This is a genomic window from Micromonospora sp. D93, assembly GCF_018070365.1.
Classification (GTDB): Bacteria; Actinomycetota; Actinomycetes; order Mycobacteriales; family Micromonosporaceae; genus Micromonospora; species Micromonospora ureilytica.
Map to the genome: position 1 here is coordinate 55,178 of NZ_JAGPXW010000008.1, position 57,671 is coordinate 112,848.

Below are 57,671 nucleotides of genomic sequence, written 5' to 3' on the forward strand. Positions count from 1 at the left end.
GCGCTCTCAGGCTGGTGGCGACATCCGTGTAAGGATGTTATGCGAGCTGTGAATCAACAATTTCGCCAGCGGTCGATTTAATCTCCTCCCCTCTCGTGCTGCAAGGGGAGGAGATTGTGCTGCGAGACTGGCTCGACGCCGATCTGCCGGACATGCCATTCAACGCGGACGCCTTTCTGGTCAGAATCCGGCGGCGTCGCGCCCAGGGCATTGTCGACCTGGCCGTGATGCGGGACGGCGGGGAGCCGCTTGGCCTCGTCGCACTTCACATGACGATCGGGGTGCTGGGGCACACCATCGGCCCTGCGCACCGCGGCCGAGGTATGGCGTCGCGTTCGCTGCGGTTGATGACGAGGTTCTGCCACGAAGAACTCGGCTTCAGCCGACTGCGGCTGAGCATCGTGCCGGGCAACGTGCCCTCGTAGTGGGTCGCTGAGTCAGCCGGATACGTCCGAAGCGACGATGACGTCATCGAGAGGATGAGGGGGTTGGGACAGCCAAAGCTGATCGAGTTTGGAACGATGCGCCGGTCGACCTACCGACATCACCCGACTCGAAGGGACCCCCGCGATGGCAACTGTCATCTCCACGCTGTTCATCTCGGCCGACGGTGTGGCCGAGATCGACCCGGACTGGCACTTCCCGTACTTCGACGAGAACATGGGCCGCGCCGTCTCCGAGGACTACGACACCGCCGATGTGCTGCTCATCGGTCGGGAGACGTACGACAGCTTCGCCGGGGCCTGGCCCGGCCGGGAGGCCGCCGGTGGTGAGGACGCGCCGTTCACCAAGCAACTCGGCGACATGCGTAAGGTCGTCGTCTCGCGTCAGCCGCTGGAGTTCTCCTGGCGCAACTCGGAGCTGATCGACGGGGACCTCCTCGACGCCGTCACCGCGCTCAAGGCCGATGCCGGTGTCCGGGGGATCCTCATCCCCGGGTCGATCTCCGTGGTGCAGCAACTGCTCGCCGCGGGTCTGGTCGACGAACTGCGCCTGCTGGTGCACCCGGTGGCCGCGCGTAAGGGCCGCAGGCTGTTCGACGAGGGCGACGCTGCGTACCACCTGCGACTTGTGGCTTCGGAGGCGTTCCCGACGGGTGTCCTTCGCGTGATCTACGCGCCGGGCACTGCGCCGGCACCGGTCGGCTACGACGAGATCACCGACCAGGTGCCGGCCGGAAACTAGGGTGCAACGAGCCGGGGGTGTTGGCCCGGGAGAAGGTCAGCTGCTCTGGCACCATCCAGCAGGCCACCGAGTCGCTGCTCGCGAGCGAGGACGGCGGGATTGGCCACCACCGATTCATCCCACACTTCGGGCCGGCATTTAGTGAGGGTCATCAATATTGACGGTTGAGGTCGACGGGGACAGGATCTCGGGCACCACCACCCCGATCCCTCCTGGGAGGCGCCATGACCCGTCCCCGCCTGCCCCTCCTGCGGGCAGCCACCCGGTTGGCCGCACTCGCCCTCGCCACCGCCGGCGTGCTGCTCACCGTCGCCACCCCCGCCAGCGCCGCTGTGCCCACCGGCCGCTACGTCGCGCTGGGCGACTCGTACACCGCAGGCCCGCTGATCCCCACCCAGGTCGACCTCAACTGCCTACGGTCCAACCGCAACTACCCGTCGCTGGTGGCGGCGTCCGCCGGCTCGTCGTCGTTCGCCGACGTGAGCTGCTCCGGCGCCACCACTGACGACATCCTCTACGGCGGTAGCGGCCAACTGGGCATCACGCTGCCACCGCAGCTCAACGCGGTCACGTCGAACACGGCGATGGTGACCGTGCAGATCGGCGGCAACGACATCGGCTTCTCCGGCATCATCGGCGACTGTGCTGAGGCGAGCGTCAGCAGCCCGCTCGGATCCCCGTGCAAGAACCGGTACACCGCCGGAGGTGTCGACCAGTTGCAGGCGCGGATCGTCGCCGCCACGCCGAAGATCACCGCCGTGCTCCAGGCGGTCCGACGGGCCGCGCCGGGCGCACGGGTCGTGGTGCTCGGCTATCCGGCGATCCTGCCGGACAGCGGTTACGGCTGCTGGCCGGTCGTTCCGATCGCCTACCAGGACGTGCCGTACCTGCGTGGCATCGAGAAGTCGCTCAACACGATGCTGGCCAGCGCCGCGAGCGCCAACGGCGCCACGTACGCCGATGTCTACACCCCGTCGATCGGCCGCGACGCGTGCAAGGGCAGCGGCACCCGCTGGGTCGAGGGTCTGGTGCCGCAGAACTCGGCCGCGCCCTTCCATCCCAACGCCCGCGGCGAGCAGGGCATGGCCACCGCCCTGATTGCCAGACTGAACAGCTGATCAGGCCCGCGAACTGTCGAACCGGCCCCGCCGCTACGCGACGGGGCCGGTTCGGTGACTCGCCTCTTCAGGAGTTGACCAGGGTCAACTGGTACGGCAGCTGATCGTCGGCCAGGTCCAGTTGCCGTTGGCCATGATCGTGATACCGAAGTTGTTGCCGTTGCCGTTCGGCGTCGCGGTGACCGTGCCGCTGTTGCCGTTGACGGAGGCGTTCCAGCTGTTCTGAACGCTCTGGCCGCCACCGAGGCCGAGGCTGACGACCCAGTTGTTGGTGCCGCTGACCGCGACGTTGAGGTTGAACCGGTCACCCCACTGCTGACCGGCGGAGATCGTCGCGTTGCAGTTGCCGGTCCCCGGGTTACCGGTGGTGGGCGGGGTGGTCGGGTTGCCGCCGCCGCTGCCCTCCCGGACGGTGATGTCGGAGCTTCCGCTGCTCTGGTAGCCCTCGGTGGCCATGACCTGGTAGCTGTGGTTGCTGCCGAGGTTCAGGCCGGCGCGCGCCCAGGCGTCGAAGTGGTTGGCGGTGGTGATGGTGCCACTCGAGCGCTTCTGCTGACGGACGCTCCAGAACTGGTAGAACGTCTGGTTGCCGTCGATCGACGGGGCGTTGACCCGCTGGCTGCGGAGGATGTCGTAGGTGCCGCCGTCAGTGGTGACCGTGCCCATCCGCTGGGCGCCGCTGCTCGGGTTGTAGGTGCCGAAGTTCTCCACCACGTAGTACTCGATGAGCGGGTTGCGCGTCCATCCGTACAGGGCGAGGTAGGTGTTGTTGTTGCCCGGGTTGTAGCTGCCCGAGTAGGTGACAGTCCGTCGGTTGCCGGTGGCCCAACCCTTGCCGCCGACCCAGTTGTTGGTGCTCCTGTCCCAACTGCTGGTGTATCGGCCGTCGGCGCGCAACGTCATGCTGGCGTTGCCGCTGTCCTTCCAGAACGAGAAGTAGTACCCGTTGTGCGTGCCGGTGAGGTTCGAGGTGAGGGTCCGGTCGGCCTCGGCGTACGCGTTGGTGGCGGTCATCGTGCCCGCGACGGCCACGACGGCGGCGCACGCGGCACCGAGGAGCAACCGCATGCGGCCGCGGCCTCTCGGTTTGGTGTGGCTGGTGTCGGTCATGTAACTGTTGCCTCCTCGTGACGGCTGGCGGGGGCCAGCGGCGCGGTACGCCTCGGCAGGCTGCCGGTGGTCGGGGGACGGCCACGGCGTCGTACCGCTCGGTGGTGGTGGGCCGGTCGTCCTGCACGGCGACCGGAGGAGTGGGTCGTGGTGGCTGGTGCTGACGACAATCGAATGCCGTCGATGGCGACCGTATTAACCCAGCCGTCGACTTGTCAACAATTTTCGGAAACAGGCTGGCAACACCGCTGTCGTCGCCGAGCAGCATCCCTCCAGGTCAGTAGTCGATCAGAGGTCAGGGCGGTCACCGCTCAGCCTCGATGACGGATCACGGGCCGGGGTGGAGGTCGCCGAAAGTTCCGGAGACTTTCCGGACCACGTGCACCCGCGGTGGCGCGCGGTCCGGGGCGGGCGCTCCCGACCCCGATCGGTCAGCGACGCCCGAGGACGTTGAGCCGGGCGGCCTGGCGGGTCAGGTGGTCGCGTTCGGCGAGGTTGGGGGCCTGCTGGGCCGCCTCGGTGTACAGCCGCGCCGCCTTTGCCAGGTTGCCGTCGCGCTCGTGCAGGTACGCCACCACGGCCGTGTACCGGGGCAGTGTGTCGTCCACCGTCGCGAGCGCCGTCAGGCCGGCCCGGGGGCCGTCGGCCTCACCGACCGCCACGGCGCGGTTGAGTCGGACGACCGGGTTCCCGGTCAGACGCGCGAGTTCGTCGTACCACTCCACGATCTGCACCCAGTCCGTCTCGGCGGCTGTCGGCGCATCCGCGTGCAGCGCGGCGATGGCGGCCTGCGCCTGGAACTCGCCCAGCTGGTCGCGGGCGAGGGCCGCCTGCAGGATCTCGACGCCCTCGGCGATCGACCGGGTGTCCCAGCGACTGCGGTCCTGCTCGGCGAGCGGTACCAGACTGCCGTCGGGCGCGGTCCGAGCGGCACGCCGGGCGTGGTGCAGCAGCATGAGGGCGAGCAGCCCCGCCACCTCCGGGTGGTCGACCGCGGCCGCGAGCTGCCGGGTGAGCCGGATGGCCTCGGCGGCGAGGTCCACGTCGCCGGAGTAGCCCTCGTTGAAGACCAGGTAGAGGACGCGCAGCACGGTGGCGACGTCACCTGGCCGATCGAACCGCAGCCCGGAGACGGTGCGCTTAGCCCGGCTGATGCGCTGCGCCATGGTCGCCTCGGGCACCAGGTAGGCGTGGGCGATCTGACGGGTGGTCAGCCCGCCGACGGCGCGCAGCGTGAGCGCGACCGCGGACGAGGGTGTCAGTGACGGGTGGGCGCACAGGAAGTAGAGCTGGAGAGTGTTGTCCACGGTGGAGGCGGGCCCGGGCGCTGGCTCCTCGTCGACGAGATCCTCACGCCGACGGCGAGCGGCGTCGGCGCGGGCCGCGTCGAGGAACCGTCGCCACGCCACGGTGGTCAGCCAGCCCTTCGGGTCGCGCGGCGGGTCGGCCGGCCAGACGCGGACCGCCTCGACCAGGGCGTCCTGCACGGCGTCCTCGGCCGCCGCGAAGTCGATTCCGCGGCGGACGAGGATCCCGAGGACGCTCGGCGTGAGGCTCCGCAGCAGCGTCTCGTCCATCGGAGTCGTCACTCCTCGATGGTGGGCGGCTCGCTCAGGAACGGGCGCAGCTCGAGCCACTCGTGGATCGGCTTCCCGCCCGCCCCGGGAGCGGCCGACAGCTCCCCGGCCAGCTCGACGGCCCGCTCGTGGCTGTCGACGTCGATCACCATCCAGCCGGCGATGAGGTCCTTGGTCTCGGCGAACGGGCCGTCGGTGATCGGCGGGCGGCCCTCACCGTCGTACCTGACGAACGTCCCCTCCGGGGCGAGTGCCTGAGCGTCGACGAACTCACCGGTGTCCTCGAGTCGGGACGCGAAGTCACGCATGTACTGCACGTGGGCCGAGATCTCCGCCGGCGTCCACTCGGCCATGGGCACGTCGTTCACCGCGGCCGGGGCCCCCCGGTAGTGCTTGAGCAGCAGGTACTTGGCCATCGTGATGCTCCTTGGTGCTGGCTGCGACCCATCGTGGTCACGTTCACTCCGGGGACGAAGCCGGTCGGCACTTCTCGACATCGCTGTCCGATTTTTCTTCCTCCCGCAGGTTAACCTCGGGTGAATCGTCCGCCGTTGGGGCACCTCGGGGGGCACAAAACTTGATTCGTTCCAAAATAGTGAGCTAATGTTCGTACCCGTGATGTCCGACTTCGAGACGCAGCTGCGGGCTGTCTCGTTGCGCGTGACCCGGCCCCGGTTGGCGGTGCTCGCGGCGCTGCGCGACCACCCGCACATCGGCACCGACGCGGTGATCTCGCTGGTCCGTGCGGATCATCCCACGGTGTCCCACCAGGCGGTGTACGACGTGCTGCGTGTGCTCACCGACGCCGGCCTGGTGCGGCGCATCCAGCCGGCCGGGGCGACCGCCCGCTACGAGTCCCGGGTCGCGGACAACCACCACCATGTCGTGTGCCGCTCCTGCGGCGCCATCGCCGACGTCGACTGCGCCGTCGGTCACGCCCCCTGTCTCACCGCCTCGGGCGACCACGGTTTCGTGGTCGACGAGGCGGAGGTCGTCTACTGGGGCACCTGCCCCGACTGCGCGGCCGAACGCACGTCCCAGAGATCCGCAAGCTCGGAAGGAAGTACATGAGCGACACCCAGGACAACGGCCCCGTCAGTGCGCAGGGCGTGGACCAGAAGGCGGCGGCCGGCTGCCCGGTCGCGCACGACTCGGTGACCGCGCACGGCAGCGAGAGTGAGAACCCGGCGATCGACTCGCCGACCCCGAAGACCGGCGGTCGTCCGCGCACCAACCGGGACTGGTGGCCCAACCAGCTCGACCTCTCGGTGCTGCACGCCCACTCGTCCAAGGGCAACCCGCTGGGCGAGGACTTCAGCTACGCCAAGGAGTTCGCGAAGCTCGACGTCGAGGCCCTCAAGCGCGACATCGTCGAGGTGCTCACCACCTCGCAGGACTGGTGGCCGGCCGACTTCGGCCACTACGGCGGCCTCATGATCCGGATGAGCTGGCACGCCGCCGGCACGTACCGCATCGAGGACGGTCGCGGCGGCGCCGGCGACGGTGGTCAGCGGTTCGCGCCGCTCAACAGCTGGCCGGACAACGCCAACCTGGACAAGGCCCGCCGCCTGCTCTGGCCGGTCAAGCAGAAGTACGGCCAGCAGATCTCCTGGGCCGACCTGCTCGTGCTCGCCGGCAACGTCGCCCTGGAGTCGATGGGCTTCAAGACCTTCGGCTTCGGCTTCGGTCGCGAGGACGTCTGGGAGCCCGAGGAGATCTTCTGGGGTCCGGAGGACACCTGGCTGGGCGACGAGCGCTACGCCTCCGAGAAGGAGATGGCGGCAGGCGTCGGCTCGACCGAGATGGGGCTGATCTACGTCAACCCGGAGGGCCCGCGCGGTAACGCGGACCCGGCCGCGGCGGCGCACTTCATCCGCGAGACCTTTGGCCGGATGGCGATGAACGACGAGGAGACCGTCGCCCTCATCGCCGGTGGTCACACCTTCGGTAAGACCCACGGCGCCGGCGTCGCCGACAACCACGTGGGCGCGGAGCCGGAGGGCGCTCCGCTGGAGGCGCAGGGCCTGGGCTGGCTGAGCACCCACGGCAGCGGCAAGGGCGGCGACACGATCACCAGCGGTCTCGAGGTGACGTGGACCGACGTGCCGACGCAGTGGAGCAACCGCTTCTTCGAGATCCTCTTCGGCTACGAGTGGGAGCTCACCACCAGCCCCGGCGGCGCGAAGCAGTGGGTCGCCAAGGACGCCGAGGCCATCATCCCGGACGCCTTCGACCCGGCGAAGAAGCACCGGCCGACGATGCTCACGACCGACCTGTCGCTGCGCGTCGACCCGGCGTACGAGAAGATCTCCCGCCGCTTCCTGGAGAACCCCGACCAGTTCGCGCTGGCCTTCGCCAAGGCGTGGTACAAGCTGCTGCACCGTGACATGGGCCCGATCGAGCGCTTCCTCGGGCCGTGGGTGGCCGAGCCGCAGCTGTGGCAGGACCCGGTGCCGGCCGTCGACCACGAGCTGGTGGGTGACGCCGACATCGCCGCCCTCAAGGCGAAGGTCCTGGAGTCCGGTATCCCGATCGACCAGTTGGTCTCCACCGCCTGGGCCTCCGCCGCGACCTTCCGGCACACCGACAAGCGCGGCGGCGCCAACGGGGCGCGTATCCGCCTCGAGCCGCAGCGCGGCTGGGAGGTCAACCAGCCCGAGCAGCTGGCCACCGTCCTGACCGCCCTTGAGGGCATCCAGCAGGAGTTCAACTCCGCTGGCGGGGCGACCATCTCGCTGGCCGACCTGATCGTGCTGGCCGGTTCGGCCGCCGTCGAGAAGGCGGCGCGGGACGCCGGCGTCGAGGTGACCGTGCCGTTCCGGGCGGGCCGCACCGACGCGACCCAGGAGCAGACCGACACCGACTCCTTCCGGGTCCTGGAGCCGCGCGCCGACGGTTTCCGGAACTACCTGCGCGCCGGCGAGAAGACCCAGCCGGAGGTACTGCTCATCGACCGTGCCTACATGCTCAACCTGACCGCGCCCGAGATGACCGTCCTCATCGGCGGCCTGCGCTCCCTCGGCGCCAACGTCGGCGGCAGCCAGCACGGTGTCCTCACCGACCGGCCGGGCGTGCTCACCAACGACTTCTTCGCCAACCTGCTCTCCCCGGGCACCCGGTGGAGCACGTCGAAGTCCGACGAGCACGTGTACGAGATCCGCGACCTGGCCACCGACGAGGTGAAGTGGACCGCCACCGCGGTCGACCTCATCTTCGGGTCGAACTCGCAGCTGCGCGCCCTCGCGGAGGTCTACGCCAGCCAGGACGCCCGCGACAAGTTCGTGACCGACTTCGTGGCCGCGTGGGCCAAGGTCATGGAGCTCGACCGGTTCGATCTCGCCTGACAGGTACCCACCGACGAGCCCCGGCCGATCCGCCAGTGATCGACCGGGGCTCGTCGCCCTTCGCGTGCCGTTCGACGCGGTACCCGTACCGTCCACCTCGATGTCACCCCGGTGCCATTCCCTTTGCAGCGAATCCCATGGATGATTTTTCTGTCTGATTGATCAGCTGGCGGACGGCCCCATCCGTGGCAAGGTGTTGACCTGCCCGGACGGCGGGCGCGGACCTAGTCACGCAGGGAGTCAACGTGGGCCATCCCGACCTGCAGGCCGAGGAAGTGGACCAGCACGCCGGAAGCCCTGCGATTCCCCGGCAGCGGGTGGCTCCCAGCCGGCGGTCCGCAGCGAGCGTCGCCGACACCGCCTGGCGTCCGCTGCGGATCGCGATGATCGGCCAGAAGGGGATGCCGGCGACCTACGGCGGTATCGAACGGCACGTGGAGGAGATGGCCAGCCGGCTCGCCGGCTACGGGCACGAGGTCACCGTCTACTGCCGCCGGAGCTACGGCGAGACACCCCCCGACGGCTACCGGGGCGTACGGCTGCGCCAGACCCACACGATCGCCAGCAAGCACCTCGACGCCATCGTGCACGCGGCCACCTCGACCATGGTGGCGATGGCCACGCGGCCCGACATCGTGCACTACCACGGGCTCGGGCCGGCCCTGGTGGCCCCGCTTCCCCGCGCCCTGTCCCGGGCGCGAGTGGTGCTGACCGTGCACGGGCTGGACAACCAGCGGGGCAAGTGGGGGCTCGCCGCGCGGGCGGTGCTGGGCAGCGCCCACTGGTTCAGCGGATACGTCCCGCACCAGCGGGTGGCGGTCTCCCAGGGGCTCGCCGCCCACTACGGCGCCCGGTTCGGCCGCCCGACGACCTACATCCCGAACGGCGTGAACCAGGCCCGACCGGCGCGGACCCGTCAGATCCAGGACCGGTTCGGGCTGACCCCCGGCGGCTACCTGCTGCTGGTCGGTCGGCTTGTTCCGGAGAAGGCTGCCGACCTGCTGATCCGGGCCTTCCGCCGCACCGAGACCCCGATGCGCCTGGCGATCGTCGGCGGGTCGTCGTTCACCGACGACTTCGTGAACCGGCTGCGCCGTGAAGCCGGGGCGGACGAACGGATCGTCTTCACCGGGTTCGCCTACGGCGACCTGCTCGCCGAGCTGTACTCCGGCGCCGCCGGCTTCGTTCAACCGTCCCGCCTGGAGGGGTTGCCGTTGACGTTGCTGGAGGCGGCCGCGTACGGGCTGCCGGTGGTCGCGAGCGACATCGCGCCGCACGTCGAGGTGCTGAAGTCCGACGCCGCCGGAGGGCGGTTGTTCCGCGACGGCGACGAGGACGACCTGGTCCGGGCGCTGACGTCGCTGCTCGCCGACCTGCCGGCGGAACGGGCCGGTGCCGTGGCGCTGGGCGAGCGGGTCACCGGGAGATACAGCTGGGACACCGCCGCCCGGGAGTTGGAGCGGCTCTATCTCCGCCTCGCTCCGGAGCCGGCTCGACGGGCCAGGGCGCGACTCGCGAGGGCTGCCGACTGACCGTGCGGCGTCCGCCGGGGGAGCGGCGGATCGGCCCCGCGGACGACGGAACAGTCGGCGCAACGGCCCCTTCTGCCGTCGTCGTGACAGGGCTAGATTGAACCGATCTTGTGCCGGGAGGACATCGGCTGGCCGCGCCCGGCAGCGGCCGGACAACGCCGATTCAGTTCAGTGGGACCAGTGGAACAACACACGCAGCAGGTCACTCCGCCCATGACCAGGCGGCTCGACCCGACCCGCCTCCTCACCGGCGGCGCGGCGTTGGCCGCCGCCGTCGTGGCGGTGGTCGCGGGTGTCTCCATGGCGGCCGGTGACCGTAGGGGCATGGTGCTGCCGCTCGCGGCGGTCGTGGGGATCGCGGTGGCGGCCCTCGCGCTGACCCGGTTCGCCGGGTACGTGCTGCTGATGCTCGCGGTGCGTTCCTGCGTCGACCTGTTCAAGCTGACCGGCCCGAGCGCCGGCCGGGCCGAGTCCGCCGGGACGGCCCGGGCGATGGACCCCTCCACAGTGCTCGCGGTGCTGTTCCTGCTCGCCGCCGGGCTCTGGCTGGCCGCACAGCTCAGCCGGCGCGGGGGGTTGCGTGGCTCCCCGCTCAGCTGGGCCATGCTGCTCGTCGGCGCCAGCAGCGTGGTCAGCGCCCTCGGTGCCAGCCGGCCGGCGAACAGCCTGTTGGAGGCGTTGCGGATCCTCACCGTGGTGGTGATGTTCGTGGTGCTGGAACAGCTCATGCCGGACACCGCGGCGATCCGTCGGGTCCTGCTCGCCTGCTACGCCTCCCTGGTGCTGGCGCTGGGCTACACAGTCGTCCTGTCGCTGCTCGGCAACCCGCCGGCCGAGGTGAAGGGGGACTTCACCCGGATCAGCGGCACGTTCAGCCAGTCGACCACGTTCGGCCGCTACCTGATGTTCATGGTGATCTTCGGGTTCGCGGTGTACCGCTTCCTGGATCGTCGACTGCGGGTGACGCTCGGGGTGCTGCTCGCGCTCTCGCTGCTGTTCCTGCTGCTCACCAACACCCGCAGTGCCCTGCTCGGTGCGGCGATCGGCCTGATGGTGGTCGCGGCGCTGCATCGCAGCAAACGGATGCTGGTCACCCTCTGCGTGGTGGCGATCGCCGGGGTGGCCCTGGTGCCCGCCGTCGGCGAGCGGTTCGCCCAACTCGGCACGTCGCGCTCTGTCGGCGGAGACCCGACCGGAAACACCCTGGCGTGGCGACTGGGCTACTGGACCGAGATCGTCACGCTCGCCGACCGGAACCCGGTGACCGGCATCGGGCCGAACATGACCCAGCGCGAGACCGATGAGGCGAAGAAGCCGCACAACGACTTCCTGCGGGCGTACGTGGAGACCGGACTGCTCGGTCTCGGGGCGTACCTGCTGATGCTGTTCGCCTTTCTGCGCACCGCGCGGAGCGCGCTGCGGCGGGCGCCTCCGGGCAGCTTCGAGCGCGGCGTCGCGGTCGGGTTCGCCGGCTGCGCCGCCGCGTTCGTGGCGGTCAGCGCCGCCTCCAACGTCATTTCCAACGTGGTCACCCTCTGGTACTTCGTGGCGTTCGCCGCGGCGGCCAGTGTGATCGCCCGCCCACCGGCTCCGAACCTGACCGGCGAGCAGCCACGACGCACGTCCGTCCCGGTTTGACTGAACGACAGCATTGGGGAAAAAGTGGAGATCGTCGACTACCTGCGGGTCGCCCGGCGGCGCCTCTGGGTACTCGTGGGGGTGCCGGTGCTCGCCACCGGCGCCGCGGCCGCCATCGTCCTGTTCGCGCCACAGCAGTTCGGTGGGACCGCGTACGTGGCGGCGCCGGCCCTGGTGGGCGGCGGTGCGGCTGGGACGCAGTACAGCGGTACGCAGGCGGCGAACCAGTTCGTCGCGGCGTTCGGCGCGGCGGTCACCTCGCCCCGGGTCCTCGCCGACGTGGCCGGTGACACCGGGGTGGCGCCGGAGCGGCTGCGCGACGGGCTCGCCATCACCCAGGTCGGCGCGAGCAGTCAGCTGGAGGTGACGTACACCGCCGGTGACCGGGCGACTGTCGCACCGGTGCTGACCGCGACCACCACCCGGGCGCTGGCCTTCCTCTTCTCCTCCCAGGTCGGCATCGCCACCGGCGAGGTCGAGGCGGCCAACGCCGACGTCACCGCGGCGACCAGGGCGATCACCGAGTGGGAGAAGACGAACAAGGTCTCCCAGCCGGACCGGATCTACCAGGCGACGCTGGGCGAGCTGACCAGTCTGCGTCAGCAGCAGCTCTCCATGCAGGCGGTCGGCAACGGCCGAGGTGTCGACGCGGCGACCGACGCGATCACCGCCGCCCAGAAGAAGCTCGACGAGCTGGGGCCGAAGCTCCCCGACTACCAGGCCCTGCTCGCCCAGCGGGACGCGGCGACCAACGCCCTGTCCCAGGCGCGGGAGGGGTTGCAGGCGGCGCGGGCGCAGGCCCAGGCCGCCGATCCGAAGCAGGTGACAAGCATCGGCGAGGCGCACGAGGTGAGCCGGATGACGGAGCTGGTGCGCACCGCCCTGCCGGTGGGCGGCGCCGGTCTGCTGCTCGGGGTGCTGCTGGTGGGCGTACTCGAACTGCTCTCGCGGGGTCGTGTCGCCGCCCGCCCGGCGGCCCCGGCGGCGACCGCTGCGGCTCCCTCGGTGCCGGCGGAGACCGTGACCGCGGCACGGCCGTGACCCTCGGAGAACGGGCCGCCGGGTGCGCGAGGTGACCGGCCGGCCGCCGGCCGCGCCGGAGGCCGGCGACCAGCAGGTACGCGGCATGGCCCGCGGCGGTGTGCTGAACCTGGGCAGCGCCGTGCTCAGCCAGGTGGCGCTCTTCCTGGTCATGCTGTTGCTGGCCCGGGCCCTGGGTGTACGCGAACTCGGCAGGTACGCCCAGGTCTACGCCGTACTGTCGCTGCTCGGACTGCTCTCGCTCTCCGGTTTCCGGGCCGGGCTGACCCGGTTCGTGGCGGTGCATCTCGCCGACGACGAGCCGGCCGCCCTCCGGGGCGCGATCCGGCTCGGGATCGGCATCTCGGCCCTGGCGTCCACGGTGATCGCCCTCGGTCTGGCGGTCGGCGCGCCGTGGCTCGCCGACGCCCTGCACGACCCACAGCTCACCACCGGGCTGCGGTTGGTGGCGCTGTGCCTGCCCGCCGCCACCGTCTGCGAGGCCGCACTCGCGGCCACCCGGGGCTGGCGCACGCAACGGGCCTACGCCCTCATCGGCCAGGTCTACGAGCCGGCCGCCCGGCTGGTGCTCACCGCGCTGGCGCTCGCCCTCGGGGCGGGCCTGACCGGCGCGTTCTGGGCGCTGGTGGCGGCGAGCTGGAGCGCCGCCGCGCTCGCCCTCGTGGCGCTCGCCCGGATGGTGCGCCGGGTGCCCGCCGCCCGGCCCGCGTACCGGCCGGGCGAGCTGTTCCGGTTCTCCACGGTCAGCTGGGTCTCCTCGCTGTCGTCCACCGGGCTGATCTGGGTGGACGCGTTGCTGCTCGGCTTCTTCGACTACGGTCCCGACGCGATCGGCGTCTACCACGTGGCGACCCGGCTGGTCACGATCGCGGTGTTCGTGCTGGCGCCTGTCAACGCCTCGTTCGGTCCGCACCTGGCGCACCTCTACCACCAGGGCCGACTGGACGAGGTACGCCGGATCTACCGGGTCGCCACGGGTTGGGTGCTACGGCTGTCGCTGCCGGCCTTCGTGGCGTTGCTGGTCTTCCCGGAGCAGTTGCTGCGCCTGGTCGGCGGGCCGGGTCTGGCCGGCGGCGCGGCGGTGACTGTCGTGCTGGCGCTCGGCCAACTCGTCAACGCCGCGACCGGGCCCTGCGGGACGCTGCTGAACATGTCCGGCCGGGTGTCGGTCAACATGGCGGACAACCTCGCCGCCCTGCTGCTCAACGTCCTGCTCAACCTCTGGCTCATCCCGGCGTACGGCATTCTCGGCGCGGCGGTGGCCTGGGCGGTCTCGCTGGCGGCGGTGAACATCGCCCGGGTCTGGCAGGTACGCGCGCAGGTGCACACCGTGCCGGTGACGGCGGGCATGGTCAAGGGCCTGGTCGCCGCGCTTGTCGCGATGGGCGTCGGGTTCGGTGTGCGCTGGCTGGTCGAGGGCTGGACCGCGCAGCTCGCTGTCGGTCTGGTCGGGATCGTGGCGGCGTACCTCGCCGTGGTGCTCGCCCTCGGGCTCAGCCGGGAGGACGTCATGGTGCTGCGCTCGGTGACCCGCCGAGGTGGTCGACGCGCTCTGGCCGGCCCCGCCGACGGCGCCGGTGTGGACACCGACCGCACCAGGGTCCGCTCGTGACCGGCGTCGTGCGGCGTCAGGTCACCGACCGGCTGCGCCGGGGGGTACGCGCGGCGCGGGCCTGGGGACGCGCGGTGCGACCGGGAGAGCCCGGTCCGCTGCCCGACTTCCTGGTGATCGGTGGGCAGCGTTGTGGCACCACGTCGCTGTACCACCACCTCGCCGCGCATCCCCGGGTCCGGGTGGCCAGCGGCAAGGAGTTGCAGTACTTCAGCGTCCACCACGGTCGGGGGGAGCGGTGGTACCGGGGGCACTTCCCACGCCTCGCCCCGGGCGAGCGCACGTTCGAGGCGAGCCCCTACTACCTGTTCCACCCGAGCGTGCCGTCCCGCGTCGCGGCGACCCTGCCGGAGGCCCGCTTCGTCGCACTGCTGCGTGACCCGGTGCAGCGGGCCTACTCGCACTACCTGCACACCCGCTCGTACGGGGCCGAGCCGCTCTCCTTCGCCGACGCGCTGGACGCGGAGGACGAGCGGCTGGCGCTGGCGACGCGGGGAGGCCCGGACAGCCCCGCCGCGCACCGGGCGTTGCGCAATCATTCGTACGCGGCCCGGGGTCGTTACGCCGAGCAGTTGGACCTGTGGTTCGCGGCGGTCCCGCGCGAGCGGATCCACGTCGCACGGACCGAGGACCTGCACGCCGACCCGGCCGGCACGTACGGCGAGATCCTGCGCTTCCTCGGCCTGCCGGCCTTCACCCCCGAGGCGTTCACCCGGCACACCCGTCGCGTCGACCACGGCCCCTCGCAGCTCACGCCGGCCCTGCGGGACCGTCTGGGCGAGCACTTCGCGCCGCACAACGCCCGCCTGGCCACCCTGCTCGACTGGCCCGAACCCTGGCCGGCCCGTTAGCGGACGGTGGCGAGGATCCGCTCCACCGGCTGGTCGGCGCGGAGCAGGACGGGAACGTCGGTCACTGTGGTGCCGCCGCCGGCCGCGCCCAACGGGGAACCCACAGCCCCGGTGCGCCCGCCCGGCGCCGCCGGCACGGTCACCGGCGTGTTCGACGCCGACCAGAGCACCAGCGTGCTCGATCCACCCCGGACGAAGGCGACCCCGTTCAGCCTGCCGGCCACCGAGGCGGGCAACGGGGTGACGGTGGCGCCCCGGGCCGCGTCGGCCAGGGCCGCCAGCATCCGGCCGGACTCGCGTTCGGTGCCGTCCGGGTCGAGCAGGCCGTAGCGGACCTCGCTGCCGGCCGCGTTGTTCGGGTTGTACGCCAACGGCAACCAACTGATCTCGCCGATCCCGCCGGCGGCCAGCAGGGTGACCGTCTTGACCATCTCCGCCGCCCGGCTGGCCGGGTCACCGTCGCCGTCGCGCCAGAACTGTCCGACCTCCCACGCCTGGAGCGGAGTACCCGCCGGTGTGGTGGCGCGCAGGTAGTCCAGCAGCGGGGCCACCCCGCTGAAGTGCTCGTAGAAGTGCACCTGCCGGACGTCGACGGTGCGGTCGGTCAGCAGGGACTCGGTCACCGCCAGGAAACGCAGACTGCGGCTGTTGGTCTCGGTGCCGAGCGCCCGACGTAGCTGCGCCTCCCCGGTCACCGCCGGGATCTGCTGCCCCCGGGTGCCGACCCGGCGTTGGAAGTACGCCTGGTAGGCGGTGATGGCCTCGGGCACCCGACCGGCGCGTACCAGCCGGTCGGCGACACCCATGCCGTACGCGACACTGCTGATGCCGGAGTCGACCACCCGCGCCTTCGGGTCGGTCGCGCGGATCGTCTCGGCGGCGGCCCGGACCAGTCGTGCGTAGTCCTCGGGGCTGCCGGCCCAGTAGCTCGGCGCGTTCACCTCGTTCTCGATGGCGTACTCCCGCACGCCGTACGGGCCGTAGCGCTGGACCACCGAGCGGACGAACCGCTGGTACGCGCCGAGGTCGGTGGGCATCGCCGACTCGGTCTTGTTCGCCGTGCCCCGGGTGTGGCGGGCGGTGCCGCCGGTCGCCCAGCACACGCCGGTACGGATCTTCAGGTGCAGGGTGATGCCCAGCTCCCGACTGCGCGTGGCGATCTCGTCCAACCCGGCCCAGTCCGCCTGCCCCGAGGTCCGTTCGATCTCGCACCAGGAGATCTCCTCGTACGTCGCCGAACCGGCGAGCCGGCGCAGGTACGGCCCGAACTGCTGGTACCGCGACCAGTCCCAGTGCGCGCCGAACGGGTTGGGCACCCCGTCCACTGTGTTTGTGGCTCCGGGTGCCGCCGTCACCGAGGGGGCGGCGGCCGGCGGCGGCGCGTCGTCGCGGGCGGTGCAGCCGGCGGTGAGCAGGAGCGTGGCGGCGACGGCGGCGGCGACCGTCCGCAGCCGGAACGGGCGGGTCACCGGTAGCCCAGGGCGCGCAGGGTCGGACCGGAGAAGACCCAGACCAGCAGGCGCAGGAACGGGTCGAGCTCGCGGCGGTGGCTGCCCACCCGGGAGCCGTAGATCGGCGCGGTGACGCTGGCCGCAGCCCGCCGCTTCTCCGCCTCGGTGGTGTACTTCTGGGCCACGTCGTGCTGCTTGCTGTCGTAGTCGAGGATGCCGTCCTCCCACGGCTCGCCGAGGAACTCGAAGAGGCCCCGCATCGCCTTCTCCGGCTCGCTGACCGCCTGCTCGTACCGCAGCTCGTAGTAGCGGTCCGCCGGCAGGGTGGCGCCGACCGCACGCGCGGCGCGGATGTAGCGCGGCCACTTCACCACGCACTTCACCGCGGACCAGTAGCCGAACCGTTTGCGGTGCGAGACCACCACGTCGCGTCCGTCCCGGATCAGGTGCACGATCTGGGCGTCCGGGAAGACCTCGGTGACGAAGTCGAGCGACATCGCGTACAGCGGGGTCTTGTCGGCCCACCGGGTCTTGCCCCGCGCGGCGGCGTAGTCGGCGTGCACGCCGCCGAAGAAGTCCCGGATGCGTCGCAGCCAGTCCTCGCGCGGAAAGCCGAAGCGGGCCAGCCGGTCCCAGTCCCGGCCGACGATCCGCCGCAGGTCCGGGAGGAACCGGGTCTCCGGGCCGCAGCTGATCCGCGAGTGCGAGTCCAGGACGAGGCGCACCATCGTGGTGCCCGACCGTTGGCACCCGACCAGGAAGATCGGCGCGGTGCGGGTTCCGGTCTCAGACACTGTCGACCGCCTTCGTCGTCTCGGATCGGGCGTCGGCCGCGGCGCGGTCGAGCCGGTCGGTCAACTCGTCGCAGCGAGCCCGGACGCGCCTGTCGATCGGTAGCCGCCGCTGACCCGCCGCGCCGTACGACTCGCGTGGGGCGATGTGCGCGTGCAGCCGGGAATGGTAGGGGAAGTCGAGGAAGGCGCAGAGCCGCCGGATCTGCGCGGCGGGCTCCGCGACCAGGCTGTCGTAGCGACAGAGCAGCACGTCGGCCCGCTGGTCCAGGCCGAGCTGGAAGACGAGCGAGTTGCGGACGTACCAGAACAGCGCCGCGCCGCTGTGCGGATCCAACAGCTGCGGGTCGTGGGCCCGGACCAGCTCGACGGTGTCGGCGTCGAGGCGCTGCCCCTGCCACCGTTGGCCGATGCTGCCGTCGGCGATCGCCCGCAGGGCACGCAGGTTGGCGTCACCGAACTTGGCGACCTCGGAGCGGGCCCGGTCGTCGACGTCGCGGTAGACCCAGAGCGCGCGCCCGGGCGTCAGCCCCGGCAGGGCCAGCAACTCGTCCACCCGGTGGCTCTCGCAGAGCGGCTTGACCAGGACGTACGCGTGCCGGCTGCGCTGGATGGCGGCGGTCAGCACCGCGTCCGGGCGTAGTTGGAAGCGGTGGAAGAGGGTGCTGTCGTTCTCGTTGCGGACCTCGACCTCTGCGGCGGCGTCCAGGCCCCGGACCAGCATGTTCGTGCCGGAGCGTTGCAGACCGACAAGGTAGACCGGCATCGCCGAGCCGGGCGTCCGGCCGGCCTGCCGTCGCCAGCGCCACTTGGCCAGGGCCGTGCCGATCCGGTCGACCGGGTTGAGGCGGTCCTCCTCGATCAGCCGTCCGATCCCCTCGGTACGCGCCCAGCGCAGATGCCGCCGGACCCTCCGGGCGGTGTACGCGAGCGCGGAGACCTCGTCGTCGACTGCCACGGGTCCTCCTCGTCGGGCACCGGCCCGGCCCATCGGGAAGCGGGTGCGACCGGCGGCAGCCAGGCTATCGGGAGATCATGGCGGGAGGCCAGGCTGCGGACCGCACGGGCAGACGAAGATCACCCGTTCAGCCACCATGCCAAACGTGAGCTGGACTCGCCGACCCGCCCTGCATACCGTGGGCGCTGGCCGGGGCGGGCAGACCCCGGTCACCACCCCCGGGCCCGGACCGCCCGATCGACGTGAGCAGGCCGAGTCGATGCGCGTGCTGCATGTGAACAAGTTCCTCTACCGCCGTGGCGGCGCCGAGGGGTACCTGCTCGATCTCGCCGACCTGCAACGGGCCGCGGGTGACACGGTCGCCTACTTCGGCATGAGCCACCCGGAGAACGAGCCCTCGCTGCCGTACGCCGCGTGGTTCCCGTCCGAAGTGGAGCTGGAACCGGCGCCGAGCGGGGTACGGCCTCGCGCGGTGGCCGTCGGCCGGATGCTGTGGTCACCGACGAGCCGTCGCGGGCTGGCCCGGGTGATCGACGACTTCCGGCCGGACGTGCTGCACCTGCACAACATCTACCACCAACTCTCCCCGTCGGTGCTCGCCGCGGCCCGCTCGGCCGGTGTGCCGTGCGTGCTGACCATGCACGACTACAAGCTCGCCTGCCCGAGCTACCAACTGCTGGACCGGGGCCGCCCCTGCCAGGCGTGCGTCACCGGTGGCCCGTTGCAGGCGGCCCGTCGCCGCTGCAAGGACGGGTCGCTGTCGCGCAGTGGACTGCTCGCGGTCGAGTCCTGGTTGCACAGGCAGTTCGACGCGTACGACCCGGTGCAGCTCTTCGTCAGCCCGAGTGGGTTCCTGGCCGACGTGATGCGTCGCGCGGGCGTCTACCCGGACCGGCTGCGGGTGGTCAACCACTTCGTCGACCTGACCGGCGTCGCGGCGAAGCAGACACCCGGCGGCGGTGTCGTCTTCGCCGGGCGACTGTCGCCGGAGAAGGGCGTCGACGTGCTGATCGAGGCGGCCGCCGCGCTGCCGGACGGGATCGGCGTGGACGTCGCCGGAGACGGCCCGGCCCGCCCGGAGCTGGAGGCGCTCGCCGCCCGGCGGGCGCCCGGCCGGGTCCGGTTCCACGGCCGTCTCGACAAGCCACGCCTGCACGAGCTGATCCGGTCGGCGGCGGTGGTCGCCGTCCCGTCCCGGTGGCACGAGAACCAACCGATGGCGGTGCTGGAGGCGTTCGCCTGCGCTGTGCCGGTGGTCGCCACCGACCTGGGTGGGCTGCCCGAGCTGGTGGAGTCCGAGGTGGACGGTCGCGTCGTCGCCGCCGACGATCCCACCGCCCTCGGTGACGCGCTGACCGACATCCTGGCCGACCCCCAGCGGGCGTACCGGATGGGCCGGGCCGGCCGGGCGAAGATCGCCGCGCGGTTCACTCCGGACCGGCACCTGGACCGGATCCGTGGGCTGTACGCGGAGGCCGCCGAGACGCTGTCGTCGCGGCGGCGGGCCGGCCGTGCCGCAGCCGGTGGGGGAGTGGCCCGGTGAGCCCGGTGCGGGTGCTCTACCTCGCCGGCAGCGGTCGCAGTGGCAGCACGCTGGTGACCACGGTCCTGGGACAGGTGCCGGGGTTCTTCGCGGCGGGCGAGCTGCGGTACCTGTGGCGGCGCGGCATCCTGGAGAACCGGCCCTGCGGCTGTGGTTCCCCGGTGACCGACTGCCCGCTCTGGGCCCGCGTGCGCGCCGATCTGACCGACGCCGACCCGGCCGGGATCGCCGCCCGGTTGGCCCAACGGTTGCGGCTGCGCGGGCTGCCCGCACTGCTGCGCCGTGAGCGTCGGGGGCAGCCGCCGGTCGCGGGCCACCCCGACGACACGCACCTGGCCCGGCTCTACGCCTCGATCGCCGAGCACGCCCTGGCCGGCCGGTCGGACGGCGTCATCGTCGACTCCTCCAAACTGCCGCCGTACGGCGCCCTGCTCGGCAGCCTGCCCGGCATCGACCTGTACGTCCTGCACGTGGTGCGCGACCCGCGCGCGACCGCGTACTCCTGGCGTCGCCGACGGCCGTTGGACGGGCCCGCCGACGACCAGTTGATGAGCCGACCACCCGTCGGCAAGGCCGCGCTGCTCTGGCTGGTCTGGAACACCGCGACCGTACGACTGTGGGGTGGCCGCCGCCGCGCGCCGGGCCGCTACCTGCGGGTGCGGTACGAGGACTTCGTGGCCGACCCGGCCGGCGTCACCGCCCGGATCGCCGGCTTCGTCGGCGCGAACCCCGCAGAGCTTCCGTTCCCGACACCGGCCACGGTGCGGCTCACCCCCACCCACTCGGTGGCCGGCAACCCCTCGCGGCACCGCACCGGGCTGGTCGACGTGGTCGCCGACACGGAGTGGGTGGGCGGGCTCCCCACCCGCGCGTACGCCGTGGTGACCGGGCTGACCGCCGTGGCCCTGACCCGGTTCGGCTACCCGTTACGCCGCCCGACGGCTATCTCACCCGCCACCCGGCAGGAAGGCTGAACGATGCTCTCACTGGTGGTGGGCACCGGTCGCTGCGGTTCGACACTGGTCCAGGAGTTGCTCTCCCGGCATCCCGCGGTCGGCTTCGTCTCCGGCCTGGACGACAAGCTCGCCCGGCTCAACCCCAAGGGCAGGTTCAACGGCACGCTCTACCGGCGCTCGGCGCCACGCCCGGCGGGGATGACCTCGCTGCGACACAGTCGACGGTTGCTGGAGCGGGGCCGGCTCCGGGTGGCCCCGTCGGAGGCGTACCACCTGCTCGACAGGCAGGTGCTGGCCGGCTTCTCCCGACCGTGCCGGGACCTGGTGGCCGAGGACCTGACGCCGTTCGTGGCCCGGCGGCTGCGGGCCTTCTTCGACGAGCGGATCGCGCGGCAGGGCTGTCAGCAGCTGGTGCAGCACGTCACCGGGTGGCCGCGCACCGGCCTGCTGCACGCCGCGTACCCGGAACTGCGGGTGGTCAACGTGGTGCGCGACGGCCGGGCGGTGGCCAACTCGTGGCTCCAGATGGGCTGGTGGGACGGCTGGCGCGGGCCGGACAACTGGATCTACGGCCCGCTCCCGTCCGACCTGCGGGAGGAGTGGGCCGAGTCCGCCCGCTCCTTCCAGGTGCTCGCCGCGCTCGGCTGGAAGATGCTGATGGACGCCTTCGCGCAGGCTCGGTTGCGTCACCCGGCCGACCAGTGGCTGGACGTGCGCTACGAGGACCTGGTCGAGCAGCCGCGCCAGCAGGTGGGCCGGATGCTCGACTTTCTCGGCCTGAGCTGGTCGCCCGCCTTCGAGAAGGGCTTCTCCCGGTACGACTTCACTGTGGGCCGGGCGGAGGCGTACCGGGAGGAACTCAGCCTGGCGCAGCTCGCCGCTATCGAACGGGTGCTGGAGAAACCGCTGGCCGAGTGGGGCTACCCCGTCTAGCGCCGTCCGCGCTATCGACGGACGTCACGGGGGCGGTTAATCTTTGGCCCCACACCATCGATGTGAGGAGATGCGATGGCGCGCCGTACCGGCCGACCCTCCTACCAGTTGGACAAGGCCAGTGTCGGTCGTCGCCGCACAGCGCGCTACGCCGCAGTCGCGGGCGTGATCGCGCTGGTCACCGCGTTGCTGGGTGGGTTGGTCGGCTACCAGGTGGGCCGTCCGGACGCCACCGAGGCGGCCATCGCGAGCATCAAGCAGGACGAGGCGAAGCGGGACGCCCAGCAGATCGCGGAGCTGATCGAGACGGCCCGACGTGTTCGCGACCAGGTTGCCCCGGTCCTGGCCGCCATCAAGACGGAGACGACCGGCGCAGGGGCGCCGGACGCGGCGAAGGCGCGCCAGTGGCAGGAGGTCATGCGCCAGGCGGCCGCGCCGTTCGCCGACCCGCCGTCGGGGACCACCGCCACCAACGTGGCGCGCGGGGGATTGCGCGGAGCTGTCCAGCAGGCGTCGCTGGCCGTCGACGCCTACGCTCTGGCCGCCGGCGTTCCGGCCGCGCAGCGTGCGGCCCTGCTGGACGTCAGCGCGCGGCAGGCGGCCGAGGCCGCGACGATCTGGTCGGTCGCGGCGACCCAGCTCGACCAGGTCAGCGTCGATGCCGGTCAGGGCCACCAGCACGTGTTCCTGGACACAGACCCGCACGGAGGGGCGCTCACCCCGGACGGGGCGGAGGAGGGAACCGGCGGCTGAGGCGCTTTGCTGCCCCGGTGTCCGGTTTGCCGGCGTGGGTCGGCGTGCCGCCCCGGCCGGGCGGTCGCGCGGGATCTGGGGGCGACGGGACGGATCGGGTACGGTCGCTTTCGCAAAGTCTATGAACCAGACAGGCTTTCCGTGCGATGGAAGCCGAATCGGAGGGACACAGCCGTGAGGTTCCCAAGCGCCGTCCGTCAGGCCGGCCTCGTCGTGGCCGTCGCCGCCCTCGCGCTGAGCGCGGGCTGCGCGAAGAAGGACGACAGTGAGGTCCAGGCGAGCGGTGTCAAGCTGGTCGCTGCCGGCAAGCTGACCGTCTGCACCCACCTGCCGTACCCGCCGTTCCAGTCCAAGGACGCCAGCGGCAAGGTGACCGGCTTCGACGTCGAGATCATGGACCTGGTCGCCAAGGACCTCGGCGTCGAGCAGACGATCATCGACACCCCGTTCGAGGGGATCAAGTCCGGCCAGGACCTCAACACCGGCAAGTGCGACGCGGCCGCCGCCGGCATGACGATCACCGAGGAGCGGCGGAAGGTGATCGACTTCTCCGATCCCTACTTCGACGCCACCCAGGCGATGCTGGTGAAGACCGGCAAGACGTACAAGTCGCTCGACGACCTCAAGGGCAAGAAGCTCGGCGTCCAGGCGGCCACCACCGGTCGTGACTACGCCAAGAAGCTCGAGTCGGAGAAGGGCCTGAAGCTCGTCGAGTTCGAGGACCTCGCCGCCCTGCAGCAGGCCGTCGCCAACGGCCAGGTCGAGGCCGCCATCAACGACCTGCCGGTCTGGACCGAGTACCTGAAGAAGAACCCGGGTGGGTTCGAGGTGGCCGCCGAGTTCGACACCGGCGAGCAGTACGGCTTCCCCGTGAAGAAGGACGCCAACCCGGAACTGCTCAAGAAGATCAACGAGGCGCTGGCCAAGGCCAAGCAGGACGGCACGTACGACACGATCTACGAAAAGTGGATCGGCAAGAAGCCCAGCGCCTGAGCCGCGTAGCGGCCTAGCGCCTGAGCCGCCCTGCGGCCGAGCGCCTGAGCACCGCGCAGTACCGGAGGGCGCGCGTCCCGCGCGCCCTCCGACGTCGGTAACCTCCGGGAAGGCAACGAGCGAACGTGAAGCTGCGACGCCGCCAGCGGGAGCGGCTGTCCCTCGGGCTCCAGTACCTGGTCTTCATCGCCATCATCGCCACGGTGCTCGTCGCCGCGGACTGGGACAGGCTGGCCGACGCGTTCTTCCGCGTCGACATCATCAAATCGATGTTCCCGACCATCATCACTGTCGCGCTGCGCAACACGGTCCTCTACACGCTTGGCGCGTTCGCCTTCGGCCTCGTGTTCGGCACCGTCCTGGCGCTGATGCGGCTGTCCCGGGTGGCGCCGTACCGCTGGGTGGCGACGGCGTACATCGAGCTGTTCCGGGGTCTGCCCGCGCTGCTGGTGCTCTTCCTCGTCGGGTACGGCATCCCGATCGCCTTCCCGGAGCGTGAGATTCCGGGCGGGGTGTTCGGTTCGATCGCGATCGGCCTCGGGTTGACCGCCGCGGCGTACATGGCGGAGACGATCCGGGCCGGCATCCAGGCCGTGCCGAAGGGGCAGATGGAGGCGGCGCGGACCCTCGGCATGTCGCACTTCACCGCCATGCGCACGATCGTCATCCCGCAGGCGTTCCGGATCGTGATCCCACCGCTGACGAACGAGCTCATCCTGCTCACCAAGGACTCGTCGCTGGCCTACGTGCTGGGGGTGACGGCGCAGACCATCGAGATCACCAAGTTCGGTCGGGACATGCTCAACGACCGGGTGAACGCGACTCCGCTGCTGGTGGCCGGCCTCGCCTACCTGGTGATCACCCTGCCGCTGTCGCAGGTGGTACGACGCCTCGAACTCCGCTACGCCAAGGCCCGGTGACCCCATGACGACCAACCCATCCCGCCCCGCCGTGGAGATCCGCGACCTGCACAAGTCCTTCGGGCCGCTCAAGGTGCTCAAGGGAATCGACTTCGAGGTCGGCCAGGGCGAGGTGGTCTGCGTCATCGGGCCGTCCGGTTCCGGCAAGTCGACGCTGCTGCGCTGCGTCGACCTGCTGGAGGAGCCGACCGCCGGCAAGATCTGGGTGAACGGGGTCGAGATGACCGACCCGGACGTCGAGATCGACGAGGTCCGCCGCGGCATCGGCATGGTCTTCCAGTCGTTCAACCTGTTTCCGCACCTGACCGTCCTGAACAACCTCACCATCGCCCAGCGCCGGGTGCTCCGGCGGAGTCGGGCCGAGGCCGAGCGGATCGCGCGGGCCAACCTGGACCGCGTCGGGCTGACCGACAAGGCCGACGCCTTCCCGGCGCAGCTCTCCGGTGGCCAGCAGCAGCGGGCGGCGATCGCCCGGTCGCTGTCGATGGAGCCGAAGTTGATGCTCTTCGACGAGCCGACCTCCGCGCTCGACCCGGAACTCGTCGGCGACGTGCTCACCGTCATGCGCAAGCTGGCCGAGGACGGCATGACGATGATGGTGGTCACCCACGAGATGGCGTTCGCCCGCGACGTCGCCGACCGGGTCGTGTTCATGGACGGTGGCGTGGTGGTCGAGCAGGGGCCGCCGCAGGAGGTGCTCGGCGCGCCGAAGCACGAACGGACCCGCGCGTTCCTCTCCCGGGTCCTCGACCCGACCCACGTCGCGCAGCTCGGTCGGCCCGACCAGCCGCCCGCGCCGCCGCAGACGCCCGGCCTGCCGGCGGACGACCGCCACAACCTCTGACGACAGCTCCCGTACGGCTTGGCGCCGGGTTGCCGCATTGACGGCAGTCCGGCGTCTGCTTGTGTGTCAGGACTATGTCAATCGACGGACGTCGTGATGTCAAGGTAATCTTTTTGCAATCAGACCTGTACTTTCGTCGATGGATTACATAAGTTGCTGTCATCCACCGAAAGTTCTGAGTCTTCCGAGCAAAGCCCGCGACGAGCCTCACCCTCAGTCGTGCCACCGCCCGTGCTCGGCGGTCGCTGCACCCTGCCCTCGTCGCGTCTTCGCCCGGTCGGGAACGGAGACCCATGGACGATCACGTTGGTGGCCCTCACCGCCACCTGTCCCGCAGATCGCTGATTGCCACCGGCGCGCTCGCCGCCGGGGCATTGGGCGCGTCCGCCCCAACGATCGGCACCGCGTTCGGCGGCAGCCCCGCCCGGGCCGCCGCCGGTGTCACCAAGAAGATCACCATCTACGCCGAGCAGTTGCCCGGCAACCTGTTCGGGTACGGCCTGGCACCCGGTCAGGCCACCGTCCCGGGCCCCGTCCTGGAGATGTACGAGGGTGACACCCTGGAGATCACCCTGGTCAACACCACCAGTCAGCGGCTGTCCATCCACCCGCACGGCGTGGACTACAGCACCGAATCCGACGGCAGCCCGTTCAACGCCTCGTTCAACAATCCCGGTGAGACGCGGACGTACGTCTGGCGCTCGCACGAGATGGTGGCCGCGGCGGGTCGGCGCTACATGCCGGGCAGCGCCGGCTACTGGCACTACCACGATCACGCGATGGGCACCGACCACGGCACTGGCGGTGTCGCGAAGGGACTGTACGGGGCGCTGATCGTCCGGCGGCGCGGCGACATCCTGCCGTCGAAGCAGTTCACGGCGGTGTTCCACGACATGATGATCAACAACAGGATGGCCCCGGCGACACCGATGTTCGAGGCGAACCTGGGCGAGCGCGTCGAGTGGATCGCCATCGGCCACGGCAACCTGTTCCACACCTTCCACCTGCACGCGCATCGCTGGGCGGACAACCGCACCGGGATGTTGGAGGGGCCGGCCGACCCGAGCCTGGTGGTCGACAACAAGGACCTCAATCCCGGCAGCTCGTTCGGTTTCCAGGTGCTGGCCGGGGAGGGCGTCGGACCTGGCGCGTGGATGTACCACTGCCACGTGCAGACGCACTCCGACGGCGGCATGGCCGGGATCTTCCTGGTGCGCAACGCCGACGGCAGCATGCCGCCGGGCGCCGAGGAGGCGATCCACCGGTTCCAGGGCCACACCCACACGCACGGAAGCTGACCGAACCGAAAGTGGGGACGGGCATGACCCGAAAGTTACGACGAACCCTCGCCGCGGTAGCGGCCTTCGCGACACTGATCCCGGCAACGACGGCGGCCGCGGCCGCGCCACGAACGGCGGCCGCCCCGCAGGCGGCACAGCCGCAGAAGACCGCGGTCCTGGTGTTCCACGGCCCGGTGGCCGAACAGCAGGACCCGGTTTCCCGCGCGGTGGACACCATCAAACAGCTTGCTGCCGTCCATGACATCGATGTCACGGCCACCACGGACCCGGGCACCTTCACCGCGGCCGGGCTGTCCGCGTACCGCAGCGTGGTCTTTCTCTCCGCGACGGGCGCCGCGCTCAACCGCGACCAGGAGTCGGCGCTGCAGAGCTACGTCAAGGCCGGCGGCGGTTTCGTCGGCATCGCCGATGCCGCCCGCGCCCAGGTCGACTCCACCTGGTTCACCGGGCTGATCGGCACCCGCCCGGCCGGCGCCATCCCGGTGGCCGAGCCGGTGGCCAAGGTGACCGCCAGCGGCGAGAACGCCCCCAACGAGACCAAGGAGAAGCTGACCGACGGCGACGCCAACACGAAGTGGCTGGTGCGCACCCCGACCGCGTGGGTGGCCTACGAGTTGAGCGCACCGAAGAAGATCACCGGGTACGCGCTCACGTCGGCCAACGACTCGGCCGGTCGGGACCCGAAGGACTGGACCCTGCAGGGCTCCACCGACGGTCAGAGCTGGACGGACCTGGACCGCCGCACCGGGCAGACCTTCCCGGACCGGTACCAGACCCGGCGGTTCGACATCGCCACGCCACAGGAGTTCACGCGCTACCGGCTGAACGTCACAGCGAACAGCGGTGAGCCGCTGGTCCAGCTCGCCGACCTGCGCCTGTTCACCGGCAGCACCACAGCCCCGGAGCCGCCCGCGGTGAACCGCGCGGTGGTGAACATCCTGGACCGCAAGCACCCGGCCACGGCGTCGCTGCCGCTGACGATCACCCGGTCCGACCGCTGGGAGAACTGGGACCCGAACCCGATCGGCACCGTGCACACGCTCGCCCAGGTCGAGGAGCGGCACTACAACCCGGGGGCGGCCGCCAACGGCGCCTTCCACCCGGTGTCCTGGTGCCGGGACTACGACGGCGGCCGGTCGTTCTACACCGGCATGGGTCACACCGAGGGCAGCTACGGCGAGGAGGCGTTCCGCACGCACCTCGCCGGCGCCCTCAACTGGACCACCGGTCGCGTACGCGGTGACTGCCAGGCCACCATCGCCGCGAACTACAAGGTGGAGCGTCTCACTGCCGCCAACCAGACCGGGCAGCTGGACCAGATCGGCGAGCCGCACGGGCTCACCATCGCGCCGGACGGCACTGTCTTCTACGTCGGCAAGGCCGCCTGCCCGAGCGGCCCGATCGCGGACTGGAACAACCCGAAGGTCGGCCTGGGCTGCGGCACCATCCACTCCTGGGACCCGCGGACCAAGCAGGTCAAGCTGCTCACCACCCTGGAGGTGATGGGCAACCGGGGCAGTGGCTCGGAGCTGGTGAAGAACGAGGAGGGCCTGCTCGGCATCGTGCCGGACCCCGCGTTCGCCGACAACGGGTGGCTCTACGTCTACTGGATGCCACACGACTCGGTCGACCGGGTGAAGCGGGTCGGTCAGCGAACCGTCTCGCGGTTCACCTACGACCGTCAGGCGCAGACCATCGACCAGGCCACCCGCAAGGACCTGTTGCAGTTCCCCGTGCAGATCCACAGCTGCTGCCACGCGGGCGGGGGCATGGCGTTCGACGCCAAGGGCAACCTCTACGTCGGTTCCGGCGACAACAACTCCTCGGAGGGGTCGCAGGGCTACGCCGGCAACAACTGGACCCAGGAGTACCAGGGGATCTCGTTCCAGGACGCCCGCCGCACGTCGGGTAACACGAACGACCTCGCCGGCAAGATCATCCGGATTCACCCGGAGTCGGACGGCACATACACCATCCCGGAGGGCAACCTGTTCCCACCGGGCACCGAGAAGACCCGCCCGGAGATCTACGTGATGGGCGTGCGCAACATCGCCCGCCTCCAGATCGACCCGGTGCACCAGTGGCTGACCGCCGGCTGGGTCGGCCCGGACGCCTCGTCGCCCAGCCCCACCCTCGGGCCGGCGAAGTACGAGACGGCCACCATCATCACCTCGGCCGGCAACCAGGGTTGGCCGTACTGCATGGGCAACCGGCAGCCGTACCGCGACCGCAGCACCACCGACGCGACGGTGCTGACCGGCTGGTACGACTGCGACAACCTGAAGAACGAGTCACCGCGCAACACCGGACTGGTGGACATCCCGGCGGCCCGGGACAACATGATCTGGTACTCGCCGGACGGCGGCGGCCCGGTGTTCCCGAAGCGGACCGACGGCAGCGACCTACCGACCTACGTCGCGGCCGACGCCACCTACACACAGCCGTACCTGCGCGGCGGCGGACAGGCCATCATGTCCGGTCCGACGTACCACCGGAGCCTCGTCGACACCACGAGCGGCGTGGCGTGGCCGGAGCACTGGGACGGCAAGTGGTTCATCGGCGACCAGTCGAACGCCGCCAACCGGGTCGCGGTCACCGTCGACCCGGCCGGCGTGCCGCAGGCCGCCCCACCGGTGTACGCCGAGTCGCTGCGGGCCATCATCCCGGGCGGGAACGGCGACACCAAGTTGCAGAGCTGGATGGACGCGAAGTTCGGCCCGGACGGCGCGCTCTACCTGCTCGACTACGGCGGCGGGTTCTTCAGCCTGCACGCGAACCAGAAGCTGATCCGGATCACCTACACCGGCGGGGCACCCACCCCGGCACCGGCCGCGACCTCGGTCGCCGTGCAGAACAAACCGCTCACCATCGCCTTCACCGGTTCCCGCTCCGGCGGCGTCAGCCACCGGTGGGAGTTCGGCGACGGCGCCACGTCGACCGAGGCGGACCCCCGGCACACGTACGCCACTGTCGGCACCTACACCGCGAAGCTCACCGTCACGTACGCCGACGGTCAGAAGGCGACGACGCAGACCGCTGTGACGGTGGGCTGCGCGGTGCCCGACGACCGGTCGACGGTGTGGCTCGGCGACACCGACACCGGGGTGCCCAGTCGCACTGTCGGGCAGGGCTGCACGGCCAACGACCTGATCGACGACGAGAGCACCTGGGCCGACCACAACGGTTTCGTCAGGCACGTGACCGCCGTGGCCCGCGCGTTGCAGGACGACGACCTGCTCAGCACCCGTGAGGCGGGCACCATCACCCGCCTGGCCGCCGCGTCGGAGATCGGCCGCGACGGTCACACCGGGTACGAGCCGCTCTTCGACGGCACCGCCGAGTCGCTGCGCGGTTGGCAGCAGGCGCCGTCGGGACAGTTCGGCATCCAGCCGGACGGGTCGCTGCGCTCCAGCGGTGGCCTGGGCATGCTCTGGCACACCAAGGAGCTGGGCGACTTCTCGCTGAAGCTGCAGTTCCGGGACATCGCGCCGGGCACCGGCCGGGCCAACACCGGAGTCTTCATCCGGTTCCCGGACCTGCGAACGCCCCTCGACCAGCGTCCGCCGGACAGCTGCGGCACTGTCGGGTCGGCCCGGACCTCGACGGCGTGGATGGCGATCTACTGCGGACACGAGATCCAGATCTACGACGGTGACGCCGGTGAGCCGCAGAAGACCGGCTCGGTCTACAACTTCGACCCGGTGCCGCTGGCCCAGGCCGGCGTGACGCCGAAGAACGAGTGGAACGACTACGAGATCCGCGCCGTGGGGCAGCACTACACGATGATCCGCAACGGCGTGGTGATCAACGAGTTCGACAACACGCCCGGCAAGCAGTCCTCGCGCGCCGGCGATCCGCCAACCGATCTGCGGCAGTTCCTGCGCGGCTTCATCGGTCTGCAGAACCACGGTGACAACGACCTGGCCGAGTTCCGCAACATCCGCGCGCGGGAACTCTAGGAGTGACGATGACCCGACGACTGACGGCCGCGCTGGCGGCGCTCCTGCTCACGGTGATCCCGTGGGCAGTGGCGCCCGCCTCCGCCGCCCCCCGCGTCGCCGCCGACCAGGTGCTGACCTGGACCGCCGACGGCGACATCACCCGCTACAAGTCCGCGCCCACCACGGCGGTGGCCGGCGAGACCACGATCATCTGGGAGAACAGCGAGGCCACCGGTAACACCATCGGGATGCCGCACACGCTGACGTTCGACACCAGCACCGAGGGCTACAACCACGACGTCACAGTCAACATCCTGGCCAGCCCGTTCGACGCCAACAACGGCCGCCACCAGGCGACAGTGACGCTGACCCCGGGCCGGTACCGGTACTTCTGCTCGATCCCCGGCCACAGCTCGATGGTCGGTGAGCTGGTGGTCACCGACGGCGGCGGCGGTGGCGACACCACAGCGCCGACAGTGACCGGCGCGGTGTCGGGCGACCAGGACGAGGACGGCAACTACCTCGGCGCGGCCACGGTGACCGTGACGGCCACCGACGCCGGCTCGGGAGTCCAGACCGTCGAGTACCAGGTCGACGACACCAGCTTCCTGCCGTACACCGAGCCGGTGCGGGTGACAGCGATCGGCGACCACGCGGTGCAGTTCCGCGCCACCGACCAGGCCGGCAACACCAGCGCCGTCGGCTCGGTGTCGTTCCGGATCGTCGAGCCGGGGGAGGAGGACACCACCGCGCCGGTGGTCGCGGTCGCACTGGCCGGCGACCTTGACGACGACGGCAACTACGTCGGTACGGCCACCGCCACGTTGACCGCCACCGACAGCGGATCCGGCGTCGCCAGCATCGAGTACGCGCTGGACGGGGCGGCCTTCACCGCGTACGCGAATCCGATCGTGGTGAACGCGGCCGGGATGCACATGCTGCACTTCCGGGCGACCGACGCCGCCGGCAACACGTCGGCCGAGCAGATGTCCCACTTCACAGTCGTCGAGCCGCAGGCCGAGGACACCACCGCACCCACCGTCGCCGCCACGGTGGCCGGTGAGCGCAACGACGACGGCGCGTACGTCGGCGGCGCGACAGTGACCGTCACGGCCACCGACGCCGAGTCGGGTGTGGCCACGATCGAGTACGCGCTCGACACCGGAGGCTGGACGGCGTACGCCGCCCCGCTCGCCGTCCGCGCACCCGGCGCGCACACAGTGCGGTACCGGGCGACCGACACGGCGGGGAACGCCTCCACCGAGCAGTCGACGACGTTCACCGTGGTGGCCGACGGCACCGACAAGTGCCCCGACTCGGACAGCCGGGCCACCGTGATCATCGACGGCGGCGACACCGGTGTGGCCAACGTGGACACCGGCGACGGCTGCACCATCAACGATCTGATCGACGAACACGCCAACTATCCCGGCCACGCCGAGTTCGTCCGGCACGTCGAGGCGGTCACCGCCGCACTCGTGACCGGCGGCACGCTCGACCGGCGGCAGCAGGGCGCCATCGTCCGGGCCGCGGCCCGATCGGACGTCGGCGCATGAGTCCTCGAACCTCACCGACAGGGAGTACCACGATGCCCGGACGTACCGTCGCCAAGCTGGCCACCGTGAGCGCCGTCATCGCGGCCTCGGTGCTGGCCGTGGCACCCAGCGCACACGCCGACCTGGTCACCCACTGCATCGGCACCGGCGGCGCGGTGACAGTGCCCAACGACCTGCTCGTGCCCGCCGGGGAGTCCTGCGCGCTCACCGGCACCACGATCACCGGCAACGTCACAGTCGCGGCCGGCGGCAACCTGGTGGTGACCGGCGGACGGGTCAGCGGTGAGGTGCGCGTCGCCGCCGACGGGTACCTCGACGCGACCGAGACGACAGTCGACGGCCAGGTCGTGCTCGCGGCCGGGGGATACGGCATCTTCCTGAAAGACGCCCGCACCGGCACCCTGACCGTACGGCCGAAGGGCTCCACGACCATCGACAGCTTCCTGTTCGCCGAGGCGTCGACGGTCACCGGGCACGTCACCGTCGGCGCCGGTGAGGTCCGGCTCGACCGGGGCACCCAGGTGCAGCGCAACCTCAGCAGCACCGGCACCTACTACACCGACGTGCACGACTCGTTCGTCGACGGCACGCTGTCGGTGCTCAACAGCGCCACCGGCAGTGTGGTGTGTGGCAGCGCGGTCCAGGGTCGGGCCACCTTCGCCGGCAACCTGGGCGGTGTGCAGCTCGGCCCCAACGGCACCCTCGACAGCTGCGCCTCCGGCGGCTACTGGGGTGGGGACGTGAGCGTCACCAGCACCACCGGTGGCGTCACCGTCGACGACAACATCATCAACGGCCAGTTGGCGGTGACGTCCAACGACCCGGCCGCCCAGGTGGCCGCGAACAACCGGATCCGTGGCGGCGTGACCGGTGACCAGGCGGCCGCGACCACCAACCGGTCGGCGCGGGTGGCCGCCCCGGACCGCGAGGAGGCCGGCGACGAGCGGGCCGAGGTCCGCCGTACCTCGGCGGTGCAGGAGGCCACCGAGGCGGGTGCGGCGAAGCTCTGACTGATCGACGCGACGGTGGCCGGTCACCCTCTCGGTGATCGGCCACCGCCGTACCGGGTCGGACCCGTGGCGGCGGCGTTTGCGTGGTGGTGCCGGCGTGGTTGTTGAGGAGACATGTCGTACCCGCCGGACGAGTACCTCCTCCTGCCGTCGGTCAATACAAGCCAAGTGAACGCTTACTAGTGCGGCCGAGGTGTGAGCCAGGCCAGGGGTTGTCCGGTGAGAGCGGCGTCGGCGAGGCGGTGGGCGCTGGCGGTCTTAAGTGCTGCTCGTGAGCTGTCGATCCAGCGCTGCACGTTGTCGATGCCCTGATGGCGGTACTCGACGGCTTGGACGAGGCATTCCAGCTTGTCGGCGTCACGAGCGACGACAGCTTCCAGTGTCTCGCCGGCTTCGTACTCGGAGACGGCGGCGGTGATGACGGCTTCGACGGCCGGTGGGCAGGCGGCGACCTGGTCGGCGGTGACGGCGGTGTTGGGTACGGCGGTGAGGTAGCGCTTGGCGATGTGTGGGATGTCGGTGATCCGGGTTTCCTGGGTGTCGTGCAGGGTGCAGAGCATCGACACTCGGGCTGGGTCGGCACCCTCCATGGCGGCGAGCATCATTCCGATGAGCGCCGTTCGGAAGGTGTGCTCGGCGATGGACTCGGGGTGCTTGACGCCGGCGAACCACCAGCCGGTCCGGGCGGCGCGTTTGAGGACGCCGGCTTCGAAGATGAAGTTCATCGCTCCGGCGGCGTCGTGATCGTCGGTCATCTGCCCGTCCCTGTGCCGGTGAGTCCGTCCGCCCGCAGGCTGTAGACGATAGAGGTTAGTTCCTGGCGCGACTGTGCGGAGATTCGGTCACTGTCCAGGAGCGGGACACTGCGGTCGAGGAGCGCCCGAGTCGCGGAGGGGTTGTCGAGAGCAAGACCGCGTCGTGCGGCCAGCAGAGCCCAGACGTTGTGGATGTTGAGGTCGACGAATGGGTGCCCTGGTTCGAGGCGATGGACCAGGTGCCGAAGAAGGATTGAGCCATGCCAGTCGGCGAGTGCTTCGGGCATGAAGGAGTCGTCGCGGTGGCGGTACGGGATCTCGCCCACCCAGTAGGCCGAGTAGTTGAGAGCCGCTCGCTCGCAGGCGTCGTCGGGGTGTGCGCGAGTGATGAAGTCTCGTAACGGTTCCGGGTCGCCCTGGTTGGCGAGGGACGTGACGACGGAGCGGGCGTCAGGTCACAGCGGTGACCAGGTGCGAAAGGTGGTCGTGCGGCGTGCGCGGGCGGTGGTCTGGGTGAGCCAACCTGCTGCTGCCTTGGTGGGGTCCATCCCGGCGAGGAAGCAGGCTTGCCGGCGCAGCAGCACGTTCTGATGCCGTCCGGCTGCGGCGCGATCGGCGAGCACGTGAAGGTGAGCGAAGAACGCTCGTTGCTCGTCGATGGGCAGGGTTGGCCCGGACGCGACTGGACCCCGCCGGGGATGGGCGATGGGTAACCCTCTGGCGAAGGTCGGTGTCTGCCCGAGGACGGCCCAGAGGATCAAGTCGGTCAGACGGTGGGTGAGTACGGACCAGCCCAGCGGCTGCTCGGCGATGTCGCAGCGGCCCACCTGTTCGGTGAGGACGGCGGCGAGGATGAGATCCGCCTCGGCGGCGTCGTCAAGTGCCGCGAGCAGGAGTGTGTTCGCGCCGAGCCGTCCGAGCCGGCGTCGGACGGCGATCGCCTGCCCGAGTGGTATCGCGGTGAATGGCCGGCGCCCGGACTCCCAGCTCTGCACGGTCACGCGATCGACGTCCAGGTCGACGGCGAGCTGCTCCTGGGTGAGCGGGATGGACTCCCGGATCAGCTTGAACAGGTAGCCGGTCACCTCGCCGCGATGTGGTGCTGATCGCCCGGGACCTCTCATGCGTCATCCCTACGTTGACCCGTGGTCGACGTTCCCCCCGGTGAAGCCAGTGCTGCGGCAGCTCATCTGGCCTGCCCACTCGTACTGCGGGTAAGTCCCACCGCCGTCGTCGTGATCGTAGCGTCGCAGTTACCGAACGTTCCAGATCCGGTCCCGTGTTTCGGGGTCGGCCATGGAGTGCTGCCCGGTGGAGGGAGCCAGTGATGCGAGACAGGACACCACCATGGCGACGAGTGAGCTACGACCAGTACCTGATCGCCGTCGCGATGACCCTGGCACGGCGCCACCGCCCGGCGTGGTCGTGGCCGAAGTGGAGGTGGACCTGCCGCTGCGGGGCCGAACTGCCCTGTCGCAGTCGACACCGCATCCCGATTAACCGAGGGCACTGGCCCGCGGAGGAGGAGCAGTGAGCAGCGAAGCGGAGCAGCGGATCCTGGTCGCGCATGTGCCGGGCAAAAGTGGTTTGTACAACGGCTGTTGGGCGTGGCGGTCGCGGCTCACGCCGTACCCGTGCCGGCAGGTGGACTGGGCGACCAGCCGGCAGGCGCGGTCGATGACGGCGGCGCTGCTCGGAGACCGCGCATGACCACGCACGGCCCGGTGCTGCCGATCTGGAGCTGTGACGGCTGCGATGCGCCCTGGCCCTGCCGCACGCGGCAGCGCGAGCTACGCGCCGAGTTCGACGACGCTCCGATCTCCCTGGCCGTCTACCTGGGTGCCCAGCTGGTGCGGGCCTCGGAGGACCTGACCTGAGTGCCGGCGAGTGCGCTGCACAGACGCTTCCTCGGCTGGCTCCGATGAGCATCCTGCGGCGCGGCGACGAGAAGTTCCACTACAGCGACGGCTCGCACAGGTGGATCCCGCCGGACCCGGACTACGACCAGGAAGTTTGGAACGAACAGGTCCGCCAACACAAGCACGGCCACCTAAGAAACGTGCACCCGAAGGTGCGGATGCAGCGCCTCGTCTGATGCCAGGTCGCCGATCAGGCGAGGTCTCCGGTCTTCAATTCCGCCCGGTGGCTGAGCCGTCCACCGGAGACCGCGCTACGTCTCGATCACTGGCCCGCGACGATCCGCGGGCCAGCTCACATCGACCGACCGCTCTAGAAGTTACCTGCCGAGTTGCACTTCACGCCCTGGTCGAGGCAGTTGCGCACCCGGGCGGCGAGCGCCTCGTCCTTCCACGCGTTGAAGAAGTCCGCGTGCATGGAGAACGACGTGCCGGACGCGAGGGTGATGCCGTCCGTGTTCGCGCTCAACGGGTACGAGATCACGAAGGACACCGAGGGGACGGGCACCGGGTGGCTCTTCGGGCACGCCCCGGTGTGGTCCCCGTTGGCCATGTGCGCCTTGTGGTCGGGGCTGTCCAGGTGCTTGCCGTCCCAGCAGTCCGGGAAGGTGATCTGCCGGACGATGTTCGCGGTCTTGGCGCAGACCGGGAACGTCCTGTCGGCGCTGCGGCCGATCTCGCCGCCGATGCCGGCGCACCAGAAGTGGTTGCCCTGCTTGTCCGGGGTGTCGACCTGGTTCTTGGCGTTACCGGTGATCATTCGCAGGCCGAACGGGAAGGGCTGCGTCCTGCTCGGGTCCTTCAGCCGGGAACCGTAGTAGACGGTCACCTCCTTCGGGTCCACGACCTTGCCGTTCTGGGACATCGTCGGCACCCAGTAGGCGGACTGGTCGTCCGGCGAGTTGCAGGTGGTCGCCTTGGACGCCCGCAGCGATTCGGCTGTCGAGTTGGCGTCGGTCGACTTGTTGCCCCAGAACGTGTGGTTGTGCGAACCGCCCACCAGCTTGGGCAGCACGATCGGGTCGTCGCTGTTGTGGTGACTGGTCGTACACCCGACATTGAACTCGGGCACCTTGACCGGGTTGCCGGTCACCGGCTTGGGCTTGCGCGCGAAGAACGCCTTCGTCGCGGCGGCCTGCGCGGCGGCGTCGATGGTGATCCAGCCGCCGGACGCGGTGGGCGGGACGGCGCTGGTGGCCGGCGTCGCCGGCTTGCCCGGCACGGACGGGGTGGCCGACGTGCCCGGGGCGCTCGGCGTGGCCGAGGGGTCGACCGGGGCGGTGGCCGTCGGCGCGTCCGGGCCGGACGAGCCGATGCCGGTGTCGCTGGACGGGCCGGACGCGCCGGGAGTGCCCGGCGCCTCCTTGCATCCACCGGCGAGCGCCACGCTCACCAGCAGCAGTGCGGTGACGGCACGACGGTGTCGAGGGGTGGATCGGAGATTTATCAACGGGGGCGCACCTTTCTTCCGAGCACGAAGAATACGAGTCGGCCCCCTGCTCGTTTCCAACCGAGACGATTAATTCTCCCTTAAATAGCGCTCAGCGATTGCCTGTTCAGCTCTGCGGAGCCGCCGCGATGTCGACTCAATCTCAATTCTTTGATTTATCTCCAAAAACCGTAATCGACGGCTGCGGCGGCACTCTGCTTCTCTGCCGGGTGCCCCCGACCGCCGTCCGGCTCAACACTTGTCGCGTGCCTTGCGCAGGAAGGTCTCCCGGGACACGACAGTCGTCGAGTCGTGTCCGCGCGGCGCCAGCACCTGATCTGGGCCGATCCGTGGGAGGTCCGCGAGGGTGAAGTCCACCGAGATGGCCTCAGGGCGGCTCGACCCGTCGAGGGTGTAGGAGACTCCGGATCGAAGTTCGGTGAGCAACTCGACGTCCACCTCGACGCCGGGCTCGGGTCCGGGGAAGTCGACCGGCTCGTCGACCTCCCAGCCCTCCGGTGGCTGACCCAGCAGGGTGACCTCCACGACCTCGCTCGCGGGCGGGCCGCCGATGCTCCATTTGATCAGGGACTGTCTGCCCGCTTCACCCTGATGGCCGTTCTCGAACACGCGGATATTGGCGTCACGGTCGTAGCAGGTGACCAGCACGCCGACCGGCCGGCCGTCCTGCACGGCGAGCGCGACAATCGGCTGCTCCGCTGGCGAGCAGGCGGTCAGGAGGAGGAGGGGCAGCGGTAGCAGAATCCATGAACGTCGTCTTCTGCGCATGTCGGTCAGCATTCCACGCCGGCATCACACTTCGATGCCCCGAGGATCACGAAAGGGAAGCGCAACGGACGGACCTGGACCGCGCGCGGTGCCGAACGTGCCCACCTTCGTTGCGTGATTTCCGGAAACAGCGCAGGGCGCCGCCGACGCGGAGAGAATTGCCGCCACGGAGCACGCGGAAGCCGGGGGACGTTAGATGGGTTTACGAAGGCGTATGGCGCTCATGGCGGTGACCGTCGCGGCGACACCTCTGGTCCTCGGTGGGTGCACCACCGAGCGAAAGGCCGCCGTGCGTCCCGCCGAGCAGGTGGTGCCCTCGCCCGAACTGACCGTCACGCCCGCCGATCTCTCCCGGAACGTGCCGCTCAGCGCCGAGGTCGTGCCGCTCGTCACGGGCGGGAAGATCACCGCCGTGCGCCTCGTCGACGACACGGGCACGCTGGTCACTGCGGAACCACGCGAGGACGGTTCGGCCTGGGTGCCGAGCACTCCGTTGCGGCCGCAGCACACCTACACCGCGTCGGTGACCGCCACCGCCGACTCCGGGAGGACCACCACCCGCACCACCACCTTCACCACCACTGCGGCGTCGACGAAGCCGCAGGTGAGCAGCACCCTGTACTTCGCCGACAGCCAGACGTACGGCACGGCCATGCCGGTGACCATCGGCTTCGACCCGCCCATCGCCAAGGCGGCCCGCGCCGAGGTGCAGCGTCGGCTGTTCGTCACGACGAACCCGCCCCAGCCGGGTGCCTGGTCCTGGGTGGACGACGGCAGCCAGGTCTACTACCGGGCACCCGACTTCTGGCGGCCGGGCACGACAATCAGTGTCCGGGCCGGCCTGGAGGGGCTGCCGATCGGCGCGAACCACATCGGTGACGCCGACCGCACCGCGACATCCCGGATCGGACGGCAGGTGGCGCTCGAGGTCGACAACGCCACCAAGCAGATGCGCGTGCTGCGGGACGGCAAGCTGATCCGCAGGATCCCGGTCAGCCTCGGCAAGCGCGGCACCCCCACGTCCAGCGGCAAGATGGTGATCATGGAGAAGCACCAGTACACGACGTTCGACACGCGCGGCGAGCCGAACGGCGGCTACGTGGTGAACGTCGAGGACGCGCAACGGCTCACCTGGGGCGGCGAGTTCATCCACGGGGCGCCCTGGTCGGTATCGGACCAGGGACACCGCAACGTCTCGCACGGCTGCACGAACATCTCGGCGGCCAACGCCGACTGGCTGATGGGCGTCACCCAGGTAGGCGACCTGGTCACCTTCACCGGCACCGAGGTCCGGCTCGAGGCGGGCAACGGCTGGACGGCCTGGAACACCAGTTGGGGCCAGTTCGTCAAGGGCAGCGCGCTGCCCGTACCCGCGGATCTGCGGCCGGGCCCGGCGTCGGCGCCACCCGCCCGTGCGGTCGCCGGTGGCGTGCCGACGCCGGGTCCGTCCGCCTCCGGAGGCTGAACGGCCGGGCGCCCGACGGGCTCTCGTCGCTTGCCCGGCAGCCCTCCGGCCGGGGCTGCCACCGTCGAGGCGGTCCAGGTGGCCACCGGTGCGAGGTTCACGCAGGGGGTGGCGCTGGTCGAGGAGGACGGCGACTGGCGCGTCTGCCAGTGAGTCACCGCGCCGTCGCCGCAGAGAAGTCGGTATGCGAGCTACGGTAAAACCTGACGCTTGCGTGAGGGGCAAGGCTGCCTGGCTGGCGTCGCCGGCCTGGGGGAGGGGTCCATGCGGATCGGGGAACTCGCCACGAAGACCGGGGTGTCGGTACGAGCCCTACGCTACTACGAGGAGCATGGCCTCCTGGCTGCCGCACGGAGCAGTGGCGGCCAGCGCCACTACCTCGACGACGCGGTCGACCGGGTGTATCTGATCCAGATGCTGTACGCCGCCGGCCTGTCCAGTCGAACCATCCTGGACCTGCTGCCCTGCGTCGACGCGAAGGTCAACACACCGCAGTCGCGAGCCATGCTCCGCGCCGAACGCGACCGCATCGATCGGCAGATCACCCAACTCCGGCAGGCGCGCAAGCGACTCGACGAGGTCATCGCGCTCAGCGAGAGCCCGGCCAGCGGTTGCACTCGAACGGACACCGACGCCGTAGTGGCGTAGCGACGCGGCGAGTCCCCCGTCGCCGACCGCAGGGCCGGTGATGCCGGAGCGCATCATGGCCAGTTTGCCGATGTGCCGTTGGCGATCCCCGTCCTACGGTGTGTGCATGATCGTGCGGACCGGATGGGTCATGCCACACCCGCCCGACGTGTTGTGGCCAGCGCTCTGCGACTCGCGCCTCGAATTGCAGCCGCGTTGCCCGGTGTTCTACCTGGGTACGCCCCGACCCACGTCGTGCCGGCTGCCCGACGGTCCCGGGGAGGTCGGTGCCACCCGGCAGTGCGTCTCGGAACAGGGTGTGGTGCGGCAGCGGATCACGATCTGGGAACCACCGAGCCGGCTTGCGTTCCACATGGAGTCGACGGACCTGCACTTCCACCGCTTCGTCGACCATCTCGGGGACCTGTTCGAGTTGACCGAGGTGGACGGTGGCACGCAGGTCACCCGGACCACGACGGTGACGGTCCGTGGGTACGGCCGCGTCGCGTTGGAGCCGGCACTCTGGGTCGGGCTGAAATCGGTGCACCGCTTCGTCTTCCGCAACTGGCAGAAGATGGCGCTGTCACCGCCCGCCGCGATCTGACCCCGCGGCGATCGGTGGCAGCTCAGCAGGGCGTCGCTCGGCGTGTCGAGCTGCTCAGCTGCCAACGATCAGGGAATGGGCCAGCTCGGGGATGCCGTAGTGCTGGTCGAGGACCTGCATGGCGGCGCCCGCGGCGATCACGTCCGCGCCGAGGCTGGACAGGGCCACCCTCGTGGTGAGCCAGGCCGCGCGCCGCGCGTCGGCCTGGACGGCCTCGGTGACCGCCGTGAGGTAGGTCTGCGGGTGCCGGAGGAGGTCCGCGCCCACCAGCACGACGTGGGCGAGGTCGAGGGTCTGGAGCAGGTTGACGACGCCCACGGCCAGCACGCGGGCGGCGTGTGCGATGTCCCCGGCCTCGGCGGCGTGATGGTGCACGATCTCCAGGCACCCGTGCCGGCCGCAGACGCAGAGGGGCCCGGTCAGGTCGACGACCGTGTGGCCGAATTCGCCCGCGTTGGTGTGCGCTCCCCGGTGGGCCGCGCCGCCGAGCCAGAAGCCACCGCCGATGCCGGACTCAACCATGATGAGGGCCGCGTCGCCGAACGTCGCACCGTGCCGCCAGGCCTCCGCCGTGATCCCCGCGGTGACGTCCTTGTCCAGGTGGACGGGGAGGCCGAGGTGCTTCTCGGCGATCTCGCGCAGGGGTACGTCGTGCCAGTGCCGCAGGCCGTGGGCGTCCCGGACCAGGCCGTTGGCGTGGTCGAGTGGGCCGATCATGCCGATGCCCAGCCCGGTGAGCCGGCCCCGCAGGTCGCCGATGCCGGCCAGCGTGTCGATGCCGGCGCTCAGGGCGTCGAGGAGGTGCTCCGGGGTGAAGTCGCGGGGCAGCGGGCTGACCGCCGACTGGTGCACGGTGCCGGCCAGGTCGACCAGGACGAGCCGCAGCGTGCGCCGGGCCACGTGGGCGCCGATCGCGTACCGGCTGTCCGGGACGAGTTCGTGGACGACCGCGGGCTTGCCGATGCCCGGACGTCGCACGCCGGCGGGGCGGATCAGCCCGTCGGCGGTCAGCCGGGCGATGACCTTGGAGACCGCCTGTGGTGTCAGGCCGGTGGCCTCGACCACCGTCGAGCGCTCGAACGTGTGAGCAGTGCGCCCCACCGCCATGACCAGTGCCTGGTTGTAGTCGCGGAGGAAGGTGACGTCGGCAGTGACGCGAGTCATCTCACCACCCTATTACGCAACGCTGTTGCTAAATTTTTCCGGTGATCGAGTTGAGTAGAGGTCGACGGTTGGCGGCGCTTGCCGCTCTGGCACTGGGCGGCGTCGCTGTCGGCCTGACCGAGTTCGTGGCGATGGGGCTCCTGCCCGACATCGCCCGTGGTCTGCTCCCGCACGAGTACGCGCGGTCGTCGTCGGACGCGGTCGCCCGTGCGGGCTGGATGATCACCGCGTACGCGCTCGGCGTGGTCGTCGGCGCGCCGCTGATCGCCGCGTTGAGCGCGCGCCTGCCCCGCAAGAAGCTCGTCCTCGGGCTGCTCGTGTTGTTCGCCCTCGGTACTGTCGCCTCCGCGCTCGCCCCCACCTTCGACCTGGTGCTGGTGGCCCGGTTCGCGGCTGCGCTGCCGCACGGGGCGTACTTCGGTGCGGCCGGTCTGCTCGCGGCGACCCTGATGGGCCCCGGTAACGAGGCCCGTGGTTTCGCGACCGTGCTCGGCGGTCTGACCGTGAGCAACCTGGTGGGCGTACCCCTCATCACGCGGCTCGGGCAGACGGCCGACTGGCGTGTCGCGTACCTGGTCATCGCCGGCTTCTTCGTGCTCACCCTGATTGCGGTGCTGGCGGTCGTGCCGGAGGTCGCCGCGGCGGTCGACGGCTCGCCGGCCGCCGAGTTGCGGGCGCTGCGGACCTCGCAGGTCTGGTTGGTCGCCGCCACCGGCGCGGTCGGCTTCGCGGGGTTCTTCGCGGTGAACACCTACATCGCTCCGGTCACCACCGACGTCACCGGCCTCTCCGCCGCGACGGTGCCGTGGGCGTTGGTCGCGGTGGGTCTCGGGATGACCGTCGGGAACGCCCTGGGCGGCTGGCTGGCGGACCGTGACCTGCAGCGGAGCATGGTCATCGGCTTCGTGGCGATGATCGTGAGCATCGCCGTGTTCAGCCTCGTGGCGTCGACACACGTCGGCCTGTTCGTGGGCGCGTTCCTGGTCGGTGCGACAAGCCTCTATCTCGGTCCGGTCCTGCAGGCGCGTCTGATCACCGTCGCCCCGGGAGCGCAACTGATGGGCGCGGCGCTCAACCAGTCCGCCATGAACATCGCGAACAGCCTGGGCGCCGCCCTGGGCAGCGTCGCCATCGCCGCTGGACTCGGTTACCTCGCGCCGGCCCGGGTGGGCGTCGTCCTGGCGGTCGTCGGGTTGATCCTGGGACTGGTCAGCTTCGCCGTCGGGCGACGAGTGCGCGAGCGGGTCCCGGCCACCGTCTGACGTGCGAGACGCGGTCAGAAGTCGTCCACGCTGACCGTCACCCGGTCGCTGCTCGACTTCCAGTTGGGCACGTTGATCACCTGGTAGCCGCCACCACGTTGGCCCACGGTGATCCGTACCAGCCCGACGTGTGCCGGCGTCGCCGGGATGAAGACGTCCATGCCGGTGATGAAGGTCTGATCGAAGAACTCCGGCAACGGGGCCGTCAGGTCCGTGACGCCGTCGCTGCCGTCGTCGAAGGCGAAGATGCCGATCGTCCGCTTGACGCGCGGTGTGTTCGCCGCGTTCAGGACATCCCTGCCGTTGATCCAGAGGTGGTCGCCGGCGTCGCCCTGGTCGCCCCACCACTCCTTCTGCCGTTGGATCGTCAGGGCCGTGTGCCGGTCGCTCGTCTCGACCAGGCCGCTGAGGCCCTCGCCCGGCTCGCTGGTCGCGAGGCGGAGGAACGAATCCGAGCGGAGGAACGGCTGGAAGTAGAAGTGGTGCGTCGCGGCGTCGGGGCGCACGATGGCGAACTCGTAACGGGCCGTGGCGAGCACCGGGAGGGGGCCGAACGAGCCGTCGCCACCGAGCGACAGCCGATGCGCGGGCCGGTGTGACAGCCGACCGCCGGTCAGCGGGTTGACCGGGTAGACCTCGAGAGTCGCGCCGGTGACGCCGACGTTGCTCGGGAAGAGCACGGCGCGGCCGGAGACCCGGGCGGCGCCGAAGAGTTGCGGCACGATCCGCGTCGTGTGGGGCGCGCGGCCCCGGAGGAAACCGAAGATCTCGGTGAACGACTCCGCCGACGACACGGTCTGGGTGTGCGACTGGTCCGGCAGGTGCACGTTTGTCGCCCCGCCGACGGCGCGGGCCGGGTCTCCCTCACCCCAGATCGCCATTGTGGGCACACCACCCGGCGGGGAGGTCGCGGTACGTCCGTCCAGGTTGACGTAGTGCGCGACCCGGGCGGCACGCTCCGTCGAGCTGGTGAGGTACGCCTGCGACACGAAGGTGCCCAGTGAGTGCGCGACGAGGTCGACCCGGTCCGCGCCCGTGGCCGCCAGCAGGCGGGAGATCCGTGCGTCGAGTCCCGCGTACACCTGGGGCAGGATCGTCGCGACGTTCGGGGAGTCGTACTCGTGGGCTTCGATGATGTCGATCGGGTACCCGTTGCTGGCCAGCCGTTTGGCCTGGGTCTCGAACTGCGCCGCCGATCCCGCGCTGCCGTGCACGAAGATCACCGGACGGTACGTCGGTGTGGTGGCGGCTTCGGCGGCGCGTGGAACGGCGACGGCGGACAGGCTGGCCGCGAGGGCGACCCCCGCCACCACGGAGAGCAGCCTCCGGCGAGATGTGTGCATCGATCCTCCACCTGGACGAACGAAGTATTTGCACTGCTAGCGCAAGTATCGTGTCAGGGTGCGGCGCGATGGTCCACACCCGGCCCGTCGGTCAACAGATGGTCATCTGGCGGACACTCTCGGTTGACGTTCCGGCGGCTGTGCGACGATCGGCGGGCATCACGTCGAACGACCGTCCACCGGTCTGCCCGCGCACGGTCGCGGACAGTAACCGTGGAGGGCACACACCTCGTTACCCCCTTGGAGAGCACGATGTCCCTCTCCCCGTCCCGGGTCTTCGCAGAGCTGAATGCGAGTCGACCCCCTGACCAGCCGTCCCCGACGATGGGAACGGCCGTAGTGGTCGGCGGCAGTGTCGCCGGTCTGTTGGCCGCGCGGGTGCTGTCCGACCACGCCGACACGGTCGTCATCATCGACCGAGACGACCCGCAGGTGCCCGGCGCACGGCCCGGCGTACCCCAGGGGACTCAGCTGCACGCGCTGCTGCCCGGCGGCCTCTTCCAGCTGGAGCGGCTGTTTCCCGGATTCCGCGAGGAGGCACTGGCGCGCGGAGCGGTCGAGGCGCCGCCCGCGGCCCGGCGCAACTACCTCGACGGGCGTCTGAAGGTCGTCGTCCCCGACGACGCCGACAGTCTGGCGGGCAGCCGGCCGCTCCTGGAGGGCCTGATCCGCCAGCAGGTGCTTCGCCTGCCCAACGTCAAGACGATCACCGCCCGCGCCAGCGGCCTCGTGTTCGACGGCACCGCGGTCAGCGGGGTCCGCTGCGAGGTCGGCGGGGTGCCCGGTGTCGAGCGCGCCGACCTCGTGGTGGACGCGATGGGGCGGTCCAGCAAACTGTCGGACTGGCTGGAGCAGGCCGACTGGGACCGGCCGGTCACCCGGCGGATGACAGTGCATCTCAACTACGCGACAGCCCTGTTCCGCCGCCCGGAGGTCACCCCGGCCTCGACGGTCGTGCTGGCGCTGAACACCCCGAGGATGGCGACGGACGTGGCCGGGGCCGCGTTCTTCGCCATCGAGGGCGGCCGGTGGATGGCCATGATGGCCGGTTACGGCGACGACCGCCCGGGGCGCACCGCGGAGGACTTCGTCCGCCGCCTGCGGGAACAGTTCCCGCCGGAGTTCGGCGAGGTCGCCGACCAGGAGATGATCGGCGACGTCCAGACCTACCACCATGCCGACAGCCGGCGACGGGACTTCCACGCGCTCAAGCGGTTCCCGGCCGGCCTGATCAGCGTCGGTGACGCCGTCGCGTCGTTCAACCCGGTCTACGGGCAGGGCATGACGGCGGCGGCCCTGCACGCGGCCTGCCTGTCGACGTACCTCCGGTCCGGCCCGGATCTGCGGGCGCCCGCGCGCCACTACCTCGAGCTGCAGAAGGTCGTGGTCGACGCCGCCTGGTCGCTCTCGACCTCGGCGGACCTGGCGTTGCCCCACGTCGACGGGCCCTACCCGCGCGGCTACCGGCTCACCAGCTGGGCCAGCGGGCAGGTCATCGCCGCGACCGTCACGGACGTGACGACAGCGCGGCGGTTCAACGAGGTCGTCTCCATGCGCGCGCACCCGCGTTCACTGGCCCGGCCCAGCGTGCTCCTCGACGCCCTGCGCGCCAACCGGCGCGCACGCTGAGCGGGCGACCCGGCGGCCTCGCGGAGAGGCCGCCGGGTCAGCCCTACCGGGGGAGCTTGCGGAGAATGTCGACAACGAAACGGTGGTCGTCCAGCTGCGGCAGCCCGGAGACACCGACCCAGCCCACCACACCGGTGCCACGCACCCGCAGCGGCACCGCGCCTCCGGCCGCCGCGTACCGTGAGGCCGGGAGGCCGAACCTCTCGGCCAGCGTCACCTGCTTGTCCTGGCACATCCGGGCCATGTAGAGCGAGGAGTGCTCGAACCGCATCACCACCCGGCCCTTGCGGCGCAGCCACGCGTCGTTGTCGGCCGTCGACCCCGGCAGGCCACAGTGGAACAGCTGCCGTCCGGCCCGCCACACACCCACCGAGACCGGCAGCCGCTGCTCGGTCGCCGCGGCGACGGCGAGCATCCCCAGCTCGTACGCGTCGGTCTCGGACAGGCCCGCGAGCTCCAGCTCGCTCTCCTCGCGCAGCAGCTCGTCCAGCGTCGGCCACGATTCACGGTCAGCTGACATGTGTTTCTCCTCGTTCGACGGTGGCGACCTCGATCACCAGGCGCAGGGCGCGTAGTCCTTCAGGAAACAGCCGTACAGGTCCTCGCCCAGCTCGCCGCGGACGATCGGGTCGTACACCCGGGCCGCGCCGTCGACCAGGTCCAGTGGGGCGTGGAAGCCCTCGTCGGCCAGCCGCATCTTCGTCGGGTGGGGGCGTTCGTCGGTGATCCAGCCGGTGTCGACGCTCGTCATCAGGATGCCGTCGGTCAACATCTCCTCGGCGCTGGTGCGGGTCAGCATGTTCAGCGCAGCCTTGGCCATGTTGGTGTGCGGGTGCCCGGGCCCCTTGTAACCACGGCCGAACTGGCCCTCCATCGCCGACACGTTCACCACGTACCTGCGGCGGGCCGACGCGGCGGCCATCGCCGGGCGCAGTCGGCTGACCAGCACGAACGGCGCTGTGACGTTGCACAGCTGCACTTCGAGCAGCTCGACCGGGTCCACCTCCTGCACGCGCTGGACCCAGCTGTTGACCGAGTCGAGGTCCGGCACGAGACCCCCGGCGTCGATGGCCGTGGACGCCGCGATCCGCTCCGGTGAGGCCGAGCCGCTGGTCAGCGCCAGCGCGGTGAGCGCGTGTGGGGTGAGCGCTGTCGACTGTGGCCCGGCGGTCAGGCTGCCCACCGGGCCGCCCTGCCCGTCCGGCTTGGCGAACGTGATCAGCTCCGGCAGTGGGCCGTCCGGCAGGGCCGCCGCCTCCGCGGCGATGAGCTGCGCGTACGCCCCGGGGGACCGGCGGACGGTCTGCGCCGCGTTGTTGATCAGGATGTCGAGGGGGCCCTGGCTGCTGACGTCGTCGGCGAGGGCGATCACCTGGGCGGGGTCGCGCAGGTCGATGCCGACGATGCGCAGCCGGTGCAGCCAGTCCCCGCTGTCGGGCATCGCGGCGAAGCGGCGGACCGCGTCGTGCGGGAACCGGGTGGTCACCGTCGTGTGCGCGCCGTCGCGCAGCAGGCGCAGCGCGATGTACATGCCGATCTTGGCCCGGCCGCCGGTGAGCAGCGCGCGCCGGCCGGTCAGGTCGGTACGGGCGTCACGGCGCTCCCGGTTGAGCGCGGCGCAGGACGGGCAGAGCTGGTGGTAGAAGGCGTCCACCTCGCGGTAGCGCTGCTTGCAGACGTAGCAGCCGCGGGGGTTGTGCAGGAATCCCGCCGTCTCGCCCGGGGCGGAGGACGCGAGCGGAATGCCCTGCGTCTCGTCGTCGATCCGTCCCGGAGCGCCGGTGGCGGTGGCCTCCGTCACCGCCCGGTCGGCGGCGAGGATGGCATCCCGCCGCTCCTCCCGCCGCCGCTGCTTGATCACCTTGTAGAGCCGGGCGGTGGCCCGCTGCACCCGCACCACGTCGGGGTGGTCGGAGGGCAGCTCCTCCAACGCCTCGAAGACGCTGAGGCAGGCCTCCAGCCGGCTTCGGTCAATACCCTCTTGACCGTTTTCGGTAATGTTGTCCACCGTCATGCGTCTTGTCTCGTCCCGTATTCCGTGCCGGCTCCAGCCGGTCCCCCCACGTCCGACCCGAAACGGTACGCGCCTCACGGCCTCCCACGCACCTCGCGGCTGCCCGGGGCGGCGCGCCTCGCGGCGCGGTCAGTCCGCGTCGACGTGGCCGAGGCGCCAGTAGCCCATGAAGGCGACCGCCCGCCGGTCCAGACCCCGCTCGGTGACCAGGTGTCGGCGCAGGTTACGGATGACACCGGCCTCCCCGGCCAGCCACGCGTACAGCGGCACGGAGGCCACCCCCTCGGGCACCTCCCACAGGATCTCGGTGTCCACGTCCACGTCCGGCGCCGGCTGGGCGGCCTTCGACGCACTGGGGGTCAGCAGTTCCCCGGCCGCGGCGACGACGGCGGGCACCAGCCGGCTGCCGCACCCGTCGGCGCCCCGGGACAGCCAGCGGACCTCGACGCCGGGGGGCACGACCAGCGGCAACACGTCGGCGGCGTCGGGCACCTCCAGCACGACAGTGCCCCGGGCATCGAGGGGGAGCCGCTCGCAGATGTTGCTGATCGCCGGCACCGCGGTCTCGTCCCCGGCCAGCAGCAGCATGCCGCCGGTCGACTGTCGAAACTCGACCCCGCCGTGGTTGCCGTCGTAGCCGGCGTCCGGCCCGACGAGGGCGATCTCGTCGCCGACGCTGGCCCGCCGAGCCCAGCGCGTCGCCGGACCACTGTCGCCGTGCAGCACCAGGTCGACGTCGACCTCGGCCAGGTGCGGCCGGACCGCCCGCACCGTATACGTCCGTATCGGGTTGCACAGGTGCTCCGGCAGGGCCCGCCACGCCGCGTACCAGTCCGCTCCGTCCGGCAGGGTCCCCCGGCGCTGACCGGGCAGCGGCAGCGCCAGCTTGATCCGCTGGTCGTAACCGTTGTCGGCGAAACGGTCCAGGTCCGCGCCGGTGAAGGTCACCCGGGTGAAGGACGGGCTGAGTCGGCGTACCGCCCGGACGGTGACGGCGAACACGCGCCACGGGGCGATGGGCAGGGTCTCGGTCATGGTGCCTCCGCGCTCCCCGTTGACCGACGCCAACTCGTTCTGCATGAGGGTAGGCTAACCTAACGGAATGACGGCCTGTCAAGCCGGACGCGGGCCGTGACCAGCCTGGCGGACCGGCGGTCGTCGGGCCCGTGCGCGCGTGAGGGATGCTGGGTCCGTGCACATCGCGACCCTTGGCCCACTCGCCGTCGACGGCCAGCCCGTTCGGGGTGAACGGCTCGCGGCGGTGCTCCGCGCGCTCGTCGACGCGCGTGGACGGGTGGTCTCCGTGAGCCTGCTCGTGGACGCCGTCTGGGACGGCACGCCACCCGACGACGCGACAGGTGCCGTCCAGGCGCTCGTGTCCAGGGTGCGCCGTCTCGGGCTGCCCGTGGTCGCGGTGCCGGGCGGATACCGGCTGCCCGCCGAGGAGATCACCGTCGACGCGGTCGAGGCGCGCGCGTTCGTCGACCAGGCGCGTACCGTGCTCCGGTGCGGTGACCTCCGCGCCGCCCGTGGCTTGGCCGATCAGGCGCGCGCCCTGTTCCCCGAGGTGCCGGAGCTGGTCACCGCCGAGGACACCCGCCTGTTCGCGGAGGTCGCCGCGCTGCGCGCGCAGGCGGCACTCGCCGGCGTGGGCTCGTTCGACGAGGTCGACCTGGGTCGACTCGTCGCGCGTACGCCGCCGGACGAGCCGTCCGCTGCCCTGCTCGTCCGGGTGCTCGCCGCGCAGGGGCGGGAGGCGGAGGCGCTGGAGCTGGTCGAGCGGCTGCGCGCCGACCTGGCCGACCGGTACGGCACCGACCCGTCGCCCGTGATCACGGACGTCCATCTGGCGCTGCTGCGCGGTGAACTCACCGCCCCGCCCGTCGTGGCGCCGCCCCGGCAACCGGCGCGGATCACGCTGCCCGCCGCGTGGCGTCGTCCCATGGCCGCCCTCGTGGGGCGGGAGGGGGACGTCGAGGCCGTCACCGGCGCGCTCGCCGAGACACCTGTCGTGACGGTCGTGGCGACCGGCGGGGCGGGCAAGACCCGGCTCGCCGCCGAGGTGGCGAGGCGTACGGCGGCGGCCGGTCGGGCGGTACGCGTGATCGAACTCGCCGGCCTGCGCTCACCCGACGAGGTGCTGCCCACGGTGCTCGCCGCGCTCGGCGGCGCGGACACCACGGCGACCGGCGGCAACCTGGGTCTGGAACGGCGGGTCCTCAGCCCCGAGGAGCGGCTGCGCGCCGTGGCGCCGGACCTCGACGGGCTGGTGGTGCTGGACAACTGCGAGCACGTACTCGACGCGGTCGCCGTCGTCGTCGCGGACCTGGTCGCGGCGGCCTCGCCGGAGGTCGCGGTGCTCGCGACGAGCCGCGCCCCACTGGGCCTGGTCGGCGAGTTGGTGCACCGGCTGACCGCGTTGCCGGACGCCGACGCGCTCGCGCTTGTCGAGTCCCGAGCCCGGGCCGGTGGCGCCGTGCCGACCTGGGACACCGAGCGGGCGCTCGCCCTGTGCCACCGGCTCGACAACCTGCCGTTGGCGCTCGAACTGGCCGCCGCGCGACTGCGGCACATGCCGATCGACGACGTGCTCGCCGGGCTGGCCGACCGGTTCGCGTTGCTCGACGCCGCCCTACGCGGCCTGCCCGAGCGGCACGCGAGCCTGTGGGCGCTTGTCGACTGGAGCAGGGAACTGCTCGCCGAGGCCGACCGGAGACTGCTCCAGCGGGTCGCGGTCATTCCCGCGCCGTTCACCGCGGACCTCGCCGCCGCCGTCGCGCAGGCCCCGGAGGTCCGCCGCGGCCTGGCGACCCTCGTCGAGCAGTCCCTGTTGACACTGGTCGAGGGCGACGGTCCGCCGCGCTACCGGATGCTCGAAACGGTCCGTGAGTACGGCGAGGCCCGGCTGGACGCGGCAGGTGACCGGGACCAGGCCATGGCCGGCCTGGTCGGCTGGGCGCGGGAGCAGGCAGTCGCGCTCGTCGGCCGCTTCATCGGCCCCGGCCAGGTCGAGGCGCTGCACCGGTGCGCCGCCGAGCAGGACAACCTGGTCGCGGGCCTGCGCTGGGCAATGGCGGCGGACGACGAGCCCGCCGCCGTCGACGTCGCCACCGCGCTGTTCCACCTCTGGTCGGTGCGCGGCCTGCACCTGGAGGTCCTCGCCTGGGCGCGCGGGCTGCTGCACATCGACGACCCGCAGCGACGGCCAGGGTCGGCGATCCTGCGGGGCGCGGCCAGCGGTCGGCCACTGCCCAACGCCGACCGGCTGGCCTGGATGTGCGTGGTGATCAGCGTCAACGCCGGCGTCAGCGCCGATCTGCGGCCCGCCGTGCTCGCCCGGCGGGCGCTGCGCACGCTGCTGGCCGAACGTCCCGCCGAGGTGTCGTCGCGGCTGACAGCTCTCGCGTCGGCGCTGCCCGGCTTCGACGCGTCCGATGTGGAGCAGAGCCTGAAGAGCGCTACCGAGATGGTCGCGCACCCGGACCCGTACGTGCAGGGGCTGGGGCTGTTCGCGCGCGCGGCGGTACGGGAGAACGGCGGCCTGCCGGAGGCGTCGATCAGCGACGCCGAGCAGGCGTACCACCGGTTCGAGGCCGCCGGCGACCACTGGGGCATGGCGATGGCGGCGGGTGCCGTCGGGCAGTTCCTGGTCCCGGGCGGGGATGACCGGTCGGCCGAGTGGCTGACCCGCAGCGTTCGGCACATGGAGTTGGTCGGCGCCACGCAGGACGCGCGGTCCATCCGGGTCCGGCTGGACGTGCAACTCGCCCTGAGCGGCGACGCGGAGGCGGAGCGGCGACTGGGCGAGACGGCCGCGCTGGGCCAGGCCGAGCAGATGGACGCCGCGCAGGCGCTCCTCGGCCTGGCGCACCTGGCCTGGCTGCGCGAGCGGTACGACGAGGCGCTCGCCCACGCCGACGAGGTGACCCGCGTCCTCGCCGGCTGGGTCGGGCCGCAGCCGCAGCCGCGCGTGATGCTCCGGGCCACGGCGGCGGTCATCTACCTGCGGGTGGCCCAGGTTGGGCGGGTGTCGGGCAACGACGCCACAGTCCAGGCGGCCGCGATGCTGTCGCTCGCCCGTGACGATGCGCTGACCTCGCGGGACCTGCCGGTGATCGGGGCGTGGGCGTCGGGCGGCGCGGAACTCGCGGCGTACCGGGGTGACGTCGACAGCGCCCGCGAACTGGCCGTACTCGCGAAGCGGATCGGCACCCAGATCGAGATGTTCTTCCCCTTCGAAAACGGCGAACGGCTCAACGCCATCCTCGGGAACGAGGAGCAGCGTGAGCCGTTGCTGGCCGCGTGGCGCGAGCGGCCACCCGCCGCGGCCGTCAGCCGGATCCGCGAGCTGATGGACGACCTGCTCGCCTGACTCAGATCTTCTTGCGGTACGCCCGCAGCGCCAGCGGCATGAACACCGCAACGAAGCCGGCGCACCAGGCGAGCGTCCACCACACGTGGTTGCCCAGTGGGGTGCCGAGGAACAACCCGCGTACCGACGCCACCAGGTGGGTCATCGGGTTGACGTCCACGAACGCCTGCATCCAGCCCGGCAGGGTGTCGGCGCCGACGAACACGTTGGACGCGAAGCTCAGCGGCATGATCAACGCGAACATCACACCCTGCACGGCGCCCGCGGTCCGCACCTTCATCGACACCAGCACCGGCAGCCAGCTCAGGCAGAGCGCGAACAGCACAGCGAGCAGACACCCGGCGATCGCCCGGAACGGGTCGGTGTCGATCCGGAAACCCATCACGTAGCCGATCGCGAGGGTCGACACGGTGACGATGACGTACCGGACGACGTCGCCGAGGACCGCGCCGACAAGTGGTGCGGAACGGGGGATCGGCAACGACCGGAACCTGTCGAAGATGCCCTTGGCGATGTCGGTGTTCAGGTTGACGCCGATCGCGATGGCGCCGGTCGCGATCGTCTGCGCCAGGATGCCGGGCAGCAGGAACTGCAGGTAGTCGTGGGTCGATCCGGCGACAGCGCCGCCGAAGACGTACACGAAGATGATGAGGAACAGCACCGGTTGCAGGGTGACGTCGATGAGCGCCTCGGGCGTACGCCAGGTCTTGATGAGGCTGCGTTTGGCGAGCGCCAACGAGTGCCGGACCAGCCGGAACGGCCGAGGATTCGGCGCGGTTGTCGAGAGCGCGCGGCTCCTCGTGGGTGCGGTGTCGGTCAGAGTGCTCATGCCGCGACCTCCGTGGGGCGGGTGGTGTCGTCTTCCGATGCCGTACGCCCGGTGAGGGTGAAGAACACCTCGTCGAGGCTCGGCAGGTGCAGGGAGAGTTCGGTGACCGCGATGCCGGCCGTGGCGAACCGCGCGACGCTCTCGGTCAGGGCCGCGTCGTCGGTGACCGGCACCGCGAGCACGCCCTTGCGGATCTCGTCGGCCTGCCCGCCGGAGCCGACCTGGGTCAGGATCTCCGCGGTGCGGGGCAGCTGAGCCGGATCGGATGGCCGGACCTCCAGGGTCTGCCCGCCGACCACCCGCTTGAGCCCTTCGGGGGTGTCGTGCGCGATGACCCGGCCGTGGTCGATCACCGTGATCGCGTCGGCGAGCGCGTCGGCCTCCTCCAGGTACTGGGTGGTCAGCAGCACCGTCGAACCGTTGTTGACAAGCGAACGGACCACGTCCCACATGTCCTCGCGCTTGGCCGGGTCGAGCCCGGTCGTCGGCTCGTCCAGGAAGATCACGTCGGGGGAGCCGACGAGGCTGGCGGCCAGGTCCAGCCGTCGCCGCATGCCCCCGGAGTAGGTCTTGGCCTGACGGTTCGCGGCATCGGTCAGGTCGAACCAGTCGAGCAACTCGGCGGCCCGTCGCCGGGCGCCGGTGCGCCCCAACTCCAGCAGGGTGCCGAACAGCTCCAGGTTCTGCCGCCCGGTCAGGTCCTCGTCGACCGAGGCGTACTGGCCGGTGAGGCCGATGCTCTGCCGAACGTGCTCGGCGTCCCGTACCACGTCGAAACCGCTGATTCGGGCGGTTCCGGCGTCGGGGGTGAGCAGGGTGGAGAGGATCCGCACGGCGGTGGTCTTGCCGGCGCCGTTGGGGCCGAGCACCCCGAGCACCGTCCCACGGGGAACGGCGAGGTCCACGCCCTGCAGCGCCCTCGTCTTCCCGAACGTCTTCACGAGGCCCTCGGCCTCGATCACCAGGTCAGCTGTCATGCGCCTAGTCTGCGCAGACCCGCTGACACCGCCCCGACACGCCACCGACACCGGCTGACACGGCCTGACACCGGCACCGCTCGGGAGGGCCGGCCAGGGCTGCACGGTCCCGCAGGCGGTCGGCGTCACGATATGCTGGCGACGGCAGAGCGCCTGCCCGCGCCCGATGTGGTGGCCCACGCCTGACCGCATGCTTGGGGCCAAGAGTCTCCGACTCCGCGCCGATATGTCGACTCCCGGCGTGCCGGTCACGCCGACTGTTCGGTGGAGTGCGTGGGGCTGCACCGGAGGCGTCATGTCTGATTCCACCCCTCGACGGACCCCAGCCCCGGGACGCGCCCGCAAGCGCGCCATCCGAGAACATGCCGCCCAGGCTGGCGTTGCCTACTCAGAGGCTGCCCGGCAACTTGAGTCGGTCGGCCTTCGGCCCGGCGAAACCCTTTCCAGGTACGGGCGGACGATCTATCCGGTCGGGTTCGATCCGCATCGCCAACTGCTCGTCGAACGTCGTGAGCGGCGGTCGTTCGAGGAGCGGGTGTCGGACACCCGGCGGGCCGCAGTCCTGCCGCATGGTCGCGCGCGGCACCTCGTCGAACGGTTCCCACCCAGCCGTGGGCGTACCGGCAGCGGGCTGGGCTCGCTCTATCACGGCGAGGGCCGCGATGAACTGCTCGCGATGCTGTACATCGTGATCGTGGCCGAGTCGCCAGGGTTGCTGCCCGAGGTGGGGGACCTCGCCTGGATCGCTGAACTCGGCGAGGACACCGCACTCGACACCGCCTGCGCCGAAGTCGACCGTGAGGCCCGCCGCCTGCTCGACCAGGAGCCACCGGCCCTCTGGTCGAGCATCCAGAAGGCGCTGACCGTGGCCGAACGCAGCGTGGACGGGCAGGTCCGCCAGGAGGCGATCCGGCAGACCGCGCTGCTGAGCACGATGATGACGCCGCGTCTGGGGTACGCGGGCGAGCCGTACGTTCCGGGGTTGCCCGTCGCCGGTGCCCGGCAAATCCTCGACGCGCTGCTGATCGTCGCCGACGACGGACACGCGCCGGGCACCCGGGTACGCCTGCTCAGGCAGCCGCACGACGGGCGGTGGGCCACGATCATTGGTGCCCGGTGGGGTTCGTCCGGTCCGCCGGAGGGTTATCTCGTGTGGCTCGACGGGGCGACGGCGCCGCTGGCGGCCCGCCCCGACGACCTGATTGTCCTGGCCGACCAGGAGACCACTCCGCGCTGAGCCAGGGCTTGGCTCGGTGGCGCCCGCATCGTTCCCAACGGGTCCGGTCAGACCCTCCGGCAGAACGCCGTTGCCTGGGCCACCGTCGGGTCGATCAGCTGACGGCCCGGCGAAAGACCTGCCGGGAACCGCCCTCTGGACCGGGATCGACGGCCTCGGCAGGGATAACAAGCCAGCCGGCCCTCGTGCCGCGATCTTGCACTTTCTGTCCTGACATACAGGTCATTCCACGCGTGTCGGCAACCGAAAGTGCAAGATCGGCAACCGCGGGCGGCGCGGGCGGCGCGGGCGGCGCGGGCGGCGCGGGCGGCGCGGGCGGCGCGGGCGCCACCCATCTGGTCGATCTGGAAGGAGCAACGCGCGCCTACTCAGACGTCGCCAGCTGCTGCACCAGCCGATCGAGGCCCCCCTTGATCAGCTGCCCGTACTCGTCATCGCCAAGCGCGCCGATCCCCGCCTGCGCACGCTGGAGGCACTTCCGGGCACTGTCGAGATCGCCGAGCTTGCGATAGCACTCAGCCAGGTTGAGGTGCAACGACGGATACAGACCGGCCACCGACATCGGAACGCCGGCCTGCGCAACCCGGTCTTCGGTGAGTAAGTCGGCCGCCGCCAGCGCCCGCTCGTCCCAGACCAACTCCTGGTGGACGTCTTCCTGCACATCGGCCATCGAGTGCGCGAGGACGCAAACATGCAGGGGATCGCCTCGCTCGCCGCCGATCTCGTCCCAGATCTGCGCGAACAAGTCGCGAGCAGCCTCACGCTGGCCTTGATGATGATTCAACTGCACGCCTTGGTTAATGCGGGTCAGCGTTTCGTCGGTGACCATTAGCTGCTCCCGCACTGTTTCATGTCGCCACGATGGCATGGATCGTACTTGCTCAAAATCAGTGGCAGAACAGCCCAAGATCAGAGCAACGTCACTGAGACGGGACACGCGCGATCGGCTAACTCGGTCCGAGCGGCGAGCCGGCCGGGCTCCCTTGCGGGGAGCCCGGCCGGTGCGGTCGACGCCGTCGTAGCGCTGCCGGAGCGCAGCGGGGGGAGGTGCTGCGCGCGGGAGAGGTACGGACGGCGTGACCACGCTCCGCGCGGTGGTCCACCTGCTCAGCTCGGCAGGCGGCCCCGCGTGGAGACGAAGTGGTACGACATGACGGCGAACCCGGGATCACGGAGCAGCCGCCGGAAGGCGTTCAGTTGGTTGGGCGACAGCCCCGCCGCCAGCAGGTCCGGTTCCAACTGGCGGGAGTTGGTCTCGTAGAGCGACGTCCCGGTCGACCCGCCGGCCCAGCTCTGCGAGTGGGTGATGGTGTCCAGGTCGGTCAGACCGGCGAGGGCCATCTCGGTGTGTACGTCCTGCGCCCATCCCAGGTCGGCGCCGTGGTCCTCCAGGACACCCATCATGGCGTCCATGACCTGCGCGAAAAGCTTTGCGGCGTCGTCGGTGGGCGCGGTGAGCACCCGCTGCGGCGCGGTGCAGTCGAACTCCTCGACGACCAGCCACCCGCCGGGCGCCAGCGCGCCGGTGAGGGTGCGCAGGACCCGCCGTCGGTCGGGGAGGTGCAGCAGCACCAGCCGGGCGTGGATCAGGTCGAACGCGTCCCCGGGTGGCGGTTCGGTGCGCACGTCGTGCTGGCGTACCTGCAGGTTACCCTCGGCCACGAGGTGGGTGGGGTCGATGTCGGTGGCCAGCACGTGACCGTCGTCGCCGACCGCGCGGGCGATCCGCCGGGCGATCGAGCCGCCGCCCGCGCCGACCTCCCAGCAGGTCGCGCCGGGTTCCAGCACCGGGCGGGCCAGGCGCCGCGTCGTGATCGGGTCCAGGAAGGACTCCAGCGCGTGCATCTGGGGAACGGCGTCCGGTGCGCCGTTGTCGAACGTGTACGTGTCATCGCTCGTAGCGGTTGTCATCGGTGTCTACCTCTCCGTGAAGGGTCGGGTGACGCGAGCAGGGTCGGGTGACTACGGGGTGTCGGCCCAGAGCCGAGGGGTCGATCGGTTGGCCGGGGGCGGCGCAACGGCGGCGACGCTCAACATCGCCGCCAGCGGGGCCGGGTCGCGGCGGGCCTCCGCGGTCGGCCGGTCGTAGACCACCCGGCCGTACTCCAGCACCGCCACCCGGTCCGCGATCTCGATGGCGTGCTGGAGTTGCTGCTCCACGAGCAGCACGGTCAGGCCGTCGGCGGCGAGACCGTTGACGAGTTCGCGGACCCGCGCCGCCAGATCGGGCGACAGGCCCTCACACGGTTCGTCGAGCAGCAGCACCCGGGGTTGGCCGAGTAGCGCACGGGCTATCGCCAG

The 57,671-nt window shown here is 70.8% G+C and carries 50 protein-coding genes and 1 pseudogene (1 of these 51 cut by a window edge); 31 read left to right on the forward strand and 20 right to left on the reverse strand.

Features of this window, described 5'->3' with window-relative positions; all coding sequences use genetic code 11:
* The first annotated feature begins 95 nt into the window (after positions 1–95).
* The 3 genes from KBX71_RS12200 (at position 96) to KBX71_RS12210 (ending at position 2,303) form a co-directional block, all read left to right on the forward strand.
* Positions 96–425 carry a GNAT family N-acetyltransferase gene (locus KBX71_RS12200; RefSeq protein WP_210818044.1) on the forward strand — a complete coding sequence of 110 codons (330 nt, stop codon included), beginning with the start codon at positions 96–98 and terminating at the stop codon, positions 423–425.
* Positions 426–570: 145 nt separating this feature from the next.
* Positions 571–1,185 carry a dihydrofolate reductase family protein gene (locus KBX71_RS12205; RefSeq protein WP_210818045.1) on the forward strand — a complete coding sequence of 205 codons (615 nt, stop codon included), beginning with the start codon at positions 571–573 and terminating at the stop codon, positions 1,183–1,185.
* Positions 1,186–1,409: 224 nt separating this feature from the next.
* Positions 1,410–2,303: an SGNH/GDSL hydrolase family protein gene (locus KBX71_RS12210; protein WP_210818046.1), complete on the forward strand. Its 894-nt coding sequence runs from the start codon at positions 1,410–1,412 to the stop codon at positions 2,301–2,303.
* 84 nt (positions 2,304–2,387) lie between these two features.
* Here KBX71_RS12210 and KBX71_RS12215 read toward each other — a convergent pair whose 3' ends face one another.
* The 3 genes from KBX71_RS12215 to KBX71_RS12225 all read right to left on the reverse strand — a co-directional run bounded on the left by KBX71_RS12215 (position 2,388) and on the right by KBX71_RS12225 (position 5,406).
* Entirely contained in the window at positions 2,388–3,413 is a 1,026-nt protein-coding gene (locus KBX71_RS12215; protein ID WP_210818047.1) for a glycoside hydrolase family 11 protein, read from the reverse strand.
* Positions 3,414–3,844: 431 nt separating this feature from the next.
* Positions 3,845–4,990 carry an RNA polymerase sigma factor gene (locus tag KBX71_RS12220; RefSeq protein ID WP_210818154.1) on the reverse strand — a complete coding sequence of 382 codons (1,146 nt, stop codon included), beginning with the start codon at positions 4,988–4,990 and terminating at the stop codon, positions 3,845–3,847.
* An 8-nt stretch (positions 4,991–4,998) separates the two neighbouring features.
* On the reverse strand, positions 4,999–5,406 hold the full coding sequence (locus KBX71_RS12225; protein WP_210818048.1) for a YciI family protein: 408 nt from the start codon (positions 5,404–5,406) through the stop codon (positions 4,999–5,001).
* Positions 5,407–5,593: 187 nt separating this feature from the next.
* Between KBX71_RS12225 and KBX71_RS12230 the strand changes: the two genes are divergently transcribed.
* From KBX71_RS12230 to KBX71_RS12260, 7 genes are all read left to right on the forward strand, one after another.
* Positions 5,594–6,061: a Fur family transcriptional regulator gene (locus tag KBX71_RS12230; protein WP_210818049.1), complete on the forward strand. Its 468-nt coding sequence runs from the start codon at positions 5,594–5,596 to the stop codon at positions 6,059–6,061.
* Positions 6,058–8,334 (forward strand): catalase/peroxidase HPI, encoded by a 2,277-nt coding sequence (gene katG / locus KBX71_RS12235; RefSeq protein ID WP_210818050.1) that lies wholly within the window; start codon positions 6,058–6,060, stop codon positions 8,332–8,334. Before KBX71_RS12230 ends, katG begins: the two co-directional genes overlap by 4 nt.
* A gap of 245 nt (positions 8,335–8,579) precedes the next feature.
* Complete coding sequence (locus KBX71_RS12240; protein WP_210818051.1) at positions 8,580–9,866, forward strand: glycosyltransferase family 4 protein; 1,287 nt, start codon at positions 8,580–8,582, stop codon at positions 9,864–9,866.
* Between the two features lie 213 nt (positions 9,867–10,079).
* On the forward strand, positions 10,080–11,504 hold the full coding sequence (locus tag KBX71_RS12245; protein WP_210818052.1) for an O-antigen ligase: 1,425 nt from the start codon (positions 10,080–10,082) through the stop codon (positions 11,502–11,504).
* 24 nt (positions 11,505–11,528) lie between these two features.
* Positions 11,529–12,545: a Wzz/FepE/Etk N-terminal domain-containing protein gene (locus tag KBX71_RS12250; protein WP_210818053.1), complete on the forward strand. Its 1,017-nt coding sequence runs from the start codon at positions 11,529–11,531 to the stop codon at positions 12,543–12,545.
* A 22-nt stretch (positions 12,546–12,567) separates the two neighbouring features.
* Entirely contained in the window at positions 12,568–14,157 is a 1,590-nt protein-coding gene (locus tag KBX71_RS12255) for an oligosaccharide flippase family protein (RefSeq protein ID WP_210818054.1), read from the forward strand.
* A complete protein-coding gene (locus KBX71_RS12260; RefSeq protein WP_210818055.1) occupies positions 14,154–15,008 on the forward strand; it encodes a sulfotransferase in 855 nt (284 codons plus the stop codon). The genes KBX71_RS12255 and KBX71_RS12260 overlap by 4 nt, the downstream gene beginning before the upstream one ends.
* On the opposite strand, the gene KBX71_RS12265 is transcribed toward KBX71_RS12260, so the two are convergent.
* Genes KBX71_RS12265 through KBX71_RS12275 form a run of 3 tightly spaced genes read right to left on the reverse strand, consistent with a single transcriptional unit; the run spans position 15,005 to position 18,208 of the window.
* Positions 15,005–16,477, reverse strand: a complete 1,473-nt coding sequence (locus KBX71_RS12265) for a hypothetical protein (protein ID WP_210818056.1) — start codon at positions 16,475–16,477, stop codon at positions 15,005–15,007. The genes KBX71_RS12260 and KBX71_RS12265 overlap by 4 nt on opposite strands.
* Entirely contained in the window at positions 16,474–17,253 is a 780-nt protein-coding gene (locus KBX71_RS12270) for a sulfotransferase (RefSeq protein ID WP_210818057.1), read from the reverse strand. Before KBX71_RS12270 ends, KBX71_RS12265 begins: the two co-directional genes overlap by 4 nt.
* Positions 17,246–18,208 (reverse strand): hypothetical protein, encoded by a 963-nt coding sequence (locus KBX71_RS12275; RefSeq protein ID WP_210818058.1) that lies wholly within the window; start codon positions 18,206–18,208, stop codon positions 17,246–17,248. The genes KBX71_RS12270 and KBX71_RS12275 overlap by 8 nt, the downstream gene beginning before the upstream one ends.
* 145 nt (positions 18,209–18,353) lie before the next feature.
* Between KBX71_RS12275 and KBX71_RS12280 the strand changes: the two genes are divergently transcribed.
* The 11 genes from KBX71_RS12280 (at position 18,354) to KBX71_RS12330 (ending at position 32,958) form a co-directional block, all read left to right on the forward strand.
* A complete protein-coding gene (locus tag KBX71_RS12280) occupies positions 18,354–19,751 on the forward strand; it encodes a glycosyltransferase family 4 protein (RefSeq protein WP_210818059.1) in 1,398 nt (465 codons plus the stop codon).
* Positions 19,748–20,725, forward strand: a complete 978-nt coding sequence (locus KBX71_RS12285) for a sulfotransferase (protein ID WP_210818060.1) — start codon at positions 19,748–19,750, stop codon at positions 20,723–20,725. Before KBX71_RS12280 ends, KBX71_RS12285 begins: the two co-directional genes overlap by 4 nt.
* A gap of 3 nt (positions 20,726–20,728) precedes the next feature.
* Positions 20,729–21,640: a sulfotransferase gene (locus KBX71_RS12290; RefSeq protein WP_210818061.1), complete on the forward strand. Its 912-nt coding sequence runs from the start codon at positions 20,729–20,731 to the stop codon at positions 21,638–21,640.
* Positions 21,641–21,715: 75 nt separating this feature from the next.
* Entirely contained in the window at positions 21,716–22,393 is a 678-nt protein-coding gene (locus tag KBX71_RS12295; protein WP_210818062.1) for a hypothetical protein, read from the forward strand.
* Between the two features lie 174 nt (positions 22,394–22,567).
* Entirely contained in the window at positions 22,568–23,386 is an 819-nt protein-coding gene (locus KBX71_RS12300; RefSeq protein WP_124820189.1) for a basic amino acid ABC transporter substrate-binding protein, read from the forward strand.
* 125 nt (positions 23,387–23,511) lie between these two features.
* A complete protein-coding gene (locus KBX71_RS12305; protein WP_124820188.1) occupies positions 23,512–24,306 on the forward strand; it encodes an amino acid ABC transporter permease in 795 nt (264 codons plus the stop codon).
* A 4-nt stretch (positions 24,307–24,310) separates the two neighbouring features.
* Positions 24,311–25,150: an amino acid ABC transporter ATP-binding protein gene (locus KBX71_RS12310; protein WP_210818063.1), complete on the forward strand. Its 840-nt coding sequence runs from the start codon at positions 24,311–24,313 to the stop codon at positions 25,148–25,150.
* Positions 25,151–25,443: 293 nt separating this feature from the next.
* Positions 25,444–26,448: a multicopper oxidase domain-containing protein gene (locus KBX71_RS12315; protein ID WP_210818064.1), complete on the forward strand. Its 1,005-nt coding sequence runs from the start codon at positions 25,444–25,446 to the stop codon at positions 26,446–26,448.
* Positions 26,449–26,471: 23 nt separating this feature from the next.
* Positions 26,472–30,410: a ThuA domain-containing protein gene (locus KBX71_RS12320; protein WP_210818065.1), complete on the forward strand. Its 3,939-nt coding sequence runs from the start codon at positions 26,472–26,474 to the stop codon at positions 30,408–30,410.
* Between the two features lie 8 nt (positions 30,411–30,418).
* Positions 30,419–31,948: an OmpL47-type beta-barrel domain-containing protein gene (locus tag KBX71_RS12325; RefSeq protein ID WP_210818066.1), complete on the forward strand. Its 1,530-nt coding sequence runs from the start codon at positions 30,419–30,421 to the stop codon at positions 31,946–31,948.
* A 32-nt stretch (positions 31,949–31,980) separates the two neighbouring features.
* Positions 31,981–32,958: a hypothetical protein gene (locus KBX71_RS12330; RefSeq protein ID WP_210818067.1), complete on the forward strand. Its 978-nt coding sequence runs from the start codon at positions 31,981–31,983 to the stop codon at positions 32,956–32,958.
* Positions 32,959–33,137: 179 nt separating this feature from the next.
* Here the strand turns inward: KBX71_RS12330 and KBX71_RS12335 are convergent, their stop codons facing one another.
* Together KBX71_RS12335 and KBX71_RS12340 are read right to left on the reverse strand one after the other, a co-directional pair.
* On the reverse strand, positions 33,138–33,713 hold the full coding sequence (locus tag KBX71_RS12335; protein ID WP_210818068.1) for an HD family hydrolase: 576 nt from the start codon (positions 33,711–33,713) through the stop codon (positions 33,138–33,140).
* Positions 33,710–34,837, reverse strand: a pseudogene (locus KBX71_RS12340) (helix-turn-helix domain-containing protein). The gene KBX71_RS12335 and the pseudogene KBX71_RS12340 overlap by 4 nt, the downstream one beginning before the upstream one ends.
* Before the next feature lie 406 nt (positions 34,838–35,243).
* Here KBX71_RS12340 and KBX71_RS12345 point away from each other — a divergent pair.
* From KBX71_RS12345 to KBX71_RS12355, 3 genes are read left to right on the forward strand one after another with little or no spacing between them, the layout of a single operon-like run.
* Entirely contained in the window at positions 35,244–35,423 is a 180-nt protein-coding gene (locus tag KBX71_RS12345; RefSeq protein ID WP_210818069.1) for a hypothetical protein, read from the forward strand.
* Positions 35,420–35,590: a hypothetical protein gene (locus KBX71_RS12350; protein ID WP_210818070.1), complete on the forward strand. Its 171-nt coding sequence runs from the start codon at positions 35,420–35,422 to the stop codon at positions 35,588–35,590. Before KBX71_RS12345 ends, KBX71_RS12350 begins: the two co-directional genes overlap by 4 nt.
* 44 nt (positions 35,591–35,634) lie before the next feature.
* Positions 35,635–35,808: a hypothetical protein gene (locus KBX71_RS12355; RefSeq protein ID WP_210818071.1), complete on the forward strand. Its 174-nt coding sequence runs from the start codon at positions 35,635–35,637 to the stop codon at positions 35,806–35,808.
* A gap of 134 nt (positions 35,809–35,942) precedes the next feature.
* On the opposite strand, the gene KBX71_RS12360 is transcribed toward KBX71_RS12355, so the two are convergent.
* Together KBX71_RS12360 and KBX71_RS12365 are read right to left on the reverse strand one after the other, a co-directional pair.
* Positions 35,943–37,079, reverse strand: coding sequence for a DUF1996 domain-containing protein (locus KBX71_RS12360; protein WP_210818072.1), 1,137 nt, complete (start codon positions 37,077–37,079; stop codon positions 35,943–35,945).
* A 231-nt stretch (positions 37,080–37,310) separates the two neighbouring features.
* The gene (locus KBX71_RS12365; protein ID WP_210818073.1) at positions 37,311–37,847 is read right to left on the reverse strand and encodes a hypothetical protein; all 537 of its coding nucleotides are present in this window, start codon (positions 37,845–37,847) and stop codon (positions 37,311–37,313) included.
* A 214-nt stretch (positions 37,848–38,061) separates the two neighbouring features.
* Here KBX71_RS12365 and KBX71_RS12370 point away from each other — a divergent pair, with 214 nt between their 5' ends.
* The 3 genes from KBX71_RS12370 (at position 38,062) to KBX71_RS12380 (ending at position 40,543) form a co-directional block, all read left to right on the forward strand.
* Positions 38,062–39,312, forward strand: a complete 1,251-nt coding sequence (locus KBX71_RS12370; protein WP_210818074.1) for an Ig-like domain-containing protein — start codon at positions 38,062–38,064, stop codon at positions 39,310–39,312.
* Between the two features lie 264 nt (positions 39,313–39,576).
* A complete protein-coding gene (locus tag KBX71_RS12375) occupies positions 39,577–39,960 on the forward strand; it encodes a MerR family transcriptional regulator (protein ID WP_210818075.1) in 384 nt (127 codons plus the stop codon).
* 106 nt (positions 39,961–40,066) lie between these two features.
* A complete protein-coding gene (locus tag KBX71_RS12380; RefSeq protein WP_210818076.1) occupies positions 40,067–40,543 on the forward strand; it encodes an SRPBCC family protein in 477 nt (158 codons plus the stop codon).
* A gap of 54 nt (positions 40,544–40,597) precedes the next feature.
* Here the strand turns inward: KBX71_RS12380 and KBX71_RS12385 are convergent, their stop codons facing one another.
* Entirely contained in the window at positions 40,598–41,707 is a 1,110-nt protein-coding gene (locus KBX71_RS12385) for an ROK family protein (protein WP_210818077.1), read from the reverse strand.
* 41 nt (positions 41,708–41,748) lie between these two features.
* On the opposite strand from KBX71_RS12385, the gene KBX71_RS12390 reads away from it, so the two are divergent.
* On the forward strand, positions 41,749–42,969 hold the full coding sequence (locus KBX71_RS12390; protein ID WP_210818078.1) for an MFS transporter: 1,221 nt from the start codon (positions 41,749–41,751) through the stop codon (positions 42,967–42,969).
* Between the two features lie 14 nt (positions 42,970–42,983).
* On the opposite strand, the gene KBX71_RS12395 is transcribed toward KBX71_RS12390, so the two are convergent.
* A complete protein-coding gene (locus KBX71_RS12395; protein WP_210818079.1) occupies positions 42,984–44,312 on the reverse strand; it encodes an alpha/beta hydrolase in 1,329 nt (442 codons plus the stop codon).
* 252 nt (positions 44,313–44,564) lie between these two features.
* Here KBX71_RS12395 and KBX71_RS12400 point away from each other — a divergent pair, with 252 nt between their 5' ends.
* A complete protein-coding gene (locus tag KBX71_RS12400; protein ID WP_210818080.1) occupies positions 44,565–45,941 on the forward strand; it encodes an NAD(P)/FAD-dependent oxidoreductase in 1,377 nt (458 codons plus the stop codon).
* Between the two features lie 43 nt (positions 45,942–45,984).
* Here the strand turns inward: KBX71_RS12400 and KBX71_RS12405 are convergent, their stop codons facing one another.
* The 3 genes from KBX71_RS12405 to KBX71_RS12415 all read right to left on the reverse strand — a co-directional run bounded on the left by KBX71_RS12405 (position 45,985) and on the right by KBX71_RS12415 (position 48,990).
* Entirely contained in the window at positions 45,985–46,461 is a 477-nt protein-coding gene (locus tag KBX71_RS12405) for a heme-degrading domain-containing protein (RefSeq protein WP_210818081.1), read from the reverse strand.
* A gap of 33 nt (positions 46,462–46,494) precedes the next feature.
* Positions 46,495–47,955 (reverse strand): SDR family NAD(P)-dependent oxidoreductase, encoded by a 1,461-nt coding sequence (locus KBX71_RS12410; protein WP_210818082.1) that lies wholly within the window; start codon positions 47,953–47,955, stop codon positions 46,495–46,497.
* 129 nt (positions 47,956–48,084) lie between these two features.
* Positions 48,085–48,990, reverse strand: coding sequence for a siderophore-interacting protein (locus tag KBX71_RS12415; protein ID WP_210818155.1), 906 nt, complete (start codon positions 48,988–48,990; stop codon positions 48,085–48,087).
* Between the two features lie 157 nt (positions 48,991–49,147).
* Here KBX71_RS12415 and KBX71_RS12420 point away from each other — a divergent pair, with 157 nt between their 5' ends.
* Positions 49,148–52,327 (forward strand): BTAD domain-containing putative transcriptional regulator, encoded by a 3,180-nt coding sequence (locus tag KBX71_RS12420; RefSeq protein ID WP_210818083.1) that lies wholly within the window; start codon positions 49,148–49,150, stop codon positions 52,325–52,327.
* Position 52,328: 1 nt separating this feature from the next.
* Here the strand turns inward: KBX71_RS12420 and KBX71_RS12425 are convergent, their stop codons facing one another.
* Positions 52,329–53,156, reverse strand: coding sequence for an ABC transporter permease (locus KBX71_RS12425; protein WP_124822795.1), 828 nt, complete (start codon positions 53,154–53,156; stop codon positions 52,329–52,331).
* A complete protein-coding gene (locus KBX71_RS12430) occupies positions 53,153–54,133 on the reverse strand; it encodes an ATP-binding cassette domain-containing protein (RefSeq protein ID WP_210818084.1) in 981 nt (326 codons plus the stop codon). The genes KBX71_RS12425 and KBX71_RS12430 overlap by 4 nt, the downstream gene beginning before the upstream one ends.
* Before the next feature lie 295 nt (positions 54,134–54,428).
* Between KBX71_RS12430 and KBX71_RS12435 the strand changes: the two genes are divergently transcribed.
* A complete protein-coding gene (locus KBX71_RS12435; protein ID WP_210818085.1) occupies positions 54,429–55,370 on the forward strand; it encodes a hypothetical protein in 942 nt (313 codons plus the stop codon).
* Between the two features lie 364 nt (positions 55,371–55,734).
* Here the strand turns inward: KBX71_RS12435 and KBX71_RS12440 are convergent, their stop codons facing one another.
* From KBX71_RS12440 to KBX71_RS12450, 3 genes are all read right to left on the reverse strand, one after another.
* Positions 55,735–56,199, reverse strand: a complete 465-nt coding sequence (locus tag KBX71_RS12440; RefSeq protein WP_210818086.1) for a tetratricopeptide repeat protein — start codon at positions 56,197–56,199, stop codon at positions 55,735–55,737.
* Positions 56,200–56,477: 278 nt separating this feature from the next.
* Positions 56,478–57,281: a methyltransferase domain-containing protein gene (locus KBX71_RS12445; RefSeq protein ID WP_210818087.1), complete on the reverse strand. Its 804-nt coding sequence runs from the start codon at positions 57,279–57,281 to the stop codon at positions 56,478–56,480.
* Positions 57,282–57,332: 51 nt separating this feature from the next.
* Positions 57,333–57,671, reverse strand: the 3' end of a protein-coding gene (locus tag KBX71_RS12450) for an ABC transporter ATP-binding protein (protein ID WP_210818088.1). 432 nt of this gene lie beyond the right edge of the window; the window shows 339 of its 771 coding nt (coding positions 433–771); the start codon falls outside the window, past its right edge; it ends in the stop codon at positions 57,333–57,335.

Coding starts and splice junctions, on each gene's coding strand:
- KBX71_RS12215 (WP_210818047.1), bottom strand. CDS start 3,413: ATGACCGACACCAGCCACACCAAACCGAGAGGCCGCGGCCGCATGCGG.
- KBX71_RS12445 (WP_210818087.1), bottom strand. CDS start 57,281: ATGACAACCGCTACGAGCGATGACACGTACACGTTCGACAACGGCGCA.
- KBX71_RS12205 (WP_210818045.1), top strand. CDS start 571: ATGGCAACTGTCATCTCCACGCTGTTCATCTCGGCCGACGGTGTGGCC.
- KBX71_RS12210 (WP_210818046.1), top strand. CDS start 1,410: ATGACCCGTCCCCGCCTGCCCCTCCTGCGGGCAGCCACCCGGTTGGCC.
- katG (WP_210818050.1), top strand. CDS start 6,058: ATGAGCGACACCCAGGACAACGGCCCCGTCAGTGCGCAGGGCGTGGAC.
- KBX71_RS12380 (WP_210818076.1), top strand. CDS start 40,067: ATGATCGTGCGGACCGGATGGGTCATGCCACACCCGCCCGACGTGTTG.
- KBX71_RS12435 (WP_210818085.1), top strand. CDS start 54,429: ATGTCTGATTCCACCCCTCGACGGACCCCAGCCCCGGGACGCGCCCGC.
- KBX71_RS12290 (WP_210818061.1), top strand. CDS start 20,729: ATGCTCTCACTGGTGGTGGGCACCGGTCGCTGCGGTTCGACACTGGTC.
- KBX71_RS12350 (WP_210818070.1), top strand. CDS start 35,420: ATGACCACGCACGGCCCGGTGCTGCCGATCTGGAGCTGTGACGGCTGC.
- KBX71_RS12400 (WP_210818080.1), top strand. CDS start 44,565: ATGTCCCTCTCCCCGTCCCGGGTCTTCGCAGAGCTGAATGCGAGTCGA.
- KBX71_RS12335 (WP_210818068.1), bottom strand. CDS start 33,713: ATGACCGACGATCACGACGCCGCCGGAGCGATGAACTTCATCTTCGAA.
- KBX71_RS12225 (WP_210818048.1), bottom strand. CDS start 5,406: ATGGCCAAGTACCTGCTGCTCAAGCACTACCGGGGGGCCCCGGCCGCG.
- KBX71_RS12320 (WP_210818065.1), top strand. CDS start 26,472: ATGACCCGAAAGTTACGACGAACCCTCGCCGCGGTAGCGGCCTTCGCG.
- KBX71_RS12245 (WP_210818052.1), top strand. CDS start 10,080: ATGACCAGGCGGCTCGACCCGACCCGCCTCCTCACCGGCGGCGCGGCG.
- KBX71_RS12355 (WP_210818071.1), top strand. CDS start 35,635: ATGAGCATCCTGCGGCGCGGCGACGAGAAGTTCCACTACAGCGACGGC.
- KBX71_RS12365 (WP_210818073.1), bottom strand. CDS start 37,847: ATGCGCAGAAGACGACGTTCATGGATTCTGCTACCGCTGCCCCTCCTC.
- KBX71_RS12220 (WP_210818154.1), bottom strand. CDS start 4,990: ATGGACGAGACGCTGCTGCGGAGCCTCACGCCGAGCGTCCTCGGGATC.
- KBX71_RS12325 (WP_210818066.1), top strand. CDS start 30,419: ATGACCCGACGACTGACGGCCGCGCTGGCGGCGCTCCTGCTCACGGTG.
- KBX71_RS12410 (WP_210818082.1), bottom strand. CDS start 47,955: ATGACGGTGGACAACATTACCGAAAACGGTCAAGAGGGTATTGACCGA.
- KBX71_RS12230 (WP_210818049.1), top strand. CDS start 5,594: ATGTTCGTACCCGTGATGTCCGACTTCGAGACGCAGCTGCGGGCTGTC.
- KBX71_RS12425 (WP_124822795.1), bottom strand. CDS start 53,156: ATGAGCACTCTGACCGACACCGCACCCACGAGGAGCCGCGCGCTCTCG.
- KBX71_RS12310 (WP_210818063.1), top strand. CDS start 24,311: ATGACGACCAACCCATCCCGCCCCGCCGTGGAGATCCGCGACCTGCAC.
- KBX71_RS12440 (WP_210818086.1), bottom strand. CDS start 56,199: ATGGTCACCGACGAAACGCTGACCCGCATTAACCAAGGCGTGCAGTTG.
- KBX71_RS12315 (WP_210818064.1), top strand. CDS start 25,444: ATGGACGATCACGTTGGTGGCCCTCACCGCCACCTGTCCCGCAGATCG.
- KBX71_RS12375 (WP_210818075.1), top strand. CDS start 39,577: ATGCGGATCGGGGAACTCGCCACGAAGACCGGGGTGTCGGTACGAGCC.
- KBX71_RS12370 (WP_210818074.1), top strand. CDS start 38,062: ATGGCGCTCATGGCGGTGACCGTCGCGGCGACACCTCTGGTCCTCGGT.
- KBX71_RS12385 (WP_210818077.1), bottom strand. CDS start 41,707: ATGACTCGCGTCACTGCCGACGTCACCTTCCTCCGCGACTACAACCAG.
- KBX71_RS12430 (WP_210818084.1), bottom strand. CDS start 54,133: ATGACAGCTGACCTGGTGATCGAGGCCGAGGGCCTCGTGAAGACGTTC.
- KBX71_RS12405 (WP_210818081.1), bottom strand. CDS start 46,461: ATGTCAGCTGACCGTGAATCGTGGCCGACGCTGGACGAGCTGCTGCGC.
- KBX71_RS12330 (WP_210818067.1), top strand. CDS start 31,981: ATGCCCGGACGTACCGTCGCCAAGCTGGCCACCGTGAGCGCCGTCATC.
- KBX71_RS12295 (WP_210818062.1), top strand. CDS start 21,716: ATGGCGCGCCGTACCGGCCGACCCTCCTACCAGTTGGACAAGGCCAGT.
- KBX71_RS12415 (WP_210818155.1), bottom strand. CDS start 48,990: ATGACCGAGACCCTGCCCATCGCCCCGTGGCGCGTGTTCGCCGTCACC.
- KBX71_RS12395 (WP_210818079.1), bottom strand. CDS start 44,312: ATGCACACATCTCGCCGGAGGCTGCTCTCCGTGGTGGCGGGGGTCGCC.